The sequence below is a fragment of the Streptomyces sp. DvalAA-43 genome (genome assembly GCF_900091725.1).
In the GTDB taxonomy this organism is placed as follows: domain Bacteria; phylum Actinomycetota; class Actinomycetes; order Streptomycetales; family Streptomycetaceae; genus Streptomyces; species Streptomyces pulveraceus.
Window position 1 is genome coordinate 170,437 of sequence record NZ_FMBW01000043.1, and the last position, 56,183, is coordinate 226,619.

Below are 56,183 nucleotides of genomic sequence, written 5' to 3' on the forward strand. Positions count from 1 at the left end.
TCCGGCGGGCAAGGTACAGAAGTTCGTCCTCCGGGAGCGGGCGGACGCCCCGCCCCGGACCGTCCCCGAGGAGCAGCACGCATGAACGCCACAGATGTCGCCCCGCGCACAACGGCCCTCGACCCGGCGGAGTTCGGGCCGCTCCGGGCGGAGATCGCCGAGTACGTCGCAGGGCCCGCCGAGGAGTGGGCGCACCGCATCGAGTCCTCGGGCACGGTGCCGGAGGAGCTGTGGACCGAACTGCGCGAGCGCGGCTATCTGTCGCTGGCCGCGCCGCCCGAGTACGGCGGACGCGGTGTCTCGTTCCCCCAGTGGATGGAGCTGATCGAGCTGTTCGCCCGCTCGCACGCCTCGATCCGGATGATCGTGCACGTGGTCAACGGCACCTGGCGGGCGATGGACGAGTTCGCCACCGCCGAGCAGCGCGAGAGGTTCGTGCTGCCCTCGGTCGCGGGCCGGATCAGGGTCGCCTTCACGCTCACCGAACCGCAGGCCGGCTCCGGCGCGGACCTGCGCTCGACCGTGGTCCGGGACGGCGACACGTACTACCTGACCGGCGCGAAGCACCTGATCACCTTCGGGGTGCGCTGCGACTACTGGCTGCTGGCCGCGCGGGTGGCGGGCAGCACCGGCCACGAGGGAACGGTGGCGCTCATGGTGCCGCGCGACGCCCCCGGAGTGACGGTCGAGGACACCTCGCAGACCATGGGCGTGGTGGGCACCGACCACGCCCGGCTGACCTTCGACCGCACGCCCGTGCCGGTGGCCAACCGTCTCGGCGCCGAGGGGGACGGCCTGGCGGTCGCCCTGGGCGGGTTCCTGACGCCGTCCCGGATATCGGTGGCGATGAGCTGTGTGGGGCTGGCGAGCCGGGCCCAGGAACTGGCGCTGGAGTACGCCCGCGGCCGGGTGACCTTCGGCAAGCCGCTGACCTCCCGGCAGGCACTCCAGTTCATGCTCGCGGAGAACGAGGCCGACATCGAGGCGAGCCGTCAGCTGGCCCTGCACGCGGCGCGCCGCTGGGAGGCCGGTGAGCGGGACGCGGCGAAGCTCTCCTCGATGGCCAAGCTGACGGCGGTCGACATGCTCACCCGTGTCACCGACAAGGCCCTTCAGGTGCACGGGGGTTCGGGGTACTGGAAGAGCAGCCCCATCGAGCGGGTGTACCGGGACGCACGGGCCCAGCGCTTCGAGGAGGGCACCAACGAGATCCAGAAGGCGGTCGTGTTCCGGGAGCTCCTGAGCGGTGCGGGGGCCGGGCGGTGAGCCCCGTCGCCGGGCGGTTCGAGGACCGGATCGCGCTGATCACCGGCGCGTCCAGGGGGATCGGCAGGGCGCTCGCGCTCACCCTCGGCCGGGGCGGCGCCACCGTGGTGGTGAACTACAAGAAGAACGCCGATCTGGCCGACAAGACGGTGGCCGAGCTGGAGGAGGCCGGCGGACGGGGCCTCGCCGTGCGGGCGGACGTGGAGTCCGTGGAGGGCGTCGAGGAGCTGTTCTCGACGGTGCGTGCGGAGTTCGGGCGGCTCGACCACTTCGTCTCCAACGCGGCGGCCGGCGCGTTCAAGAACATCATGGATCTGAAGCCGCACCATCTGGACCGGTCGTACGCGATGAACCTCCGGCCGTTCGTGCTCGGCGCCCAGCAGGCCGTCCGGCTGATGGACGACGGCGGGCGGATCGTGGCGCTGTCGAGCTACGGCAGCATCCGCGCCTATCCGACGTACGCCGCACTCGGGTCGATGAAGGCGGCGCTGGAGTCCTGGGTCCGCTACATGGCGCTGGAGTTCGCTCCGTACGGCGTCAATGTGAACGCGGTGAACGGCGGGCTGATCGATTCGGACTCGCTGGAGTTCTTCTACGGTGTGCCCGGCATGCCCGACATGGACACGGTCCTCGACCGGATCCCGAAGGGCAGGCCCGGCAGCGTCCAGGAGGTGGCGGAGGTCATCGCCTTCCTGCTCTCGCCCGCCTCGGAGTACGTCACCGGGCAGACCCTGGTGGTGGACGGCGGCCTGAGCGTGGTCGCCCCGCCGTTCTTCTCCGACGCCTCCGCACCGCTCACCCTGCCCCCGCGGCCGGTCGGGGAGAGCTGAGGGCGGTTCCGCGCTCCCCGGCGGACCGGAGCGCGGCGACCGACGCGGTACGCCGCGCTCCGGTCCGTCCCGCTCCGGCCCGCTCCGGCCCGTTCCGAACGAAAGGCCCTCAGGTGCTGAAGCACGTGTTCCGCCCCGGCGACATGGGCGGGCTGACTCTCGCCAACCGGATCGTCATGGGTGCCATGCACCTCAACCTGGAGACCCGCGAGGACGGCGGCGCCGCGATGGCCGCCTTCTACGCAGAGCGCGCCCGGGGCGGCGCCGGGCTCATCGTCACCGGCGGCTGCGCGGTGAGCCCGGAAGGCTCCGGCGGGCCGCACTACGCCCGGATCGACGACCCCGCCCGGCACCGGGCCCTCGGGGCGTGGGCGGACGCCGTCCACCGCGAGGGCGGACGGATCGCCCTCCAGCTCTTCCACGCCGGCCGCTACACCTCATCGGCGGCGACCGGCCGCACCCCAGTCGCGCCGTCGGCGGTGCCGGGCCCCTTCGGGGTGCCGCGGGCCCTGGACGAGGACGGGGTGGCGGAGCTGCTCGGCGCGTTCGCGGCCGGTGCGGCGCGCGCCCGCGAGCTGGGTTTCGACGCGGTGGAGGTGATGGCCTCCGAGGGCTACCTGCTCAACCAGTTCCTCTCCCCGCTGACCAATCTGCGCGAGGACCACTGGGGCGGTGACGCCCGGCGCCGGATGCGGTTCCCGCTCGCGGTGCTGGATGCCGTGCGGGCGTCGACCGGGCCGGATTTCCCCGTACTGTTCCGGATCTCCGGCGCCGATCTGATGGAGGGGTCCAGTACGGCGGACGAGGTCCACCGGTTCGCCCGTCTGCTGGCCCGCGCCGGGGTCGCGGCACTCAACGTGGGCGTCGGCTGGCACGAGTCCCGGACACCGACGGTGCAGAGCGTGGTGGAGCCGGGCGCCTGGGTGGGGCACGCCCGGGAGATCCGCCGGTCGCTGCGGCGGGCCGGACTGCCCACCCCGGTGATCGCCTCCAACCGGATCAACCGGCTGGAGCTCGCGGAGCGGGTCCTGGCCCGCGAGGACGCCGACTTCGTGTCCATGGCCCGCCCGTTCCTGGCCGACCCGGAGATCGTACGCAAGTCCCGTCTGGTGAACGGCCCGGCGGCGAACGTCTGCATCGCCTGCAACGAGGCGTGCATCGACCGTTCGCTCGGCGACGAACCGGTCTCCTGCCTGGTCAATCCGCGGGCCGGGCGGGAGACCGAGTTCCCGGTGCCCGCGCGTCGGCGCCGCACCGGACACGGCCGTTTCGCGGTGGTCGGCGGCGGTCCCGCCGGGCTGGAGGGCGCTCGGGCGCTGGCCGCGTTCGGCCACCGGGTGGAGCTCTTCGAGGCCGGGGCCGAACTCGGCGGTCAGTTCCGGCTCGCCCGGCTCGTCCCCGGCAAGGCCGACTTCGGCGCCACCGTGCGGTACTTCGCCGGGGAGCTGCGCCGGCTCGGGGTGACGGTGCGGCTGAACCACCCCGTCGAGGACTCGGACGCGGAGTCGCTGCGGCGCTTCGACGGTGTGCTGGTGGCGACCGGGGTGCTCCCTCGGCCGGCCGGTCTGCCGGGCGAGCACCTGCCCCATGTCGTCGACTACCGGCAGGCGTTCGCCCGCCCGGAGGCGCTGGGCGAACGGGTCGTGGTGATCGGCGGCGGCGGCATCGCCGTGGACCTGGCGCATCTGCTGACCCCGCGCCGCTCGGTGACGCTGCTGCGTCGCTCGGGCCGGATCGGCGAGGGCATGGGCCGCAGCACCCGATGGGCGGTGCTGGCCGAGCTGCGGCGCCACGGCGCCGAGTGGCTGACCGGTGTCCGCTACGAGGCCGTCCTGCCGGGCGGAGTCCTGCTGACCGACGCGGACGGTGTGCGGCGGCTGCTGCCCGCCGACTCGGTGGTGATCGCGGCCGGGCAGGTTCCGGCGGACGGACTGCGTCCGCTGCTGACGGGGCTCGGCGTCCCGTACCGGCTGGTGGGCGGCGCGGCCGACGCCCGGGGCCTGAACGCCGTCCGCGCGGTCGAGCAGGGGCTCCGGGCCGCGTACGGACTCGGGGGCGGAAGCGGCCCGTCCGCGCTCCGCCCGCCGGCGCGGCGGGTCCCGGCGGCGGGCCGCTGACACCGGAACCGATGGAGGGAGGGCGTCCCCGGCCGGGGACGCCCTCCCTCCATCGGTTCCGCTCGCGTGGTCAGGGCCGGCCATCGCCTCCGGCGAGCTGCGCGACGAGCTCGGCGGGCAGTGCGGTCATCACGTCGATGAAGTCCTCGTGCGCGCCCTTCACCGCCGGTGCGGTGCCGTAGCCCAGCGCCTGCAGGTTCCACTGGAGGTCCTGCAGCCGTTCGACGTGCGGGCGGCGCACCCGCTCGTACTCCTCGATAGCCGCCGGGTCCCCGGAGGCGAGGGCCGCGTCGATCGCCCTGGCCGCCGACGCGGCACCCTGCAGGGACTGGTTGAGCCCCTGGCCGCCGAGCGTGTGGAGCCCGTGCACGCTCTCCCCGACCAGCAGCACCCGGCCGACGCGCCAGGAAGGAGCCCGCCAGAGCGAGAAGCCCAGCCGCATCACCGGCGAGGTACGGCCGCCTACCGTGCCCAGCCACTCGGACAGCTCGGGGTCGACCTCCTTGATCTGTTCGGCCAGCGCGGCCGGACCGCCCTGTTCCAGTTGCTCCTCCTGGTCCTTGTCGGGCGACCAGACGATGGCCGACGAGGGGCCCGGCGTGGGGATGGTGAACAGGGCGCGCGGAGCCCGGTGCCGGACCAGCAGAACGGATTCGCGCCCCGGTACGTCCGGTGCGACCAGCAGCCAGGCCGGCCGGTCGAAGGCCGAGACCTCCAGCCGGACGCCCACCAGCTCGCGCAGCGCGGACTGCCGGCCGTCGGCGGCCACGGCGTAGCGGGCCGCGATCCGTCGCCGCGCGGGCACGCCGCCGTCCTGCTCGACGGTCCGTCCGAAGCCGAGCAGGACGCGTTGGCCGTCCTGCTCCACCGAGACGACGCCCTCGCCGGTCAGTACGGTGGCGCCCGGCTGCGCGCGCAGCTCGGCGAGCAGTGCCTGGACGGTGGTCCCGGTCGGCACGGTCAGACCGTACGGCCGGGCGATCCCGGCGTGGTCGGCGTACCGCCAGCTGGAGAGCATCCCCGTGCTGCCGTGATCGTCCACGCCCAGGACCTTCCGGCCTGCCGCAACGAGTTGCTCGTCGATACCCGAGGCGGCCAGCAGTCCGAGTGTCGGCGGGGCCAGCAGCGGTGAGATGCCCGCCCCGGCGGCCTCGAACCCGGGCTCCGGGGAGACCAGTACGACCGACCGGCCGGCCCGCGCGCACAGCAGCGCGCCGTACAGGGCGGTGGCTCCGCCGCCGACCACGCACACGTCGGTCTCAAGGCCGCTCAGGTCGGGATCTGATGTCGTCATCGATGGCCTCCGTACAGGCGTCGGCAGATTCGAGAGCATCCTCACAGCCATCGGCGCCCCGTCGGGAGGCCGACCCGAGGGGGCCGTCCGGAGTCCGCCGGGGCCACCTCCGGGCGCCCCGTCCGGGGTACCCGATCGGGGAGCCCGATCGGCTTCGGCGGAATGAACGGAAACTTACGGAGCGTCACCTTCTGTTGCGGGTATCGCGGCATCTGGAACGTACAGCGGAAGTACAGCGGAGCCGTGTTGCATTGAGAACGCAGCGAGCGGCCGAGAGCCGTCCTGCACGAACACGGGGGGTGTTTCGTTTCTGTGAACAATTTCTCATCGGATCTATTGCAACAATTCGACCGCGATGAGACGCCGGACGGCGTGGTGATCCGGTACGGACGGTCCACCGGCCGAGTCGCCCCGGGCGATCTCGACCTCCTCTCGTCCGAGGAGCGCGGACGGGTCGCGGCCTTTCGCGACCCGCTACGTTCCGTACACTTCGCCACCGCGCACGCCGGGGTACGACGATGTCTCGCCGGAATCCTGGGGTGCGACCCGGCGGAGATCCGGTTCGGCCGCCACCCGTGCGCCGGTTGCGGCCGCGCGCGCCACGGCAGGCCGTACATCGACAGACCGTGCACGCGCTGGGAGTTCAGTCTCTCCCGGTCCGGGCCGCACTGGGTGTGCGCCGCCGCCGAAGGCGTCCGGGTGGGCGTGGACCTGGAGCGGGTGCGTCCGATGGATGTGTCCTCGCTCGCGCCCGGGGTCCTGAGCGCCGGCGAACGCCGCCATCTCGGCGAAGTCCCGCCGGAATTCCGCCCGGCCGAGTTCCTCCGCTGCTGGACCAGGAAGGAAGCGGTCGTCAAGGCCAGCGGAATAGGCATCGAAGCCGAACTCGGGGCGATCGACGTAACCCCCGGACAGGCTTGCGCAGAAGTGAACCACAAGGTTCCGGGATGCGAATTCGGCACCTGGTCGGTCACCGACCTGCCCGCCCGAGCCGATCTCATATCCGCGATCGCCGTCCCTGCTCGCAGTTGATGATCCACAGGTGATATTCCACATAGGAGGATTTCAAGTGGTAACCCGATCAGACGAGACCGGTCTCCGAATCGCGCTGATCCTGCAGAACGAGGTCCTCAGATACGGGGTCGAGGGAATGCTGCGTCTCCTTCCGGACGTCGCCGACGTCATGTGTTTCAGCACCGGTGAGGAAGCCGTACGAGCCGGCGTCGACAGCTGCGACCTGGTCGTGATGTCCGCGGCGGAGCTCGCGACCGCGGAGAACCCGACCACCGCCGACGGCCTGACCGAACACCGGGTCCGGCTCCTGCTGCTGGTCGACGGCTCCGACGCGCTCGGGGTGCCCCGGACCACCCACTCCTGCGTCCAGGCCCTGGTCGACTGGTCCGGGCTCACGCCACGGGTCTTCGCCGATGCCGTCTCGGACGTCATGGCCGGCAAGTTCTACGTGTCGACGGCGCTCGCCCGGCGGGTGCTGCGGCAGAACGGCCAGCCGGCCACCGAGACGCAGCCCTGGGGAACACCGGGCACCGGGCTGACCCCGCGCGAACTCCAGGTGCTCCGCCTGGTGGCCGAGGGGCTGAGCAACAAGCAGACCGCCCGGCGGCTGCAGATCTCCGAGCACGGTGTGAAGCGGCTGGTGGGCAACGTTCTGGCCAAGCTGAACTGTCCCAACCGCACGCTCGCGGTCGTCCGGGCCCTCGAGTACGGCCTGCTGCTGGAGGATCCCAGCCGTGGGACGGGGCGGGCGCTGGACGGACCCCAGTCCGCGACACCTGTTGCCTAACCGGTGTAGGCTGGGCAAATGACCAAGCGCGTCGATCCCCGGGTGCAGCGGACCCGCGCCCTGTTGCGGGCCGCCGTCCTGGAGCTCGCCACCGAGCACGAGCCCGAGTCCATCACCATCGCCCACGTCGCCGAGCGGGCCACGATCAATCGCGCGACGGTCTATCAGCACTACCGCGACCTCGACGAGTTGCTGCTCGACGCCATGGAGAACGAGCTGGCCGGCCTGGTCGGCCTGGTCGCGCGATGTCCCCTCGTGGTGCTGCCGCAGGACATGCCCCCGACGTTCGTCGACATCCTGGACCACGTCGACACGAACGCGGTGCTCTACCGCCGGATGCTCGGCCCGTGCGGTTCGGCGCGCTTCATCAACCGGCTGCACCAGCTGGTCGCCGAGCAGGTGACACTCCAGCTGGTCGAGGCCGGGGTCGGCGCGTCCGGCTCCGCCGTCGTCGAGATGCGCGCCCACTGCGCCACCGGGGCCGTCATGGGGCTCGTCACCCACTGGCTGCACGACGCCCCCGTCCACCCCGGGGCGGCCGCCGCCGACGCCTGGCAGGCGCTCCGCCCGGACTACGGCACGACCGCGCCGTAGTCCGGGCGGACGCCCCGCCGCACCCTTGCGGACATGTCCGGTCCGCAAGGCGGGGCGTCCCGGGCCCGCCATGCCGTCGTGTCGTGGGACCCCGGATCGCGGCCCCACCGCCCGCATCATGGGTCGGTGATCAGTGTCCTGTTCGCCATCCTGACCGCACTCAGCAACGGCGCCGCCTCCGTACTCCAGCGCCGCGCCGCCCGCACCGTCCCCGACAGCGAGGCGATGCACCTGTCACTGATCGGGCATCTGCTGCGCCAGCGGCTCTGGCTCGCCGGAATCGGCCTGGTGATCGTCGCGGCCGTCTGCCAGGCCGTGGCCCTGGCCACCGGAGCCATCGCCGTGGTGCAGCCGATCTTCGTGATCGAGCTGCCCGCCACGCTGCTGATGGCCGCGTGCGTCATGCGCGTCCGGCTGCCCCCACGGGTCTGGTACGGGGTGGCGGCCGTGACCCTCGGACTGGCCCTGGGCATGGCCTCCGCCGCCCCCGGCGGCGGCAGCACCTCCGTGCACGGAGCGGCCTGGATCCCCACTCTGATCCTGACCGGGCTCTTCGAGGCCGCGCTGATCTGCGCGGCCCTGGGCAGCCGCGGCAACACCCGGGGCGCACTGCTCGGCCTCGCCGCCGCGTGCGGGTACGCGCTGACGGCCGCGCTCATGAAGGACGCCATGGCGCGGCTCGACGGGGGCGGCGGAGCGACGGCGCTGCTGACGTCCTGGCAGCTGTACGCCACCGCGGCGGCCGGGGTGGGCGCCCTCTTCCTCCTCCAGAACGCCCTCCAGGCGGGCACCCTGGTCGCCGTCCAGCCGATGCTGACCCTCGGGGACGCCCTGATCAGCGTGGTGTACGGGGTGACGCTGTTCGGCGAGGAGCTGCGCACCGGCTGGTGGGTGCTGCCCGAACTGGTCGCGCTCGGCCTGATCACGGCGGGCTGCATGGAGCTGGCCCGCTCCCCGCTGGCGGCCGGGAGCGCGGCCCCGCCCGCGCGCCGGGTCAGATGAGCCGCCCGGCCCGGGGAGGGGGAATTGCTCCCGATCGGGTCGCGCGGCCCGGCCGCTCGGGGCTATCCTCCGATCGAGCCATGTGTGGCGTACGGGCAAGGGGCCCGGTTCTTTCCTGGGGGTCGGTGTGGTTTCTGGTCGCGTTGTGCGGTTCGACGGAGCTCGGGGATACGGCTTCATCGCGCCCGAGCACGGGGGTGAGGACGTCTTCCTCCATGTGAACGACATGCTGATCCCCGAGTCCTACGTCCACACGGGCACGGCGGTCGAGTTCGAGATCGAGGACGGCGACCGGGGGCTGAAGGCCTCGTCCGTCCGGCTCGCCGAGGGGCCCGACGGGAAGCCGCTGACCCCGCCGAGGCCCCTGGGCGCCTCCGGTACGGCCGACGACGACGCCCTGTGCGATGTGCTCAGCGCCGCCGAGTACACCCGGGACGTCACCGATGTCCTGCTGGAGTCCGCGCCGTCGCTGACGGGGGCTCAGATCCTCCAGATCCGGCGCGGGCTGCTGCAGTTCGCCAAGAACCACGGCTGGACCGAGGGCTGACGGCCACCGCTCCCGACCCGTTCAGCCGCTCGGCTCACGCACCACCAGCGGGGTGCCGAGCACCTGGTGTCCGCCGCTGGCCAGCATGCGCACCTCGCCCCGGTCGCTGATCTCGGCGCGCACGATTCCGGTCTCGTCCTCGTAGATCGGAAATCCGCCCGCCCCCGACTGCTCCGTGCGCCGGACGGTCACTGTGTCGTCCTCCACGGCGGACGCCTGAAATACCAATTGGTAGCTCTCCGGGTAATCCATGTCCGTTCTCCGATGCGGATGGGGGCAGGGCATGTTCCGCCCGCATCTTCCATCGTCTCTCGGACCGGGCCCCGGCGCCCGGCCGGCGCTCCACGGCTGCGGGCTCGTACCCGTGCCACTTATCCTGAAGCCATACGGGCGGTTCGACGGCACTCGGGTGCACACCGCATGAATAGCCCCTTTCATCCCGAGTCGTGTGTACGGCACGCACGCCCGGGATTCCCGCAGCCGGGAAGGGAGACACCATGATGGATGCCGACAGGGGAGACGACGTCTACCAGCCCCAGCAGCCGGAGGCCTCGGACCTCGCCGAGCAGCTCGATGCCGAGGACACCCTGGACAACCGGGGGCTGGCCGACGCGCTCGACGAGGGCTACTCCCCGCCCGAGCGCCCGTGGGCGGTGGAGGACCGGGGTACCACCGCCGCCGAGCAGCACGACGGCGAGTCGCTGGACGGCCGTCTGGCCCGTGAGCTCCCCGATTTCCCCGGCGCCGCCGGGGACGGCCTGGGTGATCTGCCCGACGGCGACGGCGAGCTCTGGGACGCGGAGGTCGGCACGGTACGCGCCGGACGGCTCACCCGGCAGCTGGACATCGACGAGCCGGACACCATGGCGGGCGAGGACGTCGGGATCGACGGGGCCGGGGCGTCGGCCGAGGAGGCCGCCATGCATGTGGTGTCGGACGGCCAGGGCTGAGAGAACGGTCCGGCGCCCCCGCCGGACCATGACCCCGGAGGTAATCGACGCCTTTCCGCGCATCGGACATCGTGTTCCCCACGAGCCCACGAGGGCCCGGCCGAGGGCCGGGTCACGAGGAGAGGAACAGCACGATGACCGCTCACGAGGACGCCGTCCAGCGCTACTTCGCCGCCTGGAACGCGACCACCGCCGAGGAGACGGCGAAGGCCGTCGCGGCCGCCTTTACCGAGAGCGCCACCTACACCGACCCGCTGGCCGACGTGCGGGGCCACGAGGGTCTCGCGGGCGCGATCGGCGGCGCCCACCAGCAGTTCCCCGGCTTCGAGTTCCGGCTCACCGGCACGCCGGACGGCCATCACGACCTCGTGCGCTTCAGCTGGGAGCTGGTCTCCACCGCCGACGGCTCGGCGCCCGTCGCCGGGTCCGACGTGATCGCCCTCGCCGACGACGGACGCATCGCCTCGGTCAGCGGCTTCCTCGACCGGGTGCCCGGCGCCTGAGCCTCCACCGGGAGGGAGGGCGGGCCCGGCGCACCGCACCCGCCCTCAGGCCGGTTCGTCGAGGAACTTCCCGCCCTCCAGGAGGGTCTTGAGCGTCGAGAGGATCGCGACCCAGCCCTCGCTCACGCCTTTCAGCATCCTGCTGTCCGGGCTGTCGAAGCCGTCGTGGGTGATCGTCAGCCTGATCCCCATCTCGGGTTCCTCGGCCGGCTCGATGTCGAAGGCCACCTTCGACCGCTCCTGGACGGCCCTGTCCCACTCCTCGTCCGAGGCGAAGTCGAACATCTGGCGGTGCATGGGCTGGAGGGTGTGCCAGGTGTACGCGAGCCGCCGGCCGGGCTCCGCCGCCAGGACCCGTTGGCCGACCTCCTCGAACTCGCCGTCCGGGTCCATCTTCCAGCGGACCGGTGCGCCCACCTCCCAGGTCGAGTCGGGGCCGTAGCCGCCCATGTAGATCCTGATGAGCTCGGGGTCGGTCAGCGCCCGGTAGAGCTCCTCGGCGGTGGTCTGGATGTAGAGGGCGTAGACGAACGCGGGCTTGTCCATGACCGTTCCTTCCTGGGGCTGGTCGGGGTGGGGCGGTGCGGGCCTGGGTGGCGTACACACCGGGCCGGTCGGTCCTACGGGAGATCGGCGAAGTCCGGTCCGGCCGCGGACCGCGAGGTCCGTGACTGCGCCGGGAGGGCCGCGAGTCCGGGCGCCGACTCCAGCGGGCGGTCGGTGAAGAAGCGGGCCGCGAGGTCCGCGACGTCGTCCGGGCGCTCCAGGACGACCCAGTGGTCGGACTCGCCGATCGTGACGAATCTGCTGCCCTCGATCGTGGCGGCGAAGTCCCGCTGCCGCTCGGGCGAGGTCACCGTGTCGTGCTCGCCCGCGAAGACCAGGGCCGGCACACCGGCCAGTCCGCCGGAGAAGTCCGGCCTCCGGGCCAGTGCCCGGTGCAGCGACCGGGCCGCGTGCGGGGAGTGGGTGAGGGCGTACAGGAACGAGCGGCGCACATAGCGCCGGGCCAGCTCGCCCCGGTGGACCCTGCGCTCCGGGTCCTGGCACATCAGCACCCCGGCGGCCAGCCCGGCCAGCCCCTCCAGGTCGCCGGTGTCCAGCCGGGCGACGGCACGGCTCCACTCGGCCCGCTGGGCGTCGCTGATGTGGGCGGGCACCCCGCCGAGGATCAGCCGGGCGATCCGGCCGGGGTGCCGGCGGGCGCAGCCGAAGGCGATCGAGGTGCCGTAGGAGAAGCCGAAGAGGTTGACCCTGGGCACGTCCAGATCGTCGATGATTCCGGTGACGGCGTCGTACAGGACGTCGTCGCCCGCACCGGGCGGGAGCGGGTCCGCGTCGCCCATGCCGGGCAGGTCGGCGGTGACCACGGAGGTGAGCGGTCCCAGGTGGTCGTCCATCTGGGGCCAGCCGTACATCCCCTGGAGCGCGCCGCCGAGAATGATGACCGGCTCGGTGCGCGGCGAGGGCTGCCTCAGGACCCGGTAGCCGTAGCGCAGCCCGTCCACCGACAGGGTCCGGATGATCTCGTCGGCCATGGTTCGGTGCCTCTCGGTTTCCGGGTCAGGCCCTGGTGAGAACGAGTGCGGCGTTGTGTCCGCCGAAACCGAGCGAGGTCTTGACGGCCGCGTCGAACGTGCCCGGCCGGGCCTCCTTGCTCACCACGTCGATGGGGATCTCGGGATCGGGGGCGTCGAGGTTCACGGTGGGCGGTACGAGCCGGTGCTGGAGCGCCAGCACGGTCAGCGCGGTCTCGATGCCGCCGGCGGCGCCCAGGGTGTGTCCGGTCATCGCCTTCGTCGAGGTGACCAGGGGGTGTTCGCCGAGGACCCGGCGCAGCACCGTCGCCTCGATGAGGTCGTTGGAGACGGTCGAGGTGCCGTGGGCGTTGACATGGCCGATGTCCCGGGCGTCGACCCCGGCGTCCGCGAGCGCGAAGCGCAGGGCCCGCTCGATGCCCAGGCCCTCGGGGTCGGGGGCGACGGCGGAGTAGGCGTCGCTGGCGGCGCCGTATCCCGCGACGAGCGCGCGGACGGCGGCGCCCCGGGCGCGGGCGTGTTCCGGCCGTTCCAGCACCAGGAGCCCGGCGCCCTCGCCGACCACGAAGCCGTCCCGGTGGACGTCGAACGGGCGGCAGGCCGCCTCGGGGTCGTCGCGCCGGGTGGAGACGGCCTTGAGCTGGCAGGCGCTGGCGATCAGCAGCCGGGAGCAGACCGATTCGGCGCCGCCCGCGACGACGATGTCGCAGGCCCCGGTGCGGAGCATCTGGTGGGCGGTGCCGATGGCGACGGTGCCGGAGGAGCAGGCGGTGGAGACGGCCTGGCTCGGGCCGAGCGCGCCGAGGTCGGTGGCGACGCTGCTGGCCGCGCCGTTGACGACGGTGAGCGGGGCGAGCTTCGGGGAGACCCGGCGGGCGCCGCGTTCGATGAGGGTGGTGTGCTGCTCGTCGTAGAACGGCAGTCCGCCGTGTGCGGAGCCGATGACGACGGCGACCCGTCCGGCGTCCCAGACCGAGGGGTCGAGTCCGGCGTCGGCGACGGCCTCACGGGCCGCGATGACGGCCAGTTGCGAGAAGCGGTCCATCAGCCGGGCGGCCGCCACCCCGAGCAGGGCCCGCGGGTCGAGGCCGGTGATGGTGTACATGAAGTCGCAGGGCAGGTCGTGGAGTTCGGGCCGGTGCGGGACCGACGGCGCGGCCGATGCCTCGCAGACCGCGCGCCAGGTCGCTTCGGCCCCGGTGCCCGCGGCGGTCACCAGGCCGATCCCGGTGACGGCGGCGGCGAACGGCTCGGGACGGTACGGGCGGCCCGTCACGCGGCGGCCTTGCGGTGCACCGCGTCGACGAGCTGGCCGACGGTGTCCCGCGAGGTCAGCTGGACATCGTCCAGATCGACACCCATCCGGTCCTCGATGAGCAGCCGCAGTTCCTCCAGCGCCAGCGAGTCGAGCCTGAGGTGACGGAGCGACACCTCGGGCCGGATGGCGAGCGGATCGGTGCCGAAGTTCGCCACCAGCAAGGTGTTGATCTCTTCTGCCGTGCTCATGCGGCGCTCCTGCGCTCTCGTACGCGGTGACGCCCTGCCGCGTGAGGTGTGAGTGCCATCGGGGGACGCCGGCTGGTCCGGAGGAACCATTTATACGCCTTCGTGAAGGTGATTCCGGTCCGCTTTCCCCCGTGCGGTGGGGGGACGTCCAGGTGTGCGAATTCGATGGTTCGCGGCGGCCGGCGGGCCTCCCGCCGCCGGTGCCCGGCCCGTACACTCCGCGATCATGACGATCGACACGACCCACGCCGACGGGCCCGCGCTCTTCCCGACGATGTCCACCATGCGCGCGATGCGCCGCCTGAAGCCGGAACCGGTGCCGGACGAGACGCTGGAACAGCTCATACAGGCGGCCGTCTGGGGCCCCAGCGGCGGCAACATGCAGTGTTACGAGTACGTCGTGGTCACCGACCGCGAGGTGATGGCGCGTCTGGCGCCGCTGTGGAAGCGGTGCGTGGACGCCTATCTGGCGACGACGGGGAAGTACGCGCCGAAGGGCATGGACGAGGCGGCGTACGGGCGGATGGTCGCCGCGATCGAGTACCAGCGCGACCACTTCGCCGACACTCCGGCGCTGATCGTGCCCTGCTACCGCTTCCCGGAGCCGCGTCTGGACGAGGAGGGGCTGCTGGCCTCCGCGCAGGCGCTCGGTCCGGCGGCGACCGAGCAGATGATGAACACCCAGGCACGCTTCCAGGCGCTCGCCGAGGGCTCCTGTGTCTATCCGGGCGTGCAGAACGTCCTGCTCGCCGCGCGGGCCCTGGGGCTCGCGGCGAACATCACCATCTGGCACCTGATGCTGGAACAGGAGTGGAAGGAAGCCCTCGGCATCCCCGAGGACACGCACACCTACGCCGCCATTCCGGTCGGGTGGCCGCAGGGCAACTTCGGTCCGGTGCGGCGCCGCCCGGTGGCGGACGTCATCCACCGCGACCGCTGGTAGCCCGGGGCCCTCGCCCCGTCCTGCCCGGTGACGGACCGTCCGCGCACCGGGCAGGGCGCCGGCTCCACCCTCAACCCCATTGGGGTGAAAGGGAGTTCGACACACCGGGCAGGTGATTGTCATGCCCTGGACAGATAGTTACGCTGAGCGGAATTCGCGGCCCCTCGGTCCACCCCACTCGGGCCCGGGGGCCGTTCCTCTCCCCCACCGAGCAGGAGCAGGTATGCCCAGCCGCGCCGCAGCCCACACAAGGGGCCGCGCCTCCGTCCTGGCGGCCCTCACCGCCACCGTCCTCACCGTGACCGGCTCGCCGGCCCTCGCCTCTCCGGACGGCGGCCACCCGATGAACCGGGCGTTCGCACGGGCCGCCGCGGCGTACGACGTACCACGCGATCTGCTCGCCGCCGTCGGTTACGGCGAGACCCGGCTCGACGGCCACGCCGGACACCCCAGCCAGGCCAACGGCTACGGCGTGATGCATCTGGTGAGCAACCCCGCCGACCGGACGCTGGAGCGGGCGGCGGCCCTCACCGGCAAGACGCTCGCCGAGCTCCGCACCGACACCGGGGCCAACATCCTGGGCGGCGCTGCGGTACTGCGCGGTTACGCGGACAAGCTCGGCCTCGACGCCCGGGACCGCGACGACATCGACGCCTGGTACCCGGCCGTCGCCCGGTACGGCGGCGGACAGGGTTCCGCCGCCGCTCTCTACGCCGACACCGTCTACACCTTCCTGGCCGACGGGCTCAGGGCGGTCGTCCCCGGTGGCGAGCGGATCTCGGTGACGAGCCGCCCGGTCGCCCCGCACAAGGACGGGCTCTCCACCACCGAGGCACGCGCCCAGAGCCCGGACTACCCGTCGGCCTTGTGGGTCCCGGCCGACGCCCACAACTTCGCGGCGGGCCGCTCGGCGAAGATCGACAAGGTGATCGTCCATGTCACGCAGGGCTCGTACGCGGGCTCGATCAACTGGTTCCAGAACCCGACCGCGGAGGTGAGCGCCCACTACGTGGTGCGTTCCTCCGACGGCCAGATCACCCAGATGGTGCGGGACAGTGACACCGCGTACCACGCCAGGAGCGCCAACTCCTCGACACTCGGCATCGAGCACGAGGGGTTCATCGACGACCCGTCCTGGTTCACCGACCCGATGTACCGGTCGTCGGCGGCCCTGACCGCGTACCTCTGCGACCGCTACGGGATCCCGAAGGACCGGGCGCACATCATCGGGCACGACGAGGCACCGGGCAGCGACCACACCGACCCGGGCCCCTACTGGGACTGGACCCGCTACATGCAGCTGGTCGGCGCGAGCACCGGCGACCGCGACGGCGCCGACGGGCTGAGCTTCGCCGCGTACGCGACCCAGCAGAGCGGCTCGACGGGCGCCCAGGTCACGGCGGTCCAGCAGCTGCTGAACGACCAGGGCTACGCCGCGGGCGCGGTGGACGGCAGCTTCGGCCCGGCGACCCGGACCGCGGTGACGGCGTATCAGATGGCGCGCGGACTGGACGCCGACGGTGTGGTGGATGCCAGGACCTGGACGGCGCTGCTGTCGGCCGGCGCGACGCCCAGTCTCCGGCAGCGTGCCTCGGGCGACGGGGTGAAGCGGCTCCAGCGCGCGCTGACCGCGGCGCTCGGCTCGACGGTCGGCGTCGACGGCGGCTTCGGCCCGGAGACGGTGACCGCGGTGCGCGGCTACCAGACGAGCCGGGGGCTGACGGCCGACGGCATCGTGGGGCCGGACACCTGGGCGGCCCTGCAGACGGGACGCTGAGCCCCGTCCGGGCAGGTGGGGCGGGGTGCGGGGCGGGCACGGACCGCCCCGGCCTCCCCCGGCCGGGCGTCCATGTCACGTTCAAGTAACCTGCCGGAAACCCTTGACGTTCCTCCTGACTCGTTCTTAACCTCACTGCGTAGTTCGCATTCCTTGCAGTTCACGTGCTGCGGCGCTTTCCGCAGTGTTTTGGCAGGCACAGACATAGACCACCTGTCGGTGGTTTCGTCATGCCTGTTTTTTTTGTGCTCCCCGTGCCGCCGATGGGTCTTCCTCGAAGGCGGATTCATGGCACAACGTCCGAGCGTCAAAGGCGTCGCCGACGTCGTTGCGCTCATCGATGGGCTGGGAAAGATCACCGGCCGGGCGCAGGTCATCTGGTTTCTCGTGTTCGGCGGGCTGTTCCTCGACGCCTATTCGAACGCCGCGCTGAGCGCCGGTCTGGGGCCGATGACGTCCCAGATGGAGCTCACCAGCACGCAGGTCTCGATCCTCACGGCCACCGCTCCGGCCCTGGCGATCATCTTCAACCCGGTCGGCGGCTGGCTCGCCACCCGGATCGGCCGCGTCCCCCCGCTGCTCATCGCCAAGGTGTTCGCCATCGCGGGCGCCCTGCTGGCCGCCTTCGCCGGTGATTTCACCGTCGTCTGGCTCGGCCGGGTCCTGGTGGGTGTCGCGTACGGCATCGACTTCGCCGTCGCCATGGCACTGCTCGCCGAGTACACGCCCGCGAAACTGGGCGGCCGGCTGAATCTGTGGCAGGCCGTCTGGTACGTCGCCACCACCAGCAACCTCGTGCTCGCCCTGGTCTTCTTCAACCTGGACGTCGGTGCGGACATCTGGCGCTGGTCGGTCGGCTCGGCTGCGGTGGTCGCCGCCGCGCTGCTCCTGGGCCAGTGGCTGATGCTGCGGGAGAGCCCGACCTGGCTGGCGAGCAAGGGCCGGCTGGACGAGGCCGTCGTCAACCTGGACAGGATCTACGGGATCGAGGCCGTCGCCGGGAAGCCCGACGAGGCGACCCGCGCCGCCACCGAGGCGCCCGCCATCGGCTTCCGTCAGGCCGGGGTGCTCTTCAAGGGCGAGTACCTGCCCCGGACGGTCCTCTCCTCGGTCATCTCGCTCGGGCAGTCGATGCAGTACTTCGCGGTCGGCTGGTACCTCCCGCTGATCAGCCTGACGATCTTCGGCGAGAGCTTCGAGAAGGCCACCATCGGCTCGATGGTCTTCAACGCCTTCGGCATCGCGGGCGGGCTCCTCTCCGCCTACTTCGGCCGCAGGCTGGGACTGCGGCTCAGCTCCGCCGCCGGCTTCGCCGGGGTCTTCGTGGCCCTGCTCGCGATGGGGCTGACCTTCGAGAAGGTGCCCACGGCCGTGGCGTTCCTGCTGCCGGTGCTGTTCATCCTCTGCCACTCCGCGGGCCCCGGCGCCAACGGCAAGTCCATCGCCGCGCTCTCGTACAGCAGCGATGTCCGCGCGCTCGGCACCGGTGTCACCGGGATGGTCGGCAGCTTCGGCAGTGTCGTCGGGCTTTACGTCTTCCCGCAGATCAAGGACTCGCTGGGGCTCGCCGACACCTTCCTGGTGCTCTCCGTCGTACCGCTGCTCGGCCTGATCACCTGTCTGGCGATCAAGTGGGACCCGACGAAGGCCGCCTCCCCCGACGAGGCCGCCGGACAGGACCGGGCCGCCGCTGGCACTCCGGCCGGCTCGGCGGAATCCGCCGCGTCCGTGACCGCGCGCTGACCGGCCGCCGGGCCCGTCGCACCACACGATGGTGCCCTCCCCTCCCTCTCCCTCCGTACGGCTCGCTCGCGATGCTCGCAATGAAAGGGCTGCAATGACGCAGACGTTCCCCGGCGCCGCCGCACGGCGCGGTGTGCTGTCCATCGACGAGGGCACCACGGGCACCCGGGCCGGAGTCGTGCTCGACTCCGGCGAGGCCCACGAGGTGTTCTACCGGTCGATCAAGGTCAGCCATCCGGACGACCTCTCGGTCGAGCAGGACCCGATGGAGATCTGGACCGCCACCGTCGAGGTGGCGCGCCGGGCCGTCGGCCGGGCCCGCGAGGAGGGCATCGAGATCACCGCGGTGGCCCTCTCCACCCAGCGGGCGACCGCGATGCTGTGGGACCGGGTGACCGGGCGGCCGCTGCTGCCCGCGGTGGTGTGGCAGGACCGGCGGTACGCGGCCGAGCTCACCTCGTACGAGGCGGAGTGGGACGCCGCCCTGCTGGCCCGCCAGGGCCGGCCGGTCGGCGCCCGCGCACCGTTCCTCTGGGCCGCCCGGCAGATCGCCGGGCACCCGGAGGCGGCCGCCGCGCACCGCGAGGGCCGGCTGCTCTTCGGCACCGTCGACACCTGGCTGATCTGGCGGCTCACCGGCGGCGCCGTGCACGCCACGACACCGACGAACGCCGCCTCCACCGGTGGCTATCTGCTGGAGCGGCACGCCTGGGACGAGGAGTGGATCGACCGCCTCGGCTTCCCTCTCGACCTGCTCCCCGAGCTCCGCTCCGACGACGCCGGTTTCGGTACCACCGACCCGGCCGCCCTCGGCATCGCCGTCCCGCTGGCCGCCTCCATGGGCGACCAGCACGCCGCACTCGTCGCGCTCGGCGGCCTCGCCGCCGGGCAGGGCATGTGTGTCTACGGGACCGGCGCCTTCGTCGACGCGGCGACCGGCACCACGCCCGCCCTGCCCCGGCCGGACATCTCCGGGGTGCTCGCCCAGCCCGGCCGGCGGCAGGGCGACATCAGCCACTACAGCCTGGAGGCGTACACCTCCACGGCGGGGTCGGCGCTGAACTGGCTCTGCGACGACCTGGGCCTGTTCGCGTCGCCGAAGGAGCTCGGTGAGGAGGCGGGCCGGGTCCCCACCCGGCCGGGCCGCACCCCGCGTTTCGTCCCGGCGCTCGCCGGGGTCCGTACGCCGGTCTGGCACCCGGAGGCCACCGCCTCCCTCACCGGGCTCACCCTCGCCACCACTCGCGCCGATCTCGCCCGCGCCGTGCTCGACGGGATCGCGCACTCGGTGTGCGACCTGATCGACGGGGTCGCCGACACCATGGGCACCCCGTTCACCCGGCTCCGGGTCGGCGGCGGGGTCTCCGGCAGCGACCCGCTCATGCGGATCCAGGCCGACCTGACCGGCCTGCCGCTGGAGCGGGTCTCCGACTCCGCCACCGCCAGCCTCCGGGGCACCGCGTATCTCGCCGGTGTCGCCCAGGGCCTGTGGTCCTCGCTCGAAGAGGTCGTCGAGGCACAGCCGCTCGGCCGGATCTTCGAGCCCTCGATCACCGCGGCCGAGCGCGCCGCGCAGCGGTCCGCCTGGCGCGACGTGCTGATCGCCCACCTCGGCGATCCGGCGCTGCTCCCCCTGAAGACCCCCGAACCTCACACCCCCCACTGACGGCCCCCGACCGTCGCCCCGGCGGCCCGTATCCGACCAAGCGGCCGCCGTACCGAAACACCAGGAGTTGATGTTGTGATCACCATGCCCGCCCGGAAGCCGCGGCGCAGCGCCGCGGCGACCCGCCGCACGCCCCTGCTGCTCGACCGGGCAGCCCTCAAGCGCCGGCTGGCCGACGACACGTACGACGTGCTCGTCATAGGCGGTGGCATCACCGGGGCGTACGCCGTGCTCGACGCCGCCTCGCGCGGGCTGCGCGCGGCGCTGGTCGAGAAGGACGACTTCGCCTCCGGTACGTCGTCGAAGTCCTCGAAGATGGTGCACGGCGGCCTGCGCTACATCGAGCAGGGCAACGTCAACCTGGTCCGCCACTCGCTCCTGGAGCGGCACCGCTTCCGCAAGAACGCCCCGCACCTGGTGCACCGGCTGCCGTTCCTCTTCCCGATCCTGGAGAAGGAGGGCATCTTCGACGCCCGCCTCGCCAAGGGTTTCGAGGGCCTGCTGTGGACGTACGACCTGGTCGGCGGATGGCGGATCGGCAAGCTCCACCAGCGGCTGACCGTGCCGGAGGTGCTCGCGCAGGCGCCGACGCTGCGGGCGGAGAACCTCAAGGGCGGGCTGATGTACTTCGACGCCCGCACCGATGACGCCCGGCTGGTGCTGACCATCGTCCGGACCGCCGCCGCGCTCGGTGCGACGGTCCTCAACGGTGCCCGTGCCGAGGGTCTGCTGATGCAGATGGGCAAGGTGGCCGGCGCCCGGGTCTCGGCGGACGGCGACACCTTCGACATCCGTGCGCGGGCCGTCGTCAACGCCACCGGCGTATGGACCGACGAGCTGGACGCGAAGGCGGACGACGCTCACCGGCCGCAGGTCAGGCCCGCCAAGGGCGTCCACATCGTGGTGCCGTGGGACAAGGTGCGGATCAACTGCACGGTCACCGTGCCGATCCCGGGCCGGGCCCGCCGCGCGACCTGCACCCGCTGGGGCAACAGCGTCGTGCTGGGCACCACGGACGAGGACTACCAGGGCTCCCCCGACGATGTGCACTGCACCCGCGAGGAGATGGACTTCCTGCTGGAGGGCGCCAACACCGCCTTCGAGGGGAAGCTCACCCCGGACGACGTGGTCGGTTCCATCGGGGGTCTGCGCCCGCTGGTCGGCGGCAAGGAGGGCGCCACCCTCGACATGCGCCGCGACCACCACATCACCGTCGGCCGCACCGGCATGGTGACGGTGACCGGCGGCAAGCTCACCACCAGCCGCCACATGGGCGAGCTGGTCATCGACAAGGTGATGACCGTCCTCGGCCGCAAGGGGCGGAGCCGCACCACCGACCTCCCGCTGCTCGGCGGCGCCGGTTACGACGCCGAGGCCGTCGCGGCCTCCGGCGGCATCGCCGCGCACCTCGGCGAGCGCTTCGGCACCGAGGCCCGGTTCGTCGGCGACCTGATCCAGGACGACCCGACGCTGGCCGAGCCGATCGTCGCGGGACTCCCGTACACCAAGGCCGAGGTCGTGTACGCGGCCCGCGCCGAACTGGCCCGCTCGGTCGACGACGTGCTCTCCCGCCGGATGCGCGCCCGGCTGTTCGCCCGGGACGCCTCCGCCGAAGCGGCCGGGGCCGTGGGCACGATCCTCGGCCGGGAACTGAACCTCACTGAGGCCGAGGTGGAGCGTTCGGTCTCCGAGTACCTCGCAGCCGTCCGTCACGAAAAGTCCGTACTCCTCGAAGGGGCAGCAGCATGATCAGCCGTCAGACCATCACCCACCCGTTCAACCGGGGCAACTACACGATCGGCGCCCCCAGCTTCGCCAAGTGGGCGCAGAACACCCCGATCGGGGACGGCGAGGCCGCCCTCCAGGTCGACCCGGTCGAGGTCCCCGAGACCGTGGTCGAGGCGCTGCGCGAGGCCGCGCACGCGGTGCACACCGCCCGCGACGAGGTCGTCACCCGGACCCGCGACTGGTGGGCCGGCTCGATGATCGGCGAGACCGAGGGCCGTCCCGCGACTCCGGACGCCGTGGTCGTCGAGGCGGCCGACGCCGACCAGGTCGCGGCCGTGCTGCGGATCTGCCACGAGGCGGGCATCCCGGTCACCCCGTCGGCCGGGCGCTCCAACGTCACCGGTGCGGCGCTCCCCGTCTTCGGCGGCGTCGTCCTGGACGTCTGCGGGCTGAACGCGATCACCGGCTTCGACGCCGAGTCCAACATCGTGGACGTCCAGGCCGGCATGTTCGGCGACCTCTTCGAGAAGCAGCTCCAGGAGGAGTACGGCGTCACCACCGGCCACTGGCCGTCCGCGTTCGCCGTCTCCACGGTCGGCGGCTGGATCGCCTGCCGCGGCGCCGGTCAGCTCTCCACCCGGTACGGCAAGATCGAGGACATGGTCGTCGGCGTGGACGTCGTCCACGCGGACGGCACGCGCGCCACGTACGGCGACTACGCCCGCGCCGCGGTCGGCCCGGACCTGCGCCAGCTGTTCATCGGCTCCGAGGGCACCCTCGGCGTCATCGTCTCGGCGCGGCTGCGGGTCCACCCGCTGCCGGAGTACGCCAACGCCGTGGCGTACGGCTTCACGACCTTCGCCGAGGGCCTGGACGCCTGCCGCAGGATCATGCAGCGCGGTGCGACCCCGGCCGTCCTGCGGCTGTACGACACCCTGGAGTCGGGCACCCACTTCGGCCACCCGGAGACCAACCTCCTGCTGATCGCCGACGAGGGCGACCCGGCCATCGTCGACGCCTCGATCAAGGTGGCGTCCGAGGTGTGCGAGGCGTACGGCCCCGAGCTGGACAGCCAGGCGGTCTTCGAGCGCTGGCTGGACGAGCGGATGCTGGTCGGCAAGTCCGCCGACGGCTTCGAGCCCGGCCCCGGCTTCGTCGCCGACACGCTGGAGATGGCCGCGTCCTGGACCGACCTCCCGGTGATCTACGACGAGGTGGTCGCCGCGATCCAGTCGGTGCCCGGCACCCTGGCCGCCTCGGCCCACCAGTCCCACGCGTACACCGACGGTGCCTGCGTCTACTTCTCGCTGCGCGGCGACGTGGCCCCCGAGTCGCGCCGCGACTGGTACCGCTCGGTGTGGGACGCCGCCAACGCCGTACTGATCGAGCACGCGGCGGCCCTCAGCCACCACCACGGCTGCGGACTGCTGCGCGGCCCCTACCTGGAGGAATCCCTCGGGGCGGGCTTCGCGACCTTCGTCGCGGTGAAGAAGGCCCTGGACCCGGCCGGCATTCTCAACCCTGGCAAACTGGGCCTTCCCAGCCGATTCGGTACGTCTCCGCTGAACTGACACCAAGGTCCTTCGTCTGGATCGGGCCGGACCCCGCGACCCCGGCATGATCCAGACGAGAGGCCCTGGGCCGGCAGCAGCCACGCACCCCTCCCCTCCCCAGGCAGGCCCTTGCCATGACCCCTTCCCCGTCCCGGTCCGGCGCCCCGCTCGACCCCCGGCTCACCGCGGCGTTCGCCGAGGTGCCGGTCGTCGCGTCGGTCGTCGGCACCCAGCCGCTGCGGCAGTTCCTGACCGCACCGGCCAAGGTGTGCATCCTCGCCTCGTTCGCGGTGGGGCAGCTGCCCCAGGTGGTGCCGGCGCTGGGCCGGGCGGGGAAGACCGTGTTCGTGAACGTGGACAGCAGCCCCGGTCTGGCTCAGGACCGGGGCGCGCTGGAGTTCATCAAGAACATGGGCGCGCACGGCGTGGTCAGCACCCGGCTCTCCCTGATAGAGAAGGGCCGCCCGCTCGGCCTGCTGACGATGATGAAGGTGTTCGTCACCGACCGGTCCAATCTGCGCCGCTCCACGGACGCGATCTCGCGCGGGGCGCCGGACCTGGTCGAGATCATGCCCGCCCCGATCATCGCCCGGATGAGCGCGCAGGCACAGCGCGCGATGTCCCCGTCGGTGGCCGCGGGCTTCGTGGAGACCCCCGCGGACGTCGCGCTGGCACTGGCCCTCGGGTCGGCCGCCGCCGCCACGTCCGACCCCCGCCTCTGGAATCTGCGCCGGGACCAGCTGCCGCCGGTCCCGCCCGCCGCCCTGAAGAGGCCCGCCCCACCTCAGGAGTAACCCCCCATGACTTACGTGGTCGTAGCCCGCTACCGCACCAAGGACGGTGCGCAGGACACCGTCCTGCCCCTGCTCGACACGATGGCCGCCGCCTCCCGCCAGGAGCCCGGCAATCTCGCCTACCGGGTCCATCAGGGCACCGAGGACCCTCGCACGGTCGTGCTGTACGAGGAGTACGCCTCCGAGGCCGACTTCACCGCCCACTGCGCCACCGAGCACTTCCAGGAGATCGTGCTCGGCAAGGTCGTCCCGCTGCTGGAGAGCCGGGACGTGCTGCGCTGCGCCCCGCGTCCGGAGGTGGGCGCGTGAAGACCCGTGCGGTGGTGCTGCGCGGGACATCGACGGCCCGCCCGTACTCCGGGACCCGCCCGGTCGAGGTGGAGGAGCTGGAGCTGGGCGCCCCGCGCGAGGGCGAGGTGCTGGTCCGCATCGCGGCCGCCTCGCTCTGCCACTCGGACCTGTCGGTGGTCAACGGCGACCGGGTGCGTCCGCTGCCGATGGCGCTGGGCCACGAGGCGGTGGGTGTCGTCCAGGAGACCGGACCGGGCGTAGGGCGGGTCTCCCCCGGCGACCATGTGGCGCTGGTCTTCGTGCCGAGCTGCGGCTTCTGCGGCGACTGCGCGGCGGGCCGGCCGGCGCTGTGCGCACAGGCCGCGGCGGCGAACGGTTCGGGGGCGCTGCTGCACGGCCCGTCGCTGCTGACCGACGCCTCCGGCAACCCGGTCCACCACCAGCTCGGCGTCTCCGCGTTCTCCGAACACGCGGTGCTGGCCCAGGAGTCGGTGGTCCCGATCCCCAAGGACGTCCCGTTCGCCGTGGCGTCGATGTTCGGCTGCGCGGTGCTGACCGGCGCGGGCGCGGTGATCAACACGGCGGCGCTGCGTCCCGGGCAGTCGGCGGTGGTCTACGGCCTGGGCGGGGTGGGCCTCGCCGCGGTGCTGGGTGCCCGCGCGGCGGGGGCGTACCCGATCGTCGCGGTCGACCCGGTCCGGGAGAAGCGCGAGCTGGCCCTCCGGCTGGGTGCGAGCCATGCGTACGCACCCGACGACGCGGTGCGGCAGATCCGTGAACTCACCTCCGGTGGGGCCGAGTTGGCGGTGGAGGCGGTGGGCAGTCCGAAGGTGATGGCCCAGTGCCTGTCGGCCGTGGCGCGGGGCGGCCGGGTCGTCTCGGTGGGCCTGCCCGCGCCCGACCGGGTGCTGGAGGTGCCGGCCCTGGCGTTCGCGGGCGAGGGCAAGTCGCTGCTGGGTTCGTACATGGGTGACGCGGTGCCGCGCCGCGACATCCCGAGGTTCCTGGAGCTGTGGCGGGCGGGCCTGATGCCGGTGGAGCAGATGCACACGGGCACGCTGCCGCTGACCGACATCAACATCGCGATGGAGGAGCTGGCCTCGGGCCGGGCGATCCGTCAGGTGATCGACACCTCGGGGATGCTGAACGGCTGACGCGGGATCCCGGGCCGGTAGGCGGCGCCCCTGATGGTCCGAGGGGCGCCGCCGACCGCGCCCGTCACGTGTCGGCCCCCTCCGTGTCCGGTGCGCCGGCGGGCGTGAAGTGCAGGGTGATCCTGCGCCGGCTGATGCGCCAGCCTCGCTCGCCGCGCACGATCACGTCCTCGTAGGTCACGCTTCCGCACTCGCCGTCCGGGCCGGCACCGATCCCCTTGGACCGCGCGTGGACCCGGCCGCCCCCGGCCTCGGTGAGGACGATGTTGGTGACGTGATGGCCGACGGGTGCGCCCGGTGCGCCCGCCCGCGCCCGCGCCATGTCACGGAAGGCGGCCAGCCCGCGCAGCTCCCCGTGCCCGAGGTTCGAGGTTTCGTAGACGACATCGTCGGTGAACAGCTCGTCCAGCCGTTCCAGTTCGCCGTTGTCGACCAAGTGCCCGTGCAGGGCGAGCAGTTCGGAGATGTCCAGGCGGTCCTCGACACTGAGCGTCATCGCCGGTCCTTTCGTGAGAGCTCTCGCGACGGTGCGGCAGTTATACGGGGAGGACCCCCGTACTGCCCGGCACGGCACCGATCGCACACCGTCACGGCCCGGGGAGTTCATTCCGCTGGAGCAACCGCGCGGCGTTCGTAACGGAGCAGCACGACCCCGTTGCCGAATTCCCTGGTCCCGGCCAGGCGGAGACCGGTCCGGACCGCCGAGGCCGGAAACAGAGGTGTGCCCCGGCCGATGAGGACCGGGTGGACGTAGATGCGGTACTCGTCGATCAGGTCGAGCCGCATGAAGGTGGCGGCGAGATCGGCGCCCCCGAGACACAGGTCCCCGCCGGGCCGCGCCTTCAGCGCCCTGATCTCCTCCGCGTCGACCTCCCGCCTGATCGTGGTGTTCCAGTCGGCCCGTTCCAGGGTCCGGGAGAACACGGTCTTGGGCATGTCCCGCCAGATGCCGGCGAATTCCGCCACGGGTCCGGTGACGGAGGGATCGGAGTCGGCTGTCGGCCAGAAGTCGGCCATGAGCCGGTAGGTCACCCGGCCGTCCAGGAAGCCGCCCATGGTCCTGAGCTGCTCGTTGAAGTGACGGTGCAGTTCGTCGTCGACCAGGTGCCAGTCGATCTCCCGGTCCGGCCCCTCGATGAAGCCGTCGAGGGACACCGACATCATCAGGACGATCTTCCTCATCGCATGCCTCTTCCGCCGGAGGGGTCGCGCCGCACGGTCACCCGGCGCCAGAACAGTTGACGCCTCGGCCACGCACCTGGCAACGAATGACACGCCTCGCGGACGCTCCCCGGCACAGCTCTCCACGGCACAGCTCTGCATGGCGCGGCGCGGCATGGCAGGACCGGCATACGGTGATGCGGTCGATGTGGCATCGGCGCGTCCGGTGCGGCCGGTGCGTCCCCACGGTCCGGGAAGAGGTTCGGTATGAGAGTCGGTACGGCCCGTTCGGCCGCGGTCCAGTGGGTCGGCGAGCATGCCCGGCCCGTTCCCGGCTTCCGCGGCGCCTATTTCAGCGGTTCCACGGTGGGCCTGCCGGACGACGCCGAGCTGTCCCCGTTCTCGGACGTGGACGTCGTGGTCGTCACCGCCGCACCGGCCCCGCCGGTCGGGCTGGGCAAGTTCCGCTTCCTGGGTGCGCTGCTGGAGGTCAGCCATCTGCCGTGGGAGGAGCTCGCCTCGGCGGACGAGGTGCTCTCCTCGTACCACCTGGCGGGGAGCTTCCGCCGCGACACGGTCATCGACGACCCGACGGGCCGGTTGCGCGCGCTGGGGGCGGAGGTGTCGCGCCGGTTCGCCGAGCCGTGCTGGGTGCGCCGTAGATGTCTGGACGCCGAGCGTCGGATCGAGACCCGCCTCGCCGCCTTCGACGTCCCCGCGCCGTTCCACGCGCAGGTGTTGTCGTGGCTCTTCCCCACCGGGGTGACCACCCATGTCCTGCTGGCCGCCGCCCTGCGCAACCCCACGGTCCGGCTGCGGTACCGGGCGGCGCGCGAGGTCCTCGACGCGTACGGGCAGGCGTGGCTGTACCCGGAGCTGCTGGAGCTCCTGGGGTGCGCGCGGCTGTCGGCACACCGGACGGGCGGTCATCTGGACGAGCTGGCCCGCACCTTCGACGCCACCGCGGAGGTCGCCCGTACACCGTTCTTCTTCAGCGGCGACCTCACCGCCGGGGCGCGGCCGGTGGCCATCGACGGCAGCCGGTACCTCATCGAGCGGGGCGACCACCGCGAAGCGGCGTTCTGGATCGTCGCGACCTTCGCGCGATGTCACACCGTACTGGCCGCGGACGCCCCCGAACTGCACCGCGCACGTCTGCCGGCCTTCCGGGAGGCCGTCGCCGACCTCGGCATCACATCCGCCGACGACCTTCTCCGCCGGAGCCAGGAGGTCATCGCCTTCCTCCCCGAACTCCGGCGGACAGCCGAACGGATCCTGGCGGCCGGCCCGGACAGCACGGACATCACGAGCACCGGCACCGGCACCGGCACCACCGGATGACGCGGGCGGCGGACACCATGCGGCGGGTGGACCTCAGTAGTGGCCCGTCCTGCCGTCCAGGATCTCTCTGATGGCGTCCAGGTGGCCCGCGTGCCGGGCGGTCTCCTCGATCATGTGGAACATGATCCAGCGCAGGCTCGCGCCCGAGACGTCGAAGTCCGGGTGTCGGCCCACATCGTCGAGCGAGCCTGCCGCGATGATCTCGTTCGACACCGCGACCTGCCGGTCGTAGTCGTCCAGCAGCTTCGCGAGCGGAACGCCGTCGACCATCATGTCGGCGTCCTTCGGCCCGTCGAAGACGGGCCCCACAGCAGGACGGCCCAGCAGGACGACCTCGAACCAGAGGTTCTCGGCCCAGCGGAGGTGTGACATGACACCCGCCATCGTCATGAGCGGCGAGGACGGCAGGACGGAGCGGTGCGCGTCCACCTCCGAGAGTTCTTCGCACTTCCAGCGGGCGGTCGCGCGCTGCGTGTCGAGCCAGCCGATGAGTTGGGTCCGCTCGTCCGCGTCGAAGGCGGGGCGCTCGCGGGCGGGGTACTGGGAAGGCGACATGGACATCGAAGCTACCCGAGGCGAGGCCACTCCTCGCAACGCTTTCCGGCCGATGCGCCACCGAAATCCCCCTCCACCCGCGCCGGTCGCCCTGATACCTTGACCGGCATGTTCCTCTCCCTTGCGTAGGACCCCGCACTGACCGCACCCCGCTTCCGCCGGGTGCGGCGCTCCGGTGTCCCCGCATGCCCGCAGCACGCTCTGCCGCGCTGCTCTCACGAGGAACGTCTCGATGCCTTCGCGATCACCCGTGCCTTCGCGCACGCCTTCGTACGCCACCGTCCTGCGCACCCGTCATGCCGCCCGCACCTTCGGTGCCGCCCTGCTGGGGCGGCTCTCGTACGGGATGGTCTCCCTCTCCCTGATGCTGGCGGTGAACGCCGCCACCGGCTCGTACTCGGTCGCCGGTGCCGTCATGGCCCTGTACGGCGCGACCAGTGTCTTCCTCTCCCCCGCCCGTGCCGCGCTGATCGACCGGCACGGGCCGCGCCGGGTCCTGCCACCGTTGGCCGGGGTCTACGCGGTACTGCTCGGCGCCCTCGCGTACGCCACCTGGCGGCCGGGCGCCCCGGCGTTCCTGCTGGGGGCGCTGGCCGCCGCCGCTGGGGCCGGTACACCACCGCTGGGGCCGGTGATGCGGACCCTGTGGAGCGGTCTCGTCGCCGACCGGGAGCTGTTGCGGCGCGCCTACAGCCTGGACGGTGTCGCCGAGGAACTCCTCTTCGTCAGCGGTCCGTTGCTGGTGGGGGTGGTGGTGAAGTTCGCCCCGCCCGCTGCCGGGATCGTGGTCAGCGCCGCGCTGATCCTCGTGGGCACCTTGGCGCTGGTGTCGTCACCGGCGGTACGGGGACGCGGTGCGGGCGTGGCTCCGTCGGACGACAAGGCCGCCGGGCCGGAGGACCCGCCGGTCGGGCGGCGGTTGCTCGGCATCGTCGGGCTGCGGCACGCGGTGCTGGTGACGGCGGCCGTGGGGTTGTGCCTGGGAGGCCTGGACCTGCTGGTGGTGGCATTCGCCGAACAGCGCCACCAGGGCGCGGGGGCCGTGTCGTGGGTGCTCGCCGCGCTCTCGGCCGGAAGCGCGGTCGGGGGGCTGGCCCACGGCGCCGTCTCCTGGCGGGCGTCGAACCGGGCGCGGCTTCCGCTGCTGGCCGCCGGACTGGGCGTCGCCGTGGTCGGGGCCGGGCTGTCGCCCGGTGTGTACGTGCTGGCCGCGCTCGCCGCGGTGGCCGGGCTGTTCGTCGCGCCGGCGCTGACCACCGCGTACCTCATCGCGGACGAGTCCGTGGGCGCGGGCAGCCGCACCCAGGCGGGTGCCTGGGTGAACACCGCGGTCAACGCCGGTTCGTCGGTGGGCGCCGCGGCGGCGGGCCTGCTGGTGGACCGGCTCCCGCCGGCCGTCTGCTTCGCGGTCGCGGCGGTGCCCGCGTTGTTGTGCGCGGCCGCGGTGGCGCGGGGAGCGGTGGCGCGGGGAGCGGTGGACAGCGGCCCGGTGGAGAGTGGAGACGCGGACGGCGGCGAGACGGCTCGGGGCGCGGTCAGCCGTTCGTGACCGGGAGGCCCGGCGTCACCGGTCCGCCCGGTGCGCGCCAGTCCTCCCAGACTGCGGCCAGCTCCGCCTCGATCGCCGGGGCCACCGTGTCCAGCAGCCGTACCTGCGCCCCCGGCCCCGCCAGTGCCATGCGGTACGGGTGGGGCCGGCCGCCCGGGTCGGCGCCGAGAGCGGTGACCGCGCCGATGACGCGGTGCGGGCCCAGGATGCCGGGCAGCTCGCGCACGTCCGGATCCAGCAGGTCCAGGTCTTCGACCAGCAGCTCGCAACCGTCGTACGTGACGTGCGTCCTCGCCCTGACCCCGCCGCCCCGCTCCCCGGAACGCCCCAGGACCAGGGTGTCGCGCCACAGCATCCGCGCCCCGGCCGCCAGCGAGACGTCCATGGAGCGTTCGACCCGGGCGCCCGAGGAGATCACGAACGGCCGGGCGTCCCAGTGCAGTTCGCCGCCCTCCGCGACCTCGACGCGGGCCCGCCACCGCGACGTACCGCCGCGATGGTCGTACGCCACCAGTCCGGACGGCTCGACCAGCTCCAGCCGGGCGCCGGGCCCGACCGAGATGTCCAGCAGCAGATCATCGCCCGCGAGCAGGCCCGCCCGGGTGCCGACCAGGGCGATCCGCAGCCGGTCGGGGGACGGCCGCAGGGGCCGGGGCGCGAGAAAGGACCCCGGACGCAGCTCGCGGGCGATGTGGCGGCCCGAGGGGTCGCGCTCCACGGCGACGACGGTGGGGTCGACGGGCTCGGCGGATTCGGCGGTCACGAGCCGTCGTGGCCATGGTCGTGGCTGTGGCTGTGGGGGGCCATCGGTCCCGGGTCGGTGGGGACATGGGTGCCGGAACGGTGGCGTTCGAGCATCTTCCGCACCCAGTCGGCGAGTTCGGCGACCGAGACCGGGTCGTTCTTGGAGAGCGCGAGGACCGGCAGGCCGTCACGCGCATGCGACGCGTCGGCGACCATCGCGGCCACGTCGACCTCCACATAGGGGGCGAGGTCGGTCTTGTTGATGATCAGGAGGTCGGCGCCGGTGATGCCGGGGCCGCCCTTGCGGGCGACATCGCCGCCGCCCGCGACATCGATACAGAACAGCTGGGCGTCGGCGAGGGCCGGGCTGAAGGTGGCGGTGAGGTTGTCGCCGCCGCTCTCGACGAGCACCAGGTCGAGTGGCCCGTACGCCTCCTCCAGGTCCTCCACGGCGTCGAGGTTGGCGCTGACGTCGTCCCGGATCGCGGTGTGCGGGCAGGCGCCGGTCTCGACGGCCCGGATGCGCTCGGTGGGCAGCACCCCGGCCGAGCGGAGGAAGCGGGCGTCCTCGTCGGTGTAGATGTCGTTGGTGACGACGGCCATGGCGAGTTCACCGGCCAGCTCGCGGCAGAGGGTGGCGAGGATCGAGCTCTTGCCGGTGCCGACCGGGCCGGCGACGCCGAGGCGCAGCGCGCGGCTCGGGCGGGAGTGCTGCTCGGACTGCTGGTCGAGGTGCTGCTCGGACTGCTGGTTGGACTGCTGGTCAGGCAAGGAAGAGTCTCCGTTCTCGTTGTGCGTGTTCGAGCGCCCACTGTTCGGTGAGCGGGGGCGTACGGGCCGGCAGTTCGGCCGGGGAACGTACCGCCAGTGCCTCGGCCACCGCGGCCGCCGCGTGCGGCTCGGCGTCGAGGATCCAGGTGACCGTGTCCAGCGGGTCGCCGGGCAGGAGTTTGAGCGCCGCGGAGGCGATGGTCTGCAGTTCGTCGTAGACGACGCCCCGGGCCAGCTCCTCCTCCGACACCCCCATGACGGCCCCGAGCGCGCCGAGGGCCACCGGCCGCAGCGGGCGGGGACGGATCCCGGTCAGAGCGGTGACCGCCGGGTGGCCGGGATCCAGTCTTCGGGCCAGGCGCTGCACCCCGCGTCCGAGCGTCGCCGACGCCTCGCGCAGGGGGGCGGCCGGGGTCCGGGCCGCGAGCGCCCGCTGTACGGGGCCGTAGTCCACCGGGTCCCGTCCGGCGGCCCGCAGGGCGAGTACGGCGGCGGCCGCCTCGGTGACGGCCGCGGTGTGCAGCCGGGCCTTCAGCAGGGCGGGGATGCGGTCGCGGGTGAGGCCTGCCGCGACGGCCGGTTCGAGTCCCGCGCTGTAGGTGTACGCGCCGACCGGGAGCCGTCCGTCGCCGAGCAGCAGGGATGCCAGGCCGGCCATCAGAACATGGAGTACCGCTGGGCCAGCGGCAGTTCGGTGGCGGGGGCGGGCTCCACGAGCTCTCCGTCGATCCGGATGGCGAAGGTCTCCGGGTCGACGTCGATGTCCGGAAGGGCCGTGTTGTTCGGCAGGTCCGCCTTGGTGAGGTGGCGGGTGGGACGGACGGCGACCAACTCGCGTACCAGACCGAGACGTTCGGCCAGTCCGTCGGCCAGGGCCGCCGGGGCGACGAAGCTGACCGAGAGGTGCGGGGCGGCCTCCGCGGCGGCGGTGGGGCGCAGCAGGACGGGCTGGGTGGTGGGGATCGCGGCGTTGGCGTCGCCGAGCGGCGCGTACACCACCATGCCGCCCTTGATGACGGCGGCGGGCCGGATGCCGAAGAAGGCGGGGTCCCACAGCACCAGGTCGGCGAGCTTGCCCGGTTCGACGGAGCCGACGACATGGTCGATGCCATGGGCGACGGCCGGGCAGATCGTGTACTTGGCCACGTAGCGGCGGGCGCGTTCGTTGTCGGCGGGCAGTTCGCTGCCGCGGTCCCCGAAGCGCCGCTTCATCACGTGCGCGACCTGCCAGGTGCGGCAGATGACCTCGCCGATGCGGCCCATGGCCTGGGCGTCCGAGGAGGTGATGGAGAGTGCGCCGATGTCGTGCAGGACGTCCTCGGCGGCGATGGTGGTGGCGCGGATGCGGGACTCGGCGAAGGCGAGGTCCTCGGGGACGCGCGGGTTGAGGTGGTGGCAGACCATCAGCATGTCGAGGTGTTCGGCGACGGTGTTGACGGTGTGCGGCAGCGTCGGGTTGGTGGACGCAGGAAGGATGTGGGGGTGGGAGGCGACGGTGATGATGTCGGGTGCGTGGCCGCCGCCCGCGCCTTCGGCGTGGAAGACGTGGATGCCGCGCCCGGCGATCGCGTCGAGGGTGCCTTCGACATATCCGGCCTCGTTGAGGCTGTCGGCGTGCAGGGCGACCTGGAGACCGTGCGCGTCGGCCGCCTTCAGTGCGGCGTCGATGGCCGCGGGGGTGGCGCCCCAGTCCTCGTGGACCTTGTAGCCACCCGCTCCGCCGAACGCCGCCTCGCGCAGGGCCTCCTCGCCGACGGTGGAGCCCTTGGCGAACAGCATGACGTTGAGCGGGACACGGTCCAGGGACCGGTGCATCATCGCGAGGTTCCAGGCGCCCGGGGTGACCGTGGTGGCCTTGGATCCCTCGGTGGCTCCGGTGCCGCCGCCGATGACGGTGGTGGTGCCGGTGGCGAGGGCCTCGTGCAGGGTCTCCGGCATGAGGAAGTGGACGTGGGTGTCGACGGCTCCGGCGGTGAGGATGCGGCCTTCGCCGGAGACGACGTCGGTGCCGGGTCCGATCACCAGATCGGGGTGGACGCCGTCGCTGATGTCGGGGTTGCCGGAGCGGCCGAGGGCGACGATCCTTCCGGCCCGTACGCCGATGTCGGTCTTGACGATGCCCCAGTGGTCGAGGACGACGACGTTGGTGATCACCAGGTCGAGGGCGCCGTCGGCGCGCGACGCGGTGGACTGGGCCATGGATTCGCGGATGGACTTGCCACCACCGAACACGGCCTCGTCACCGCCGAAGCAGCGGTCCTCCTCGACCTCGATCCAGAGGTCGGTGTCGGCGAGGCGGACGCGGTCGCCGGTGGTGGGGCCGTAGAGCGACGCGTAGGCGTCACGGGTCATTCGTGCCATGTCACATGCCGTCCGTTCCTGCGGCCCGCGGATCGTCCGTCCGTACGGCCCGGGTTCCCGGCACGACGATGCCGGGCACCTTCCGACGGCCGCCCAGGGCGACGAGGGGGACCTCGGCGCCGACTCCGGGCTCGAAACGCAGGGACGTACCGGAAGGAATGTCGAGCCGGAATCCCTCGGTCAAGGACCGGTCGAAGGAAAGCGCGGGATTCGCGTCGGGGAAATGCAGATGCGAGCCTATTTGAATGGGGCGGTCGCCGTCATTCACCACGGTAACCTGCAATTGAGTGCGGGTGTCATTGATTTTCAGTTCGCCGGATCCGGTCCGGATCTCACCCGGGATCATGGGATCGGCGAGGTGATCGTGACGAGCTTGCGCCCGTCCGGGAAGGTCGCCTCGACCTGAACGTCATGCAGCATCTCGGGCACTCCTTCCAGCACGTCAGCACGGGTGAGGACAGTCCGCCCCGCGGTCATCAGATCACTGACGCGGGCGCCCTCGCGGGCGCGCTCCATGGCCCAGCAGGAGAGCAGCGCGACAGCCTCGGGGTAGTTGAGCCGTACGCCCCGGTCCCGCCTGTCACGAGCGACCATTCCGGCGACGCTCAGCAGCAATTTCTCCGTGTCGGACGGAGTGAGAAACATGGGGAAACCTCCATGGCGGCAGTCCCCGGAATTCCCGGATTCGCCTTGGCCACGTTCCTCTTATAAGCCTCCCGGCCGCGCCGTGGCAACTTCCATCGTGCCGCGATAAGTCCCTTTCTGCCCTTATCGACCACCATATACGGGCAAAGTAGACAAATTTTGTTCATCAAGAAACAGTAAAAAGAGGCGGCCGCCCACCTCCGGCAGGGGTGCGCGGCCGCCTCAAGAGCGAAGCTCAGCAACTCACTTCGGACCGAAGCTCAGCAGTTCACTTCGGACCGAAGTCCGGCGGGTCACTTCAGACCGAAGGCCCGGACGATCTCCTGGTCGACGCCCAGCCCGTCGGCCGCCTCGGCATGCGCCTTGAGCGAAACGAACGCGCCGGCCCTCTTCGGGGTCTTGAACCGGGCGGTCCACGAACCGGCCGCGTTCTTGCGCAGCTGCGCCGCCTCCCAGGTCTTCCCGTCGTCGTAGCTCACCGACAACGAGGCCCCGGTGGCCTTCACCGCGCCCGCCAGCCACTCCTGCGTACCGGAGGAGAGACCGACCTCGGTCCACTTGCCGGCCTTCACGTCACCGGCCAGGTCGGTGTCGACGTGGTAGTCCAGCTGAAGCATCGGGATGTCGGCCTGGAACGGGCCGTTCTCGTCCAGGGCGCCCGAGACGAAGTTCCACTCGGTGTGGGTGCGGGTGGACGTCTTCCACACGTCCCCGTCCCGGGCGGAGTCGAGCACGAAGCGGTACGGCAGCTTCTCGGGCGAGACGTCCCAGGCGAAGCCCGCCCGGCCCGCGGCCTTCTTGATCAGGGTGTCGCCCTGGTAGAAGGCCGTGGTGGTGGTGTCGTACTCGTCCTCCGGCATGGCGCCCGAGTGGCCCGCGCCGGAGTCCGTCCACGGGGTGAAGTTGTACTGGATGTCGTTGTAGACGGACCGGAACGGCCCCCAGTAGCCGGTGCCCAGACGCGGGCGGGCGATCGGGGCGAACCATTCGGCGGGGTAGGTGCGCCCCGCCGTGTAGTCCAGGTCACCGCTGCGCATCTCCTGGGCGAAGTCCGTCCCGTCGGCGTTGAGGACCGAGTGGTTCTCGTACCAGAAGGAGGCGCCCGGAAGCGGGGTGACCCACTCGTCGCGGGTGCCGGGGAACTTCTCGTACTCCTCGAAGCCGACGCCCGGACCGTAGTCGGGGATGTCGTAGCGGTAGCCGCCGCCGAGCATGTCCTTGTGGCCGTAGAAGGTGTTCTCCACCTTCGCCAGCCGTCCGGCCGACGGGGCGTACTCCAGCGAGCGGTCCGGGACCACGCCGTCGTGGCGGTCGACCAGGTCGTACACGTAGCGGGCGAACTTCCGCTGGGCGATCGTCACCTTCGAGCCGTGCCGGGCCACGTCGATCAGCTTCTCGCCCGCGAGGCGCTGGACCGAGGCGACCGGGACGGTGGTCTCGGTGCCGTAGGGGGCGTACGTCTCCATCGCGACGCCGTCGCCGTCGTTGACGACGAAGAGCGCCCTGGCACCAGCGGCCACCGCGTTGGCGGCCCGGTCCTCGGGGGCGACCGCGTCGCTGCGGCGGATGACCACCGCCTTGCCCTTGACGTCCAGGCCCTGGTAGTCGGCCGCGGCACCGGTGCCCGCGAAGACGGCGGCGAGCTTCTGCGTGCCGCTCTGCGCGACCGGCGAACCGCCCTGCACGGTCACCGGGACATCGCGGCCGTCGGCCGTCAGATCGATCAGCTTCTCGCCCTGCCGCCAGCGGGTCAGGAAGGAGAAGGTGCCCTGGGTGACCTTCTTGGTGGGGCTCGCCCACAGCTGGTCGTACGTCAGCGGGATCTGGTAGGCGTCACGCTGGACGGTGCCGTCCGGTGCGGTACGTGCCATGTCATATCGCAGCTGCCTGGTCTCGGTCTCCTTGGGCGTCCGCACCGAGACCTTGCGGGCCTTGGAGGCGTCGAGGGTGACCGTGGTGGCCTTGCCGAGGACGATCTCGGGGGCCGCGAGGAAGGCGAGGGCCTTGGAGTCGGCGCGGTCACCGGCGATGTCCGCCGCCGTCCAGGCGGTGTAGTTGCCCGGCGGCAGCCGCAGCGTGGTCTCGCCCGCGACCGCGACGGGTTGCAGCTGCGGGTCGCCCAGCGCGCCGAGGACGACGGTGCCGTCCATCGGCTTGCCGTCGCGGTCGCGGAGCTTCAGCGTCAGGTCGTACAGCTCCTGCTCCTTGTTCAGGGCGAAGCCGGTGTGGGCGACGGTGGTGCCCGCCGCGTCCTTGGCGACGACCTGGCCGGAGAACTGCGTGTTGTTCGCGACCTTCGACGGGTCCAGCGAGAGCACGGCCCCGGCGGTGGAGCCGGCCGGAACGGTCAGCCGCTTCGTCGAGAGGGTGTAGGCATCGGCGTCCGTGTCCGTGGCCAGGTCGAGCGTGATGTCCTTCGCCCCCGTGTTGCGGTACGTGATGGTCCGCTCGGCGACCGGGTCGGACGGGGAGTGCGGCCAGTCGTACGAGGCGACCGCGACGGAGCCGGTGGCCTCGATCGTGCTGTCGACCGCCGCCTTCACATCGAGCCGGCCGGTGCCCTGCTGGTACGGGGTGTAGTCCGGCAGCTCCTTGGACGAGCTCATCAGCGCGTCCTTGATCCGCTGGCCGGACCAGTCGGGGTGACGCTGCTTCAGAATGGCGGCCGCGCCCGCTACATGCGGGGTCGCCATCGACGTACCGGACATCGACTGGTACATGCCCTCGATGCCCGGGACCGACTGCGAGGCAGCCGCGTTGATGTCCACGCCCGGCGCGGAGAGATCGGGCTTCAGGCCGTAGGACCTGACCAGCGGGCCCATGGAGGAGAAGTCCGCGCGGTTGTCCTGCTTGTCGACGGCGGCGATGGTGAGCGCCTTCTCCGCCGAACCGGGCGATCCGATGGTGCCCTCGCCGTAGGCGTTGCCCGCGGCGATCACGAAGAGCGGACCGCCGTCGGCGGAAAGGGCGTCCACCGCCTGGGACATGGGGTCGGAGCCGTCGTCCGGGATGCTGGAGCCGAGGCTCATGGAGACGACGTCGGCGCCCTCCGCCTTCGCCCACTCCATGGCCTCGATGATGCCGGAGTCGGCGCCCGAGCCCTCGTCGCTGAGCACCTTGCCGATGATCAGGTCCGCGCCCGGGGCGACCCCCTTGTTGACGCCCTCGGAGGCCGCGCCGGAGCCCGCGATCGTGGAGGCGACGTGCGTACCGTGGCCGTTCCTGTCGACGACCTCCTCGCCCGGCACGAAGCTCTTGGTTTCGAGGATGCGGTCCTTGACGTCCGGGTGCGTGGCGTCGATGCCGGTGTCCAGGACGGCGACCTTGGAGCCCTTGCCGTCGTATCCCTCGGCCCACGCCTGCGGGGCGTTGACCTGCGGCACGGAGTCCTTGAGCGCCGCCTCTGCCCGGCCGTCGAGCCAGAGTTCGGCGATGCCGCCCGACAGCGAGCGGGCCGACGGGGCGGTGGCTATGCCGTTCCAGAAGGTGCGGGCGGTGTCCTTGCCCGCCTTCAGCGCGGCGCCGTGAATGCTGTCGAGGGTGCGGACCTTCCTGGCGCCCCTGGGGGCGGCGGGCAGCGAACGGCCCTTGCTCGCCGGGTAGGTGGCGATCAGCGGGATGCCGCCCGACCGCTTGTCGTCGTACCCCATCTTCGCGAGCGCCGTGACATTGAACAGCCTGCGGTCCAGCTTCCCGGCCGCGAGCAGCGCGGTGGCCTCGTCGGGCAGTACGTAGATGTCGTCGCCGGCCTGCTGGACGTGCACGCCGCCGGTCGCGCCGTCGGGGCGGTCCACGGTGACGGTGTCCTGCTTGCCGACGCCGTCGGTGTAGTGCACGACATCGCCCGTGAGCAGGGTGATGTCGTACTCCTGGACGGAGGCGGCCCGGCGGTCGGCGGGCCGGGACCCGCCCGCGGCGGCGGCAGTGGCGGAACCGGCTGCGGGGACCAGCGCACCGCTCGCGAGGGCGACCGAGGTCGCCAGCAGCAGCGCTCTGCGTCCCGCGCGGGCGGATCTCGCCCGGCCGGAGGCGGAGGAAGGTGTGGAAGTCATGCTGCTGATCTACCGGCAAAACCCGGGGCGCAGTCGAGTTCACCCTGGCGTGAAGCCGCCGTGGCGGCAACCCGCCCGCAGCTGCTGCGATCCGGGGGCCGGTTCAGGCCACGGAAGTGATCACTCCGTTCGGTGGCGGGCCGGGCTCGTGATGGATCGGGGTGTGCGCGCCCTTGAGCGGTACGCCGCTGCCGCCGCGCCGGTCGGCGACGATCTCGGCGGCGATCGACAGCGCGGTCTCCTCGGGGGTGCGGGCTCCGAGGTCGAGGCCGATCGGCGAGTGCAGCCTGGCCAGTTCCAGCTCCGTGACGCCGACGTCGCGCAGCCGGTCGTTGCGCTCCAGATGGGTTCGGCGCGATCCCATCGCCCCGACATAGGCGACCGGCAGCTTCAATGCCAGTTCCAGCAGCGGGACATCGAACTTGGCGTCGTGGGTGAGGACGCACAGGACGGTGCGCGCGTCGACCTCGGTCGCCGCGAGGTAGCGGTGCGGCCAGTCGACGACGAGTTCGTCGGCCTCGGGGAAGCGGGCCTGCGTGGCGAAGACGGGGCGGGCATCGCACAATGTCACGTGGTACCCGAGGAACTTGCCCGCCCGGACCAGTGCCGAGGCGAAGTCGATGGCCCCGAAGACGATCATCCGGGGCGGTGGGACGCTCGATTCGACGAGCAGGGTGAGCGGCTGTCCGCAGCGCGAGCCGTCGGCGCCGATGACGACGGAACCGGTGCGGCCCGCGTCCAGCAGGGCGCGGGCGTCGGCGGCCGCGGTGCGGTCCAGTTCCGGGTGCCCGCCGAGCCCGCCCTCGTACGAGCCGTCCGGATGGACGAGCAACGGGCGCCCGAGGAGTTCCGCCGGCCCGTCGGTGATCCGGGCGAGCGCCGCCGCCGACCCCCGTGCGGCGGCGGCGAACACGGCGGCGAACACCGCCCGTGCGGGGTCGTCCGCACGGACCGGTGTCACCAGGATGTCGATGACGCCGCCGCAGGTCAGTCCGACCGCGAAGGCGTCCTCGTCGCTGTAGCCGAACCGTTCGCGCACCGCGGCACCGTCGTCCAGCGCCTGCCCGCACAGTTCGTACACCGCGCCCTCCACACACCCGCCGGAGACCGATCCGATCACCGTGCCGTCGCGGTCGACGGCGAGCGCGGCCCCGGGCTGCCGGGGCGCGCTGCCGCCGATCGCCACGACGGTGGCCACGGCGAATTCGCGTCCCTGCCCGACCCACCGGTCGAGCTCCTCGGCGATGTCCAGCATGGCGTTTCTCCTTCTACGGGTGTGCGGAGGGGCGGGAGACGGCCACCGGTGCTACTTGGCGCCGATCCAGCTCTCGATCGGGCTGAGCGCGAAGTACACGACGAACACGCCGGTCAGCACCCACATGAAGACGCCCACCTCACGGAATCTGCCCTGCGCCGCCTTGATCGCGGCGAAGGAGATCACTCCGGCGCCGACACCGGCGGTGATGGAGTACGTGAACGGCATCAGGGCCACGGTCAGGAAGACCGGCACGGCCACGGAGCGGTCGCTCCAGTCGACGTGCCGGGCGTTCTGCATCATCATCGCGCCGATCACGACCAGCGCGGCGGCGGCGATCGGCCCCGGCACGATCTGGGCGAGCGGGGTGAAGAACAGTCCGGCGGCGAAGAGCACACCGGTGACGACGGAGGACAGACCGGTGCGGGCGCCCTCGCCGACGCCGGTCGCCGACTCGATGAAGACGGTCTGCCCGGACGCCCCGGAGACGCCGCCGATCGCGCCGCCCGCGCCGTCGATGAACAGTGCCTTGGACAGGCCTGGCATCCGGCCCTTGCTGTCGGCGAGCCCGGCCTCGGTGCCGACCCCGATGATGGTCGCCATCGCGTCGAAGAAGCCGGCCAGCACCAGGGTGAAGACGATCATGCCGACGGTCATGACGCCGATGTCGCCCCAGCCGCCGAACTCGACATGGCCGAAGAGTCCGAAGTCGGGCATCGATACCGCGCTGCCCTGGAGTTCGGGCGCGCTGCCACCCCATGCCTTGGGGCTGATGTCGGTGAGCGCGTTGACGATGACGGCGAGGACCGTGCCGACGACGATGCCGATCAGGATCGCACCGGGCACATCGCGGGCCTGGAGCATGAAGATGAGCAGCAGGGTGACGCAGAAGAGCAGCACGGGCCAGCCGGACAGCTGCCCGCCGACGCCGAGCGTGACAGGAGCGCCCTTGCCGACGAAGCCCGCGTTGACCAGGCCGATCAGCGCGATGAACAGGCCGATGCCGATGGTGATGCCGTGCTTCAGGGCCAGGGGTATGGCGTTCATGATGATCTCGCGCAGCCCGGTGACGACCAGCAGCACGATCACGGCGCCGTACATCACGCACATGCCCATGGCCTGCGGCCAGGTCATATGGGGTGCCACCTGGGTGGCGAGCACGCCGGAGACGGAGAGTCCCGCGGCGAGGGCGAGGGGAACCTTGCCGATGAAGCCCATCAGCAGGGTGGAGACGGCGGCGGCCAGGGCGGTCGCCGTGATCAGCCCGGCGTGGCTGAGCCGGTGGCCCGCCGCGTCCGGCCCGGACAGCAGGAGCGGGTTGAGCAGGAGGATGTAGCACATCGCCATGAAGGTGGTGATGCCGCCGCGCACTTCGCGTGCGACGGTGGAGCCACGGTCGGAGATGTGGAAGTACCGGTCGAGCCAGGATCTTCCGGCGGGGACGCGCGAGCCGTTGCCCGCGTCCTCCGCTCCGGTCCTGGGCTCCACTGACTGCTGGGTCATGATGCCTGACTCCCAAGGTTCACAGGGGCACCCGCGATGAAGAATCGATATGCGGGATTTGGGATGACTGCGCTGGCTGCACGACCCGGGGGACGGCCCGAGGCGAACTGTTCATGCAGAGTGGAATGTGACGGGTGAAGCGGTACGTACCGCAACCGCGTACGACGTGTGACATGTGACGTGGCACATCTGCGGCGCGGGGTGGTGCGGTACTGCGTGACTGCCGTACTGCTCAACTGCCGTACCGCGTGACTACGGTGCTGCGGTACGGCGGTACGGCAGGTTCTCCGGGCGGTGCGGGCGGCGGAAGTGTGACGTTCCCGGGAGGCACGCACCGCCCGGAGGTTCCGGGTGGAGCCGTGGCTCAGGTGCCGGTGAGGTGTTCGGGGCGCACCGGCGTCCTGTTGAGCTCCAGGCCCGTCGCGTTCCGGATCGCCGCGAGGACGGCCGGGGTCGACGACAGGGTGGGGGCCTCGCCGATGCCGCGGAGCCCGTACGGGGCGTGGTCGTCGGCGAGTTCGAGCACATCGACCGGGATGGTCGGGGTGTCGAGGATCGTGGGGAGCAGGTAGTCCGTGAAGGACGGGTTCCTGACCTTCGCGGTCTTGGGATCGACGACGATCTCCTCCATCACCGCGATGCCCATGCCCTGGATGGTGCCGCCCTGGATCTGCCCCTCGACAGAGAGCGGGTTGAGCGCCTTGCCGACGTCCTGGGCGCAGGCCAGTTCGATGACCTTGACCAGTCCGAGTTCGGTGTCGACCTCGACGACCGCGCGGTGGGCGGCGAAGGAGTACTGGACATGGCCGTTGCCCTGTCCGGTCCGGAGGTCGAACGCCTCGGTGGGCCGGTGGCGCCACTCCAGCTCGATGTCGATCGCCTCGTCCTCCAGTACGTCGACCAGATCGGCCAGCACCTCGCCGCCGTCGGTGACGACCTTGCCGCTCTCCAGGAGCAGTTCGGCGGTGGCCCACGCGGGGTGGTACGTACCGAACTTGCGGCGCCCCATCTCCAGGACCTTCTCGCGGACGGCCTCGCAGGAGTGCTTCACGGCGCCGCCGGTGACATAGGTCTGCCGGGACGCGGAGGTGGAGCCGGCCGAGCCGACCCGGGTGTCGGCCGGGTGGATGGTGACCTGGGCGACGCCGAGTTCGGTACGGGCGATCTGGGCGTGGACGGTGACGCCGCCCTGCCCGACCTCCGCCATGGCGGTGTGCACGGTGGCGACCGGCTCACCGGCGATGACCTCCATGCGCACCCGGGCGGTGGAGTAGTCGTCGAAGCCCTCGGAGAAGCCGACGTTCTTGAGGCCGACCGCGTAGCCGATGCCGCGGACGACGCCTTCGCCGTGGGTGGTGTTGGAGAGTCCGCCGGGCAGGGCCCGTACGTCGGCCTGTTCGCCGGCCACCTCCCACTGGCGCTCGGGCGGCAGCGGCCTGGCCTTGACCCTGCGGAGCAGTTCGGCGACCGGGGCGGGCGAGTCGACGACCTGCCCGGTCGGCAGCAGGGTGCCCTGTTCCATGGCGTTGAGCTGCCTGAACTCGACCGGGTCCATGCCCAGTTCGGTGGCGAGCTTGTCCATCTGGGCCTCGTAGGCGAAGCAGGCCTGTACCGCGCCGAAGCCGCGCATGGCGCCGCACGGCGGGTTGTTGGTGTAGAGCGCGATGGCCTCGATGTCGACGTCGTCGATGACGTACGGGCCGACGGAGAGCGAGGAGGCGTTGCCGACGACGGCCGGGGAAGCGGAGGCGTAGGCCCCGCCGTCCAGCACGATGCGACATTTCATATGTGTCAGCTTGCCGTCGCGAGTGGCGCCGTGCTCGTACCAGAGCTTCGCCGGGTGCCGGTGGACATGGCCGAAGAAGGACTCGAACCGGTTGTAGACGATCTTGACGGGTTTGCCGGTGCGCAGGGCGAGCAGGCAGGCGTGGATCTGCATCGACAGGTCCTCGCGGCCGCCGAAGGCCCCGCCGACGCCGGAGAGCGTCATGCGGACCTTGTCCTCGGGCAGGCCCAGGACCGGTGCGATCTGGCGCAGGTCGGAGTGGAGCCACTGGGTGGCGACATACAGGTCGACACCGCCGTCCTCGGCGGGCACCGCCAGTCCGGACTCGGGGCCGAGGAAGGCCTGGTCCTGCATGCCGAAGACGTACTCGCCGCTGACGACGACATCGGCGCGGGCCGCCGCCGCGTCCGCGTCGCCGCGGACGATGGGCTGGCGGTGGACGATGTTCGGGTGCGGTACGTGCCCGGCGTGGTGGTCGTCGCGGCCCTCGTGGACGAGGATCGCGTCGGGGGCGGTGGCGGAGGCCTCGTCGGTGATGACGGGCAGCTCGCGGTAGTCGATCCTGATCTTCGCGGCGGCCCGGCGGGCGGTCTCCGGGTGGTCGGCGGCGACGAGTGCCACGGGTTCGCCGTGGTGGCGGACCTTGCCGTGGGCGAGGACGGGGGTGTCCTGGATCTCCAGGCCGTAGTTCTTCACCGAGGTCGGCAGGTCGTCGTAGGTGAGTACGGCGTAGACACCGGAGGTGGCGAGCGCCTCCGAGGTGTCGATGGAGACGATCTCGGCGTGCGCGACCGTGGAGCGCAGGGTGTGGCCCCAGAGCATGTCCTCGTGCCACATGTCGGAGGAGTACGCGAACTCGCCGGTGACCTTGAGGATGCCGTCGGGGCGGAGCGTGGACTCGCCGATGCCGCCCTTCGTGCGGGTGCCCTGGTTGATGCTGGTGGGGTTGCCGGTTACGCCCATCGTCAGACCGTTTCTTCCGCGCGGGCGGCCGCGAGGCGGACCGCGTCGAGGATCTTCTCGTAGCCGGTGCAGCGGCAGAGGTTGCCGGAGAGCGCCTCGCGGATGTCCGCGTCGGACGGTTCCGGGTTGCGTTCCAGCAGTTCGTCGGCGGCGACCAGCAGGCCGGGGGTGCAGAAGCCGCACTGGACAGCTCCGGCGTCGATGAACGCCTGCTGGATCGGGGCGAGTTCACCGCCCTCCCGGCTCTCCTCGCTGCTCGGCCTCGCCTCCCACCGACGGGCCTCGTCGAGCGCGGTGCCGCAGGCGCCCGGGGCGCAGCCGCTGCCGGGGTGCCGCTCGGACCGGTGGGCGGCGAAGTCGGCGAGGCCCTCCACCGTGACGACCTCGCGCCCCTCCACCTGGCCCGCCGCGACCAGGCAGGAGCAGACCGGCACACCGTCCAGGCGGACCGTGCAGGAGCCGCACTCGCCCTGTTCGCAGGCGTTCTTCGAGCCGGGCAGGCCCATCCGCTCGCGCAGCACGTAGAGGAGGGACTCGCCCTCCCAGACGTCGTCCGCCTCGTGCCTGCGGCCGTTGACCGTGAAATTGACGCGCATGATCAGGCAGCTCCTTCGGTGCTGCGGCCGTTGCCGCGGTACGACTCCCAGGTCCAGCCGAGCGTGCGGCGGGCCATGATCCCCACCGCGTGCCGGCGGTAGCTCGCGGTGCCGCGCACGTCGTCGATGGGGTTGCAGGCACCGGCGGCGAGCGTGGCGAACTGCTTGGCGATGGACGGGGTGATGATCGTCCGGCTGTCCCAGAAGCCGCCCTCCTCCAGCGCGGCGTCCAGGAATTCCTCGGCCTCCTTCGCCCGTACGGGGGTGGGGGCGGCGGAGCCGATGCCGGTGCGCACCGTGCGGCTCTCGGGGTGCAGGGCCAGGCCGAAGGCGCAGACGGCGATGACCATCGCGTTGCGGGTCCCGACCTTGGAGTACTGCTGGGGCCCGTCGGCCTTCTTGATGTGCACGGCCCGGATCAGCTCGTCCGGTGCGAGGGCGTTGCGCTTGACGCCGGTGTAGAAGGCGTCGATCGGGATCATCCTGGTCCCGCGGACGGATGCGGCCTCGACCTCGGCGCCCGCGGCGAGCAGGGCCGGGTGGGCGTCCCCGGCGGGCGAGGCGGTGCCCAGGTTGCCGCCGACGCCGCCGCGGTTGCGGATCTGGGGCGAGGCGACGGTGTGCGAGGCGAGCGCCAGTCCGGGCAGCTCGGCCCGCAGGTGCTCCATGATGTGGCTGTACGGGACGGAGGCGCCGAGCCGTACGGTCTCCTGGCCCACCTCCCATTCGGTCAGGTCTCCGATGCGGTTCAGGTCCAGGAGGTACTCGGGCCGGCGGTGGTCGAAGTTGATCTCGACCATCACATCGGTGCCACCCGCGATGGGCACAGCCGTCGGGTGCTCGGCCTTGGCGGCGAGCGCCTCCTCCCAGCTGGCGGGGCGAAGGAAGTCCATGAGTGGCTCTCTTCTTCTGGATCGGGTCGTTCACGGGGGGCGGGGTGCGGCCGGCCCTCGGCTCTGGCGTTCATATGTTGTTAACGCGCTGTGGGGCCAAGTACACAAGCCGTGCTCCACCCGGTGCAGTCACCGAAACCATGAAGGAGTTGGCTGGTCGATCTCCTCGTCTTGTAGATTCGAACGAATGGCGGGGGTCGGTAACCTCACCGCAATACCCAGTTTTCACCCGCACCAACGAAAGAGATCGGCGGCGACGAATGCGGCTGCGCGCACTGCTGGAGACCGACGCGCTGGGCCTGCGGCTGCTCGGCGGCGAGGACGAGCTGGACCGCTCCGTCCGTGGCGTGATGACCACCGACCTGCGGGATCCCAGCCGCTACCTGTCGGGCGGCGAGCTGGTCCTCACGGGCCTGGCCTGGCGCCGGGACGCGGCGGACTCGGAGCCGTTCGTACGGATCCTGGCGGGGGCCGGGGTGGCCGGGCTCGCGGCCGGCGAGGCGGAGCTCGGCGACATCCCCGGCGATCTGGTGGCCGCCTGCGCCCAGTACCGGCTGCCGCTCTTCGCCGTCCATGAGACCGTCGCGTTCGCAACGATCACCGAACATGTGGTCCGCCAGGTGTCCGGCGAGCGGGCGGGCGATCTGGCCGCGGTCGTGGACCGGCACCGCAGACTCATGACCTCGGGCCCGACGGGCGGCGGCCCCGAGGTGGTCCTCGATCTGCTCGGATCCGACCTCGACCTGCACGCCTGGGTGCTCTCCCCCACCGGCCGGCAGATCGCGGGCGCCGGTGAAACGTCACTGCCCGGACCGGTCGGCGCGGCGCTGGCCGGCCACCATCTGGCCGCCACCCGCACCGGCCGCCGGGCCCCGCACCGGGCCACGGTCGACGGCACCGCGTATTCGCTCTTCCCGATCCGGAACACCGGCCGCGGCGCCCTCCCTGCCTCCCGCGATGTCCGCGAGTCGGTGCTCTCGGACTGGCTGCTGGCGGTCGAGGCGGACGCGAGCGACTGGCCGTCGGCCCGGCTGGACCTCCTCCAGGGCGTCACCCAGCTGATCGCCGTCGAACGGGACCGGCGCGACGCGGCCCGTACGGTACGCCGCAGGCTCGCCCAGGAGGTCCTGGAGCTGGTCCAGACGGGCGCCCCGCCCGCCGAGATCGCCGCCAGACTGCGGGTCGCGGCCCCGGTGCTGCTGCCGGGCCTCGGGACGGCGCCGCACTGGCAGGTCGTGGTGGCCCGGGTCGAGTGGGGCGGCACGGAGGGCCGGACCGCCGCCGGGACCCCGGCGGGCCCCGGTCCCGATGTCGCGGGCGGCCCGGTCGCCCAGGCCCTGCTGGAGGAGATCCTGGTCGACCCCGCGGTCACCGGCCCCGACTCGGCGGACCGGATCGCGGTCGCCCACACGGGCGAGGAGGCCGTCGCCCTCGTACCGCTGCCGGCCGTGACCGCGCCGGCCCGGGACGCCGGGCCGGACGCCGCGCGCGCCGAGGCCGACGAGGATCCCGCGCTGCACGCCGATGTGCTGCTCGCGGCGGTCCGTGAACCGCTCTCCGCGGGCCTCGCCGACGACGGCCGGCTGACCCTGGGTGTCAGCGCGGCCGTCCACTCGCCCGAAGGGCTGCGCGGCGCCCTGGAGGAGGCCCGGCACGCGCGCCGGGTGGCGGCGGCCCGCCCCGGCCGGGTCTGCGCGGCCGGACATCACGAGCTGGCCTCGCACGTGCTGCTGCTGCCGTTCGTACCCGACGACGTGCGCCGCGCGTTCACCGCACGCCTGCTCGACCCGCTGCGCGACTACGACCGGCGCCACCGCGCGGAGCTGATCCCGACGCTGGAGGCGTTCCTGGACTGCGACGGTTCGTGGACCCGCTGCGCGGCCCGGCTCCATCTGCACGTCAACACGTTGCGCTACCGGGTCGGGCGAATCGAGCAGTTGACGGGGCGTGACCTTTCGCGCCTGGAGGACAAGCTCGATTTCTTCCTCGCCCTGCGTATGAGCTGATTTCCGGGCCTTGTCACGGCCGTTGGCCGCTCCACTCGTTTGTGAAATCTTTCACCTGAGAGGGAACGACCCCTTGGCCCGGCGTGCCGATCCGTGCTGAGATGCCGCCAGACCCAACAGCTCGATGGCGCGCTCGGGGAGGGCAATGTGGCGCATACCGCCATGTCTGGTTCCGGAACGACAGCAGATGACGATCCGCCGCTCCAGACAGCGGTATGGCGGCTGCGGTCACGCGCCTGCTGGACGGACGCCGCGGCCCTGCTCGAACCCGGCGCCCTCATCGACCCGGCCGCCGCGCTCCAGCGGACCGCCCTGCTGACCGAGCGGTGCCTGTACACCGGAGAGGGCTGGACGGACGCCGAGGACGCGTTGCGTACCGCGGAGGCGCTGGCCCACGACGACGACGAACGCGGGGCGGCCGCGTGCGAACGCGGCCATCTGGCGTACGCGTCGACACTCCTGGGGGTACGCGACCGGGCCGACGAGGCCAGTGTCGCGCTGAGCCGGTCCGCCGCGCTGCTCGCCCCGTCCGCGCCGGGCCGGCCGCTGCTGGACTTCCGGCGGGGTCTGATGGCGCAGAACATCGCCGACTCCCCGGAGGCCGCGCGCGCCGCGTACCGCAGGGCCCACGCCGGGGCCACCGCCCAGGGCGACGCACTGCTGCTCTCCTCCACCTGGCGCCATCTCGCCCTGCTCTCCCTGCGCGAGGGCGAGCTGGCCGAGGCCCGGCACGGCTTCGCGGAGTCGCTGCGGATAAGGGAGGAGCTGGGCTATCTGATCGGTACGGCTCCGGCCCTCATCGCCCTCGCCGACTCCGAGCCGGAACCCGAGCTGGCGAACCGGCTGCGCGCCGAGGCGGGCCGCCTGTTCCGGCTGCTCGGGGGCGTACCGACCTGGCTGGCGCCGCATCTGGACCCGCCCCCCGCGGAGACGGCCGAGGCCAACTGAGCGGCCCCGGGCCCGGCAGCGGGTCCGGGGCGCCGCTCCCGGTCAGCCCTCGGCGCCGGTGAAGTGTTCCCGGACGAGCGACTGCACGACGGGCAGGTCCTGGGCGATCAGCGCGTCGAGCAGGGCGGTGTGCTCGGCGGCGTCGGCGAGGAGGTCGGCGCGGCGGGTGGCGGGGTTGCTCTCCAGCGGCCACTGGGAACGGCGGTGCAGGTCGTCGGCGACCATCACCAGCTGCTCATTGCCGCAGAGCGCGAGGACCGCACCGTGGAAGGCCCGGTCGGACTCGGCGTAGCTCGCCCGGTCGCCGACGGCCGCGGCGGCCACCGTGGCGTCGGCCAGCGGGCGCAGGGCGCACCAGGCGCCGGGCGGGACGGTACGGGCCAGCCGCAGCATCACGGGGACCTCGATCAGGGCCCGTACCTCGGCCAGCTCGGCGAGTTCGCGGGGGCCCCGTTCGGACACCCGGAACCCCCGGTTCGGCACGACCTCGACCGCGCCCTCGATGGCCAGCCGCTGCATCGCCTCGCGCACCGGTGTGGCGGAGACCCCGAACCGGGCGCCGAGGGCCGGGGCCGAATAGACCTGCCCCGGAACGAGCCGGCCGTCGACCAGGGCCGCGCGCAGCGCCTCCAGGATCTGGCCGCGCACGGAGTGCCGCTGCACCGGCGCGCGCGGGGCGGGCGGCTCGCTGTGGGTGTGCTCACCACGGGCCTGTTCGGGCACCCGGACGACCGCCGGGACGGTCGCGGGCGCGGCGGTCCCGAACGCCTCACCTGCCCTGCCCTGCTCCACTCGGACCTCCTCGGCCTGCCGTGGGCGCGGCTCGCGTGCACCATGCCCCTTGTGCACGATAGGCGCAGGACGCTGCAGTTCAAACATCGATCCGGTCGGGTAAGGTAAGGCTAACCTGCAAACGGTCGCGATTCGGTGGTCCCTGCATGACACTCCCCGCCCTGCTTCCCGGCACCACGGCGTCCGCCGTGACGGACGCCTACGCACGCCTCGCCGAGGTCTTCCCGGGGCTGCGCGCACAGGTGCTGACGGACGGCGAGACCGCCCCGGACGGCGCCGGCTGGGTGGGTGCGCACGAGCTCGCGGCGGGGGGCGCGGCGCTCGACACCTTCCTCTCCTGGGACCACGCCCAGGTGGTACGGGACTACGGGCAGGAGCCCCGTCCGGACGTGGTCGCCAGCTTCGGACTGCACCGCTATGCCTGGCCCGCCTGCCTGCTGGTGACGGTGCCCTGGTTCCTGCACCGGCGGGTGCCCCGGATCCCCGTCGAGGACGTGACGTTCCAGCGGGCGCTGGGGCACCTGACCCTCCGGGTGCGGGAATTCGCCTGTCTGCCGGACGACCCGGCCGCCGTGCTGCCGGGCGCCCGCGTGGTGCCCGACGAGGCGGCGCTGCGGGCCGAGGTGCTCGCGGCGGTGGCCGACCACATCGGCCCGGTGCTCGACGGCTTCGGCCCCCGGATGCGGCGCCGCGGGCGTGCGCTGTGGGGCATGGCTACGGACGAGGTCGTCGAGGGGCTCTGGTACATCGCCCATCTGCTCGGCGAGGAGCGGCGGGCCATGGCCGAGCTGGAGGCGCTCCTGCCGGGCACCACGAAGCCGTACGTCGGCACCGCGGGCTTCCGTGAACTGACCGGGCCGAACGGCGAGACGCTGCCCACCCGCGACCGGGCGAGCTGCTGTCTCTTCTACACTCTGCGCCCCGAGGACACCTGCGTCACCTGCCCGCGTACCTGTGATGCCGACCGGGTACGGAAGCTGACGCCCGCTCACTGATCAACACCGCCCGAGCGAGTAGTACAATTCGAACGCAACTCATCGGCCGCGTGCGGGCATTCGAGCTGATGCCGGTCATCCGTACGCCGTGCCGACCCAATGGCGTTCTCTTGCCCCGAAACCCCCTGTGCATGATGGGGTTTCGGCAATCATGGCGCCCGAAATGCCCTACGCAATGCAAGGGACCGCGCATGAGACTGACCGACATATCGCTGAATTGGCTGCTTCCGGGCGCCGTGCTGCTCGTGGGAGTCCTGGCGGCGGTGGCGGTGGTCGCACGCGGCAAGCGCGCCGCCGACACATCCCCGGCCGACGACAGCTGGGAACGCAGCGAGGAGCGCCGCAGACGTAAGGAGACCCTGTACGCCAGCGCCTCCTATGTGCTGCTGTTCTGCTGTGCGGCGGTCGCCGCCGCACTCTCCTTCCACGGGCTCGTCGGCTTCGGCGAGCAGAACCTCGGCCTCTCCGGGGGCTGGGAGTACCTCGTCCCCTTCGGCCTCGACGGCGCGGCCATGTTCTGTTCCGTACTCGCGGTGCGCGAGGCCAGCCACGGTGACGCGGCGCTGGGCTCGCGTCTGCTCGTGTGGACGTTCGCCGGTGCCGCCGCCTGGTTCAACTGGGTGCACGCGCCGCGCGGCATCGACCACGCGGGCGCCCCGCACTTCTTCGCGGGGATGTCGCTCTCGGCGGCCGTGCTCTTCGACCGGGCACTGAAGCAGACCCGCCGGGCCGCGCTGCGCGAGCAGGGCCTGGTGCCCCGCCCGCTGCCGCAGATCCGGATCGTGCGGTGGCTGCGTGCTCCCCGGGAGACCTTCGGCGCCTGGTCGCTGATGCTGCTGGAAGGCGTACGCACGCTGGACGAGGCGGTCGAGGAAGTACGTGAGGACAGGCGGGAGAAGGAGCAGAACCGCCTGCGCAGGAAGGACCAGGAGAAGCTGGACCGGGCCCACATCAAGGCGCTGAACCGGCAGAACCGGGCCTGGCGCCGGGTCGGCCGAGGCGGCACCCAGGTGGACGTCCAGGCCATCGCCCCCGCGGCGGGCTCCACACAGTCCGTCGTGGAGCCCGCCATATCCGAGCCGGGACAACTGCCGTTGCGCCCCCGGCCATCCCTGCAAGCCGTGACGGGTCCGAGCGCCGCCTCGGAGCGGAGCCCGGATGATCCCGTCACCGTCGACCTCACCGCGGAGGACGACACCCAGGCGCTGCCCCGGCTCGATTCGCTGGAGCGGAAGCTGAAGGATCTGGAGCAGCAGTTCGGCTGATCCGCAGTTCACTTGGCCCTGACGGGCCGGCCCCGGCCGGCCCGTCAGGGCCTTTCGCCGTCCAGCTCGAACCAGACGACCTTGCCCAGCGCGTGGGCACCGACCCCCCAGGCGTCGGCGAGGCTCTGCACCAGGAACAGCCCCCGGCCATGCGTACCGTCGTCGGCGTTCGGTACGTACGGCAGGGGCAGTCCGGGCACGAAGTCCCGTACCTCCACCCGCAGGGCGGTGGGCGCCACGCTCACCGTGACGACCGCGCCGTGTCCCGTGTGGATCAGCGCGTTGGTCACCAGCTCGCTGAGCAGGAGCTCGGCCACCTGGGCAGGCTCCTCCCGCCATCGGTAGCGCAGGAACTCCCGTAACGCCGAACGCACTTCGCCCACGGCCGCCAGATCGGCATGGGCCAGTCTGCGACGCAGCCGGACCGGCTGCCGCCCCTTCGCCCCCGGCTCGTGCGAGGCTCCGCCCCCCATGGAATCGGCATCTCCCTGACGCTCCATCGTCTCCCCCGCCCGCACAGTTCATCGCCCCCTGCTCGTCGTCCGGTCTCCCGTGGTGTCCGCTTCTCGTCGAGCTCCTCCGCGGAACGTGTTCACCGGATGCATGCCCCGCAGACGAGCCGCCACGCTTGTCGACTCATCAATAAGTGAACAGAGGTCCGGAACCGGTCCGGGGACCGCCGGACACACGCACGACACATTTCCTTCCCCCGGGTTAACTTCCAAAAAATTCACATCGGTTGACGTTGACGGGACCGTGTCTACGCGCGTCATCATGGTGGCTATGCGAATCCCCCCACGGATCACCACGCTCGGTGGCGCAGCCGCCCTCCTGTCCGTCCTCCTCGTCGGCGCCCCGGCCTCCGCGGCCTCCGCCACGACCAACTCCACCGCCTCCGCCTCCGCCGTCTCCTTCACCTCGGTCGGCAGCGTCTGCTACTCGGCGCTGCCCTCCCAGGCGCACGACACCCTCCACCTGATCGATGTCGGCGGCCCGTTCCCGTACTCGCAGGACGGCGTCGTCTTCCAGAACCGTGAAGGCGTCCTGCCCAGCCAGAGCACCGGCTACTACCACGAGTACACGGTCATCACCCCCGGCTCCCCGACCCGCGGTGCGCGACGGATCGTCACCGGCGAGAAGGCGCAGGAGGACTACTACACCGGCGACCACTACGCCACCTTCGACCTGATCGACCAGGGCTGCTGAAGCCCGGACCCTCCGGACCGATCCGCGCCGCAGCCCCCCACCTGCGGCGCGGATCACGGACCGGGGACAGCCGGCGGAGCCGTACGCTCCGCGGCTTGTACGCTCCCCCCATGACCGTGACCTATGTGATCGACGGCTCCCGGGTCACCGGCCTGGAGCGGTTCTGGGAAGTGATCGGCGAGGCCGTGAACGGACCGGGCGGCTATTTCGGCCGCAACCTCGACGCCCTCGCGGACTGTCTCGGCGGCGGGATGGGCACCCCGGACGACGGCGATTTCGCCTGGGAATGGCGGGACCACACCGTCTCCACACGGGCCCTGGGCCACGAGGAGACGGCCCGCTGGCTGCGGCAGAGCCTGGACCGGGTGGATCCCACCAACCGGGCGGCGGTCCGACAGCGGCTGGACGAGGCCCTGGCCGGACGGGGCCCGACACTCTTCGAGCTGATCGTGGAGATCCTGACGGACGGCACGCCGCCCGGCGGGCTGCGGCTGCGGTGAACCGATGAGGTTCGGCAGGGCCGGCCCGCGGAAGGGGCTCCCCTCCACAGGCCGGCCGTTGTCAGGTGGTGCTCAGTACTGGGTGGAGACGGACACACCGTCGAACTTCTCGACGCCGTGCAGGCTGATGAAGTGGTATCCGGGTTGCGGGTTGTCGATGGTCAGCGTGTGCGCGTTCCCGGCGCCGACGGCCCGGCTGGTGTAGGCGGAGGTGGTCGCCCAGCCGTTCGCGTTGTAGTAGAGGTCGGCGTCGCCCGTACCGCCCGACGTGGTGATCTTCAGCTGGGTGGTGCCCTCCGGAATGATCACGTACAGGTAGGCGTAGTCGCCCTTGACGGCCGCCAGCCCGCTGCGCTTGCAGTCCTTGCCCAGCTCCCGGGTGTCGCTCGCCGTGCACTCGGCCGCCGGGTCGGTGGGCGGGTTGGTGGTGTCGCTGCCGCAGCTGCCGGCCGCGCAGGCGGTCAGCCAGGTGTTCCAGTCGGCGTCGTACCGGCTGCCGATGGTCGAGGTGAGCAGGGTGCGGGCACCGTTCCAGTCACCCTTGCGGTAGAGGCCGAGGAGGGTGTCGACGTCCGAGCGGTGCGACTGGAGCATGTAACGGACCGCCAGGTAGCCCCAGTTGTACACGCGGGTCTGGTCGGCGTTGTCGTACGTGGTGTCGAACAGGGTCCGCAGGGTGTAGGTGTGGTTCGCCGCCTGGGCCACGGCGTCGTCGTAGGTGACCTTGCGGTACGAGTAGGAGACGTACTCCGCGAAGCCCTCGACCCACCAGACGGTCGGCGTGGTCATCCCGGCCTCGAAGTCCCCGTACATGTCGAAGCGGCCGTCGAGGTAGTGCGTGTACTCGTGGTTCAGGTTCCAGATCTGGAACTCGGGACGGACCCACTCGGCCTCGTAGGCGATGAAGCGGGGCTGGTTGCCGGCCGCCGCGGGGTCGCCCTCCAGGTACATGCCGCCGTTGTTGGTGTCGATGCCGTAGATCGCTCCGGCGTAGGTCTGGTAGTCGGCGCTGGAGTCGAAGACCACGACCTCGATGGTGTTGTTGCGGTCGTCGGCGACCGCGCCGTTGTCCCGGACCACCTCGTGGAAGTAGGCGTCCTGGTTGCGCAGACTGGTGCAGCTCGCGGCGAGGTCCTCGGTGGACATCTGCTGCGCCAGGATGTGGATGCTGTCGCTACAGGTGTAATTCACCGGCAGGACGGCGGCCTTGAGGCGCGTCGCGAGGTCGCAGGCGTTGTAGTACGAGCAGTTCGCCTTGTCGTAGGAGTCGACCATCTGTGCCAGGGCGACCCAGAGCGGGGCGGTGGGGCCGGTGATGGAGCTCTTGCCGAGCAGGTCGGCCGCGAGCGGGCTGGCCTTGGCGCGCAGGGACGTCTCCTGGAGGAAACGGCCGAGCTCAAGTCCCGCGTTGGAGGCCAGGAACGACTGCTTCGTACCCAGCAGGTCCAGGTGGTTCGCGGCGAAGTCGTGCAGCGCGTTCAGCACGCTGGGGTCGGCCTCGATCGCGCTGATGAACTCGGGCACCTGGTGGCCTCGGAACATCACCGTGTACACGCTGTTCACGGCATTGACCATGTACCAGGAGCTGTTGTACGAGGAGTTGTAGTCGGCCAGCAACCGCTTGACGACGGACAGATAGCGGGCGTTCTGCACGGCGCTGTCGATCAGGATGACGGCCTCGGAAAGGGTCTCGCCGTTGGCGTCGGTGACGTCGAAGGCGTGCGAGGAGCCGAAGAACGCGTCGAGTCCGCCCTGGATGGCCGTGGTCAGCTGCTGCCCGTACTCCCCCACGGTGCCGGGGTCGTAGTACTGCACGTAGTAACCGGCCCGGAGGAAGAGGACCAGCTGGGGCATGCCGGTGCTGCTGTCGCCGGGATAGGAGGCCGATCCGTCGCGCAGGGCGTTGGCGATGGTGACCATCTGCTCTTCCCGGAAGGCGAGATAGCCGTCGTTGCCCTTCACGTTGAACAGGGTGTTGACGCAGTCGGTGGTCGATGACTTGACCTGCTCGACCAGGGCACTGCCGGTACGGCTGGTGAAGTCGGAGACATTGCACGCGGCGGCGGTGCCGGCCATCCCCTTGGCCTTGGCCTTGGCGCGGGCTCCGGCCTTCATCGAGGGAGCCAGGTGGCTCGGGAGCGCGGCGCCGGGGTCGTCGTAATCCCGCTTGAGCGCGTCCTTGGACGCGGACAGCGGCGGCCGGTCGGCGGCCTTGAGGGCCGTACGGCCGGCATGGGCGGCGTCGCCGGTGGGTGCGGTCAGCGCCTGGGCGGAGGGACCGCCCGGGTCTGCGGATCCCCTCTCCTCGCGCGCCGATGCGGCGTCGGCGTTGCGGGCATGGCCCGCCGCCGCGGCCGAGGTGCCGGGGCGCTGCCCCACGGCCTGGCTCGGTGCGGTGAACAGGCCAACGCCCAGGCATGCTGCCAGGACCACAGTGGACAGTCCGGTGAATCTCTGTCGAACCGTTCGGTTCTTCACGTGCCGCCTCCCAGCGGAGTGGTGGCCGCGCAACGAGGCGCGGCTGTGGGGGAATGCGCGGGGGCGGTGCCAGTCCGGGTCCGACCGCTCTGACGTTGTGTCATGAGCACGGCTCCTCCCTCTGCGCGCTGTACAATGGCACATGTCACATGTCCTTAGGAAGCCCTCTCACGCACATTCATCTGCGCGACAACTTCCTTTTTCCGTACGGAATTTGGGAT

General features: G+C 71.8%; 52 protein-coding genes (1 of these 52 running past the window's edge). 28 read left to right on the plus strand and 24 right to left on the minus strand.

The window, feature by feature from the left end; all coding sequences use genetic code 11:
• The 4 genes from aroA to GA0115234_RS15520 form a co-directional block, all read left to right on the plus strand.
• A protein-coding gene (gene aroA, locus GA0115234_RS15505; protein WP_093541977.1) for a 3-phosphoshikimate 1-carboxyvinyltransferase crosses the window boundary here: on the plus strand, positions 1-85 show its 3' end. Its footprint begins 2,867 nt before the window's first position; 85 of the gene's 2,952 nt are visible here — the last part of the coding sequence; its start codon lies beyond the left edge, outside the window; its stop codon occupies positions 83-85.
• The gene (locus GA0115234_RS15510; protein ID WP_093541979.1) at positions 82-1,266 is read left to right on the plus strand and encodes an acyl-CoA dehydrogenase family protein; all 1,185 of its coding nucleotides are present in this window, start codon (positions 82-84) and stop codon (positions 1,264-1,266) included. Before aroA ends, GA0115234_RS15510 begins: the two co-directional genes overlap by 4 nt.
• Positions 1,263-2,096, plus strand: a complete 834-nt coding sequence (locus GA0115234_RS15515) for a 1-cyclohexenylcarbonyl-CoA reductase (RefSeq protein ID WP_093541981.1) — start codon at positions 1,263-1,265, stop codon at positions 2,094-2,096. Before GA0115234_RS15510 ends, GA0115234_RS15515 begins: the two co-directional genes overlap by 4 nt.
• A gap of 113 nt (positions 2,097-2,209) precedes the next feature.
• The gene (locus GA0115234_RS15520) at positions 2,210-4,213 is read left to right on the plus strand and encodes an oxidoreductase (protein WP_093541984.1); all 2,004 of its coding nucleotides are present in this window, start codon (positions 2,210-2,212) and stop codon (positions 4,211-4,213) included.
• A gap of 70 nt (positions 4,214-4,283) precedes the next feature.
• Here GA0115234_RS15520 and GA0115234_RS15525 read toward each other — a convergent pair whose 3' ends face one another.
• A complete protein-coding gene (locus GA0115234_RS15525) occupies positions 4,284-5,507 on the minus strand; it encodes an FAD-dependent oxidoreductase (protein ID WP_093541986.1) in 1,224 nt (407 codons plus the stop codon).
• Between the two features lie 699 nt (positions 5,508-6,206).
• Here GA0115234_RS15525 and GA0115234_RS41830 point away from each other — a divergent pair.
• From GA0115234_RS41830 to GA0115234_RS15550, 5 genes are all read left to right on the plus strand, one after another.
• Positions 6,207-6,539: a 4'-phosphopantetheinyl transferase family protein gene (locus GA0115234_RS41830; protein WP_141718426.1), complete on the plus strand. Its 333-nt coding sequence runs from the start codon at positions 6,207-6,209 to the stop codon at positions 6,537-6,539.
• Between the two features lie 37 nt (positions 6,540-6,576).
• On the plus strand, positions 6,577-7,308 hold the full coding sequence (locus tag GA0115234_RS15535) for a helix-turn-helix transcriptional regulator (RefSeq protein WP_107405786.1): 732 nt from the start codon (positions 6,577-6,579) through the stop codon (positions 7,306-7,308).
• Between the two features lie 18 nt (positions 7,309-7,326).
• Positions 7,327-7,902 (plus strand): TetR/AcrR family transcriptional regulator, encoded by a 576-nt coding sequence (locus GA0115234_RS15540; protein ID WP_093541991.1) that lies wholly within the window; start codon positions 7,327-7,329, stop codon positions 7,900-7,902.
• A gap of 126 nt (positions 7,903-8,028) precedes the next feature.
• Positions 8,029-8,904, plus strand: coding sequence for a DMT family transporter (locus tag GA0115234_RS15545; protein WP_093541993.1), 876 nt, complete (start codon positions 8,029-8,031; stop codon positions 8,902-8,904).
• A gap of 127 nt (positions 8,905-9,031) precedes the next feature.
• Positions 9,032-9,451: a cold-shock protein gene (locus tag GA0115234_RS15550; protein ID WP_093542397.1), complete on the plus strand. Its 420-nt coding sequence runs from the start codon at positions 9,032-9,034 to the stop codon at positions 9,449-9,451.
• Positions 9,452-9,472: 21 nt separating this feature from the next.
• Here the strand turns inward: GA0115234_RS15550 and GA0115234_RS15555 are convergent, their stop codons facing one another.
• The gene (locus GA0115234_RS15555) at positions 9,473-9,703 is read right to left on the minus strand and encodes a DUF6296 family protein (RefSeq protein ID WP_093541995.1); all 231 of its coding nucleotides are present in this window, start codon (positions 9,701-9,703) and stop codon (positions 9,473-9,475) included.
• Between the two features lie 245 nt (positions 9,704-9,948).
• On the opposite strand from GA0115234_RS15555, the gene GA0115234_RS15560 reads away from it, so the two are divergent.
• Together GA0115234_RS15560 and GA0115234_RS15565 are read left to right on the plus strand one after the other, a co-directional pair.
• A complete protein-coding gene (locus tag GA0115234_RS15560; protein WP_093541997.1) occupies positions 9,949-10,401 on the plus strand; it encodes a DUF5709 domain-containing protein in 453 nt (150 codons plus the stop codon).
• Positions 10,402-10,535: 134 nt separating this feature from the next.
• Positions 10,536-10,904 carry a nuclear transport factor 2 family protein gene (locus GA0115234_RS15565; protein WP_093541999.1) on the plus strand — a complete coding sequence of 123 codons (369 nt, stop codon included), beginning with the start codon at positions 10,536-10,538 and terminating at the stop codon, positions 10,902-10,904.
• 45 nt (positions 10,905-10,949) lie between these two features.
• Here the strand turns inward: GA0115234_RS15565 and GA0115234_RS15570 are convergent, their stop codons facing one another.
• The 4 genes from GA0115234_RS15570 to GA0115234_RS15585 form a co-directional block, all read right to left on the minus strand.
• Positions 10,950-11,450 (minus strand): SRPBCC domain-containing protein, encoded by a 501-nt coding sequence (locus GA0115234_RS15570; protein WP_093542000.1) that lies wholly within the window; start codon positions 11,448-11,450, stop codon positions 10,950-10,952.
• A 74-nt stretch (positions 11,451-11,524) separates the two neighbouring features.
• Positions 11,525-12,442 carry an alpha/beta fold hydrolase gene (locus GA0115234_RS15575; RefSeq protein WP_093542002.1) on the minus strand — a complete coding sequence of 306 codons (918 nt, stop codon included), beginning with the start codon at positions 12,440-12,442 and terminating at the stop codon, positions 11,525-11,527.
• A gap of 25 nt (positions 12,443-12,467) precedes the next feature.
• Positions 12,468-13,718, minus strand: coding sequence for a beta-ketoacyl-[acyl-carrier-protein] synthase family protein (locus GA0115234_RS15580; RefSeq protein WP_093542004.1), 1,251 nt, complete (start codon positions 13,716-13,718; stop codon positions 12,468-12,470).
• On the minus strand, positions 13,715-13,948 hold the full coding sequence (locus GA0115234_RS15585) for an acyl carrier protein (protein WP_093542006.1): 234 nt from the start codon (positions 13,946-13,948) through the stop codon (positions 13,715-13,717). The genes GA0115234_RS15580 and GA0115234_RS15585 overlap by 4 nt, the downstream gene beginning before the upstream one ends.
• Positions 13,949-14,174: 226 nt before the next feature.
• Here GA0115234_RS15585 and GA0115234_RS15590 point away from each other — a divergent pair, with 226 nt between their 5' ends.
• The 9 genes from GA0115234_RS15590 to GA0115234_RS15630 all read left to right on the plus strand — a co-directional run bounded on the left by GA0115234_RS15590 (position 14,175) and on the right by GA0115234_RS15630 (position 25,597).
• Positions 14,175-14,891, plus strand: a complete 717-nt coding sequence (locus tag GA0115234_RS15590) for a nitroreductase family protein (protein WP_093542008.1) — start codon at positions 14,175-14,177, stop codon at positions 14,889-14,891.
• A 223-nt stretch (positions 14,892-15,114) separates the two neighbouring features.
• A complete protein-coding gene (locus tag GA0115234_RS15595) occupies positions 15,115-16,668 on the plus strand; it encodes a peptidoglycan-binding protein (RefSeq protein WP_093542010.1) in 1,554 nt (517 codons plus the stop codon).
• Positions 16,669-16,956: 288 nt separating this feature from the next.
• The gene (locus GA0115234_RS15600; protein ID WP_202553744.1) at positions 16,957-18,411 is read left to right on the plus strand and encodes an MFS transporter; all 1,455 of its coding nucleotides are present in this window, start codon (positions 16,957-16,959) and stop codon (positions 18,409-18,411) included.
• A gap of 94 nt (positions 18,412-18,505) precedes the next feature.
• Positions 18,506-20,077, plus strand: coding sequence for an FGGY family carbohydrate kinase (locus GA0115234_RS15605; RefSeq protein WP_093542012.1), 1,572 nt, complete (start codon positions 18,506-18,508; stop codon positions 20,075-20,077).
• A gap of 75 nt (positions 20,078-20,152) precedes the next feature.
• Positions 20,153-21,826: a glycerol-3-phosphate dehydrogenase/oxidase gene (locus GA0115234_RS15610; protein WP_093542013.1), complete on the plus strand. Its 1,674-nt coding sequence runs from the start codon at positions 20,153-20,155 to the stop codon at positions 21,824-21,826.
• Positions 21,823-23,376: an FAD-binding oxidoreductase gene (locus GA0115234_RS15615; RefSeq protein ID WP_093542015.1), complete on the plus strand. Its 1,554-nt coding sequence runs from the start codon at positions 21,823-21,825 to the stop codon at positions 23,374-23,376. Before GA0115234_RS15610 ends, GA0115234_RS15615 begins: the two co-directional genes overlap by 4 nt.
• A 116-nt stretch (positions 23,377-23,492) precedes the next feature.
• Positions 23,493-24,152 carry a glycerol-3-phosphate responsive antiterminator gene (locus GA0115234_RS15620; protein ID WP_093542017.1) on the plus strand — a complete coding sequence of 220 codons (660 nt, stop codon included), beginning with the start codon at positions 23,493-23,495 and terminating at the stop codon, positions 24,150-24,152.
• Between the two features lie 6 nt (positions 24,153-24,158).
• Positions 24,159-24,461, plus strand: coding sequence for a putative quinol monooxygenase (locus GA0115234_RS15625; RefSeq protein ID WP_093542019.1), 303 nt, complete (start codon positions 24,159-24,161; stop codon positions 24,459-24,461).
• Positions 24,458-25,597 (plus strand): zinc-binding dehydrogenase, encoded by a 1,140-nt coding sequence (locus tag GA0115234_RS15630; RefSeq protein WP_093542021.1) that lies wholly within the window; start codon positions 24,458-24,460, stop codon positions 25,595-25,597. Before GA0115234_RS15625 ends, GA0115234_RS15630 begins: the two co-directional genes overlap by 4 nt.
• Before the next feature lie 64 nt (positions 25,598-25,661).
• Here the strand turns inward: GA0115234_RS15630 and GA0115234_RS15635 are convergent, their stop codons facing one another.
• Positions 25,662-26,093 carry a nuclear transport factor 2 family protein gene (locus GA0115234_RS15635; RefSeq protein ID WP_093542022.1) on the minus strand — a complete coding sequence of 144 codons (432 nt, stop codon included), beginning with the start codon at positions 26,091-26,093 and terminating at the stop codon, positions 25,662-25,664.
• Positions 26,094-26,200: 107 nt separating this feature from the next.
• Entirely contained in the window at positions 26,201-26,779 is a 579-nt protein-coding gene (locus GA0115234_RS15640) for a dihydrofolate reductase family protein (protein ID WP_093542023.1), read from the minus strand.
• Between the two features lie 246 nt (positions 26,780-27,025).
• Between GA0115234_RS15640 and GA0115234_RS15645 the strand changes: the two genes are divergently transcribed.
• Positions 27,026-28,099 carry a hypothetical protein gene (locus tag GA0115234_RS15645; protein ID WP_093542025.1) on the plus strand — a complete coding sequence of 358 codons (1,074 nt, stop codon included), beginning with the start codon at positions 27,026-27,028 and terminating at the stop codon, positions 28,097-28,099.
• Between the two features lie 33 nt (positions 28,100-28,132).
• Here the strand turns inward: GA0115234_RS15645 and GA0115234_RS15650 are convergent, their stop codons facing one another.
• Positions 28,133-28,654 carry a DinB family protein gene (locus tag GA0115234_RS15650; RefSeq protein WP_370804499.1) on the minus strand — a complete coding sequence of 174 codons (522 nt, stop codon included), beginning with the start codon at positions 28,652-28,654 and terminating at the stop codon, positions 28,133-28,135.
• A gap of 232 nt (positions 28,655-28,886) precedes the next feature.
• Here GA0115234_RS15650 and GA0115234_RS15655 point away from each other — a divergent pair, with 232 nt between their 5' ends.
• The gene (locus tag GA0115234_RS15655; RefSeq protein WP_237541394.1) at positions 28,887-30,203 is read left to right on the plus strand and encodes an MFS transporter; all 1,317 of its coding nucleotides are present in this window, start codon (positions 28,887-28,889) and stop codon (positions 30,201-30,203) included.
• Here GA0115234_RS15655 and GA0115234_RS15660 read toward each other — a convergent pair.
• From GA0115234_RS15660 to GA0115234_RS15715, 12 genes are all read right to left on the minus strand, one after another.
• The gene (locus GA0115234_RS15660; protein ID WP_093542029.1) at positions 30,190-30,966 is read right to left on the minus strand and encodes an urease accessory protein UreD; all 777 of its coding nucleotides are present in this window, start codon (positions 30,964-30,966) and stop codon (positions 30,190-30,192) included. The two genes, GA0115234_RS15655 and GA0115234_RS15660, sit on opposite strands and share 14 nt — an antisense overlap.
• Positions 30,963-31,718 carry an urease accessory protein UreG gene (gene ureG, locus GA0115234_RS15665; RefSeq protein ID WP_370804502.1) on the minus strand — a complete coding sequence of 252 codons (756 nt, stop codon included), beginning with the start codon at positions 31,716-31,718 and terminating at the stop codon, positions 30,963-30,965. The genes GA0115234_RS15660 and ureG overlap by 4 nt, the downstream gene beginning before the upstream one ends.
• Positions 31,711-32,376 (minus strand): urease accessory protein UreF, encoded by a 666-nt coding sequence (locus GA0115234_RS15670; RefSeq protein WP_093542031.1) that lies wholly within the window; start codon positions 32,374-32,376, stop codon positions 31,711-31,713. The genes ureG and GA0115234_RS15670 overlap by 8 nt, the downstream gene beginning before the upstream one ends.
• Complete coding sequence (locus GA0115234_RS15675) at positions 32,376-34,079, minus strand: urease subunit alpha (protein ID WP_093542033.1); 1,704 nt, start codon at positions 34,077-34,079, stop codon at positions 32,376-32,378. Before GA0115234_RS15675 ends, GA0115234_RS15670 begins: the two co-directional genes overlap by 1 nt.
• 1 nt (position 34,080) lies before the next feature.
• The gene (gene ureB / locus GA0115234_RS15680; protein ID WP_093542034.1) at positions 34,081-34,425 is read right to left on the minus strand and encodes an urease subunit beta; all 345 of its coding nucleotides are present in this window, start codon (positions 34,423-34,425) and stop codon (positions 34,081-34,083) included.
• Positions 34,422-34,724: an urease subunit gamma gene (locus GA0115234_RS15685; RefSeq protein ID WP_093542036.1), complete on the minus strand. Its 303-nt coding sequence runs from the start codon at positions 34,722-34,724 to the stop codon at positions 34,422-34,424. Before GA0115234_RS15685 ends, ureB begins: the two co-directional genes overlap by 4 nt.
• 293 nt (positions 34,725-35,017) lie before the next feature.
• Entirely contained in the window at positions 35,018-38,776 is a 3,759-nt protein-coding gene (locus GA0115234_RS15690; protein WP_093542038.1) for a S8 family serine peptidase, read from the minus strand.
• Positions 38,777-38,879: 103 nt separating this feature from the next.
• On the minus strand, positions 38,880-40,031 hold the full coding sequence (locus GA0115234_RS15695; protein ID WP_093542040.1) for an XdhC family protein: 1,152 nt from the start codon (positions 40,029-40,031) through the stop codon (positions 38,880-38,882).
• 51 nt (positions 40,032-40,082) lie between these two features.
• Complete coding sequence (locus tag GA0115234_RS15700; RefSeq protein ID WP_093542042.1) at positions 40,083-41,534, minus strand: NCS2 family permease; 1,452 nt, start codon at positions 41,532-41,534, stop codon at positions 40,083-40,085.
• A 364-nt stretch (positions 41,535-41,898) separates the two neighbouring features.
• Complete coding sequence (gene pucD / locus GA0115234_RS15705) at positions 41,899-44,283, minus strand: xanthine dehydrogenase subunit D (protein ID WP_093542043.1); 2,385 nt, start codon at positions 44,281-44,283, stop codon at positions 41,899-41,901.
• A 2-nt stretch (positions 44,284-44,285) separates the two neighbouring features.
• The gene (locus tag GA0115234_RS15710) at positions 44,286-44,879 is read right to left on the minus strand and encodes a (2Fe-2S)-binding protein (RefSeq protein WP_093542045.1); all 594 of its coding nucleotides are present in this window, start codon (positions 44,877-44,879) and stop codon (positions 44,286-44,288) included.
• A 2-nt stretch (positions 44,880-44,881) separates the two neighbouring features.
• Positions 44,882-45,772, minus strand: coding sequence for an FAD binding domain-containing protein (locus tag GA0115234_RS15715; RefSeq protein ID WP_093542047.1), 891 nt, complete (start codon positions 45,770-45,772; stop codon positions 44,882-44,884).
• 260 nt (positions 45,773-46,032) lie between these two features.
• Here GA0115234_RS15715 and GA0115234_RS15720 point away from each other — a divergent pair, with 260 nt between their 5' ends.
• A complete protein-coding gene (locus GA0115234_RS15720) occupies positions 46,033-47,778 on the plus strand; it encodes a PucR family transcriptional regulator (protein WP_093542049.1) in 1,746 nt (581 codons plus the stop codon).
• A gap of 162 nt (positions 47,779-47,940) precedes the next feature.
• A complete protein-coding gene (locus GA0115234_RS15725; protein WP_093542051.1) occupies positions 47,941-48,726 on the plus strand; it encodes a hypothetical protein in 786 nt (261 codons plus the stop codon).
• A gap of 42 nt (positions 48,727-48,768) precedes the next feature.
• Here the strand turns inward: GA0115234_RS15725 and GA0115234_RS15730 are convergent, their stop codons facing one another.
• Entirely contained in the window at positions 48,769-49,518 is a 750-nt protein-coding gene (locus tag GA0115234_RS15730) for a GntR family transcriptional regulator (protein ID WP_093542053.1), read from the minus strand.
• 146 nt (positions 49,519-49,664) lie between these two features.
• On the opposite strand from GA0115234_RS15730, the gene GA0115234_RS15735 reads away from it, so the two are divergent.
• Entirely contained in the window at positions 49,665-50,513 is an 849-nt protein-coding gene (locus GA0115234_RS15735) for a (2Fe-2S)-binding protein (protein WP_093542054.1), read from the plus strand.
• Between the two features lie 191 nt (positions 50,514-50,704).
• The gene (locus GA0115234_RS15740; protein WP_093542056.1) at positions 50,705-51,778 is read left to right on the plus strand and encodes a DUF2637 domain-containing protein; all 1,074 of its coding nucleotides are present in this window, start codon (positions 50,705-50,707) and stop codon (positions 51,776-51,778) included.
• A gap of 44 nt (positions 51,779-51,822) precedes the next feature.
• Here the strand turns inward: GA0115234_RS15740 and GA0115234_RS15745 are convergent, their stop codons facing one another.
• On the minus strand, positions 51,823-52,185 hold the full coding sequence (locus tag GA0115234_RS15745; RefSeq protein WP_093542401.1) for an ATP-binding protein: 363 nt from the start codon (positions 52,183-52,185) through the stop codon (positions 51,823-51,825).
• Between the two features lie 376 nt (positions 52,186-52,561).
• On the opposite strand from GA0115234_RS15745, the gene GA0115234_RS15750 reads away from it, so the two are divergent.
• Positions 52,562-52,984: a ribonuclease gene (locus GA0115234_RS15750; RefSeq protein ID WP_093542058.1), complete on the plus strand. Its 423-nt coding sequence runs from the start codon at positions 52,562-52,564 to the stop codon at positions 52,982-52,984.
• 110 nt (positions 52,985-53,094) lie between these two features.
• Positions 53,095-53,484, plus strand: coding sequence for a barstar family protein (locus GA0115234_RS15755; protein WP_093542060.1), 390 nt, complete (start codon positions 53,095-53,097; stop codon positions 53,482-53,484).
• Between the two features lie 72 nt (positions 53,485-53,556).
• Here GA0115234_RS15755 and GA0115234_RS15760 read toward each other — a convergent pair whose 3' ends face one another.
• Positions 53,557-55,962, minus strand: coding sequence for a M9 family metallopeptidase (locus GA0115234_RS15760; RefSeq protein WP_093542062.1), 2,406 nt, complete (start codon positions 55,960-55,962; stop codon positions 53,557-53,559).
• Between the last annotated feature and the right edge of the window lie 221 nt (positions 55,963-56,183).

Bases quoted from the DNA above. Each gene is read 5' to 3' on its own strand.
- pucD (WP_093542043.1), bottom strand. From the start codon at position 44,283: ATGGGCGTAACCGGCAACCCCACCAGCATCAACCAGGGCACCCGCACG.
- ureB (WP_093542034.1), bottom strand. From the start codon at position 34,425: ATGATCCCGGGTGAGATCCGGACCGGATCCGGCGAACTGAAAATCAAT.
- GA0115234_RS15675 (WP_093542033.1), bottom strand. From the start codon at position 34,079: ATGGCACGAATGACCCGTGACGCCTACGCGTCGCTCTACGGCCCCACC.
- GA0115234_RS15575 (WP_093542002.1), bottom strand. From the start codon at position 12,442: ATGGCCGACGAGATCATCCGGACCCTGTCGGTGGACGGGCTGCGCTAC.
- GA0115234_RS15605 (WP_093542012.1), top strand. From the start codon at position 18,506: ATGACGCAGACGTTCCCCGGCGCCGCCGCACGGCGCGGTGTGCTGTCC.
- GA0115234_RS15725 (WP_093542051.1), top strand. From the start codon at position 47,941: ATGTCTGGTTCCGGAACGACAGCAGATGACGATCCGCCGCTCCAGACA.
- GA0115234_RS15645 (WP_093542025.1), top strand. From the start codon at position 27,026: ATGAGAGTCGGTACGGCCCGTTCGGCCGCGGTCCAGTGGGTCGGCGAG.
- GA0115234_RS15715 (WP_093542047.1), bottom strand. From the start codon at position 45,772: ATGGACTTCCTTCGCCCCGCCAGCTGGGAGGAGGCGCTCGCCGCCAAG.
- GA0115234_RS15585 (WP_093542006.1), bottom strand. From the start codon at position 13,948: ATGAGCACGGCAGAAGAGATCAACACCTTGCTGGTGGCGAACTTCGGC.
- GA0115234_RS15670 (WP_093542031.1), bottom strand. From the start codon at position 32,376: ATGGCCGGCCTGGCATCCCTGCTGCTCGGCGACGGACGGCTCCCGGTC.
- GA0115234_RS15525 (WP_093541986.1), bottom strand. From the start codon at position 5,507: ATGACGACATCAGATCCCGACCTGAGCGGCCTTGAGACCGACGTGTGC.
- GA0115234_RS15695 (WP_093542040.1), bottom strand. From the start codon at position 40,031: ATGCTGGACATCGCCGAGGAGCTCGACCGGTGGGTCGGGCAGGGACGC.
- GA0115234_RS15690 (WP_093542038.1), bottom strand. From the start codon at position 38,776: ATGACTTCCACACCTTCCTCCGCCTCCGGCCGGGCGAGATCCGCCCGC.
- GA0115234_RS15700 (WP_093542042.1), bottom strand. From the start codon at position 41,534: ATGACCCAGCAGTCAGTGGAGCCCAGGACCGGAGCGGAGGACGCGGGC.
- GA0115234_RS15590 (WP_093542008.1), top strand. From the start codon at position 14,175: ATGACGATCGACACGACCCACGCCGACGGGCCCGCGCTCTTCCCGACG.
- GA0115234_RS15655 (WP_237541394.1), top strand. From the start codon at position 28,887: ATGCCTTCGCGATCACCCGTGCCTTCGCGCACGCCTTCGTACGCCACC.
- GA0115234_RS15555 (WP_093541995.1), bottom strand. From the start codon at position 9,703: ATGGATTACCCGGAGAGCTACCAATTGGTATTTCAGGCGTCCGCCGTG.
- GA0115234_RS15595 (WP_093542010.1), top strand. From the start codon at position 15,115: ATGCCCAGCCGCGCCGCAGCCCACACAAGGGGCCGCGCCTCCGTCCTG.
- GA0115234_RS15720 (WP_093542049.1), top strand. From the start codon at position 46,033: ATGCGGCTGCGCGCACTGCTGGAGACCGACGCGCTGGGCCTGCGGCTG.
- GA0115234_RS15560 (WP_093541997.1), top strand. From the start codon at position 9,949: ATGATGGATGCCGACAGGGGAGACGACGTCTACCAGCCCCAGCAGCCG.
- GA0115234_RS15750 (WP_093542058.1), top strand. From the start codon at position 52,562: ATGCGAATCCCCCCACGGATCACCACGCTCGGTGGCGCAGCCGCCCTC.
- GA0115234_RS15600 (WP_202553744.1), top strand. From the start codon at position 16,957: ATGGCACAACGTCCGAGCGTCAAAGGCGTCGCCGACGTCGTTGCGCTC.
- GA0115234_RS15740 (WP_093542056.1), top strand. From the start codon at position 50,705: ATGAGACTGACCGACATATCGCTGAATTGGCTGCTTCCGGGCGCCGTG.
- GA0115234_RS15565 (WP_093541999.1), top strand. From the start codon at position 10,536: ATGACCGCTCACGAGGACGCCGTCCAGCGCTACTTCGCCGCCTGGAAC.
- GA0115234_RS15735 (WP_093542054.1), top strand. From the start codon at position 49,665: ATGACACTCCCCGCCCTGCTTCCCGGCACCACGGCGTCCGCCGTGACG.
- GA0115234_RS15570 (WP_093542000.1), bottom strand. From the start codon at position 11,450: ATGGACAAGCCCGCGTTCGTCTACGCCCTCTACATCCAGACCACCGCC.
- GA0115234_RS15615 (WP_093542015.1), top strand. From the start codon at position 21,823: ATGATCAGCCGTCAGACCATCACCCACCCGTTCAACCGGGGCAACTAC.
- GA0115234_RS15650 (WP_370804499.1), bottom strand. From the start codon at position 28,654: ATGTCGCCTTCCCAGTACCCCGCCCGCGAGCGCCCCGCCTTCGACGCG.
- GA0115234_RS15640 (WP_093542023.1), bottom strand. From the start codon at position 26,779: ATGAGGAAGATCGTCCTGATGATGTCGGTGTCCCTCGACGGCTTCATC.
- GA0115234_RS15755 (WP_093542060.1), top strand. From the start codon at position 53,095: ATGACCGTGACCTATGTGATCGACGGCTCCCGGGTCACCGGCCTGGAG.
- GA0115234_RS15540 (WP_093541991.1), top strand. From the start codon at position 7,327: ATGACCAAGCGCGTCGATCCCCGGGTGCAGCGGACCCGCGCCCTGTTG.
- GA0115234_RS15620 (WP_093542017.1), top strand. From the start codon at position 23,493: ATGACCCCTTCCCCGTCCCGGTCCGGCGCCCCGCTCGACCCCCGGCTC.
- GA0115234_RS15710 (WP_093542045.1), bottom strand. From the start codon at position 44,879: ATGCGCGTCAATTTCACGGTCAACGGCCGCAGGCACGAGGCGGACGAC.
- GA0115234_RS15510 (WP_093541979.1), top strand. From the start codon at position 82: ATGAACGCCACAGATGTCGCCCCGCGCACAACGGCCCTCGACCCGGCG.
- GA0115234_RS15685 (WP_093542036.1), bottom strand. From the start codon at position 34,724: ATGTTTCTCACTCCGTCCGACACGGAGAAATTGCTGCTGAGCGTCGCC.
- GA0115234_RS15625 (WP_093542019.1), top strand. From the start codon at position 24,159: ATGACTTACGTGGTCGTAGCCCGCTACCGCACCAAGGACGGTGCGCAG.
- GA0115234_RS15635 (WP_093542022.1), bottom strand. From the start codon at position 26,093: ATGACGCTCAGTGTCGAGGACCGCCTGGACATCTCCGAACTGCTCGCC.